At 61.1% G+C, this 57671-nt stretch carries 48 protein-coding genes (2 of these 48 cut by a window edge); 31 read left to right on the top strand and 17 right to left on the bottom strand.

Going from position 1 to position 57671, the window contains the following annotated elements; all coding sequences use genetic code 11:
• From ACSSVH_RS10260 to nuoN, 17 genes are all read left to right on the top strand, one after another.
• Nucleotides 1-63 carry the 3' end of a ribosomal protein uL16 3-hydroxylase gene (locus ACSSVH_RS10260; protein ID WP_029293370.1) on the top strand. Its footprint begins 1107 nt before the window's first position, so only the last 63 of its 1170 coding nucleotides appear in the window; the start codon falls outside the window, past its left edge; it ends in the stop codon at nt 61-63.
• Nucleotides 56-478, top strand: a complete 423-nt coding sequence (locus tag ACSSVH_RS10255) for a GNAT family N-acetyltransferase (protein ID WP_169954348.1) — start codon at nt 56-58, stop codon at nt 476-478. The genes ACSSVH_RS10260 and ACSSVH_RS10255 overlap by 8 nt, the downstream gene beginning before the upstream one ends.
• Before the next feature lie 237 nt (nt 479-715).
• Nucleotides 716-1441 (top strand): secretin N-terminal domain-containing protein, encoded by a 726-nt coding sequence (locus ACSSVH_RS10250; RefSeq protein WP_432755485.1) that lies wholly within the window; start codon nt 716-718, stop codon nt 1439-1441.
• Between the two features lie 508 nt (nt 1442-1949).
• Entirely contained in the window at nt 1950-3275 is a 1326-nt protein-coding gene (aceA, locus tag ACSSVH_RS10245) for an isocitrate lyase (protein ID WP_003219577.1), read from the top strand.
• Nucleotides 3276-3933: 658 nt separating this feature from the next.
• Complete coding sequence (locus ACSSVH_RS10240) at nt 3934-4347, top strand: NADH-quinone oxidoreductase subunit A (protein ID WP_003219575.1); 414 nt, start codon at nt 3934-3936, stop codon at nt 4345-4347.
• Between the two features lie 10 nt (nt 4348-4357).
• Complete coding sequence (locus ACSSVH_RS10235; RefSeq protein ID WP_012724951.1) at nt 4358-5032, top strand: NuoB/complex I 20 kDa subunit family protein; 675 nt, start codon at nt 4358-4360, stop codon at nt 5030-5032.
• Between the two features lie 71 nt (nt 5033-5103).
• The gene (gene nuoC, locus ACSSVH_RS10230) at nt 5104-6888 is read left to right on the top strand and encodes an NADH-quinone oxidoreductase subunit C/D (RefSeq protein WP_090402815.1); all 1785 of its coding nucleotides are present in this window, start codon (nt 5104-5106) and stop codon (nt 6886-6888) included.
• Between the two features lie 2 nt (nt 6889-6890).
• Nucleotides 6891-7388, top strand: a complete 498-nt coding sequence (gene nuoE / locus ACSSVH_RS10225) for an NADH-quinone oxidoreductase subunit NuoE (protein WP_492634445.1) — start codon at nt 6891-6893, stop codon at nt 7386-7388.
• A complete protein-coding gene (gene nuoF / locus ACSSVH_RS10220; protein ID WP_169954350.1) occupies nt 7385-8740 on the top strand; it encodes an NADH-quinone oxidoreductase subunit NuoF in 1356 nt (451 codons plus the stop codon). The genes nuoE and nuoF overlap by 4 nt, the downstream gene beginning before the upstream one ends.
• A gap of 135 nt (nt 8741-8875) precedes the next feature.
• Entirely contained in the window at nt 8876-11590 is a 2715-nt protein-coding gene (gene nuoG, locus ACSSVH_RS10215) for an NADH-quinone oxidoreductase subunit NuoG (protein ID WP_492634444.1), read from the top strand.
• Nucleotides 11587-12594, top strand: a complete 1008-nt coding sequence (nuoH, locus tag ACSSVH_RS10210; RefSeq protein ID WP_017737147.1) for an NADH-quinone oxidoreductase subunit NuoH — start codon at nt 11587-11589, stop codon at nt 12592-12594. Before nuoG ends, nuoH begins: the two co-directional genes overlap by 4 nt.
• Before the next feature lie 11 nt (nt 12595-12605).
• Nucleotides 12606-13154, top strand: coding sequence for an NADH-quinone oxidoreductase subunit NuoI (gene nuoI, locus ACSSVH_RS10205; protein WP_003174725.1), 549 nt, complete (start codon nt 12606-12608; stop codon nt 13152-13154).
• Between the two features lie 9 nt (nt 13155-13163).
• Nucleotides 13164-13667: an NADH-quinone oxidoreductase subunit J gene (nuoJ, locus tag ACSSVH_RS10200; protein WP_017476146.1), complete on the top strand. Its 504-nt coding sequence runs from the start codon at nt 13164-13166 to the stop codon at nt 13665-13667.
• Between the two features lie 2 nt (nt 13668-13669).
• Nucleotides 13670-13978, top strand: a complete 309-nt coding sequence (gene nuoK / locus ACSSVH_RS10195; protein WP_003219560.1) for an NADH-quinone oxidoreductase subunit NuoK — start codon at nt 13670-13672, stop codon at nt 13976-13978.
• Complete coding sequence (nuoL, locus tag ACSSVH_RS10190; RefSeq protein ID WP_029293339.1) at nt 13975-15828, top strand: NADH-quinone oxidoreductase subunit L; 1854 nt, start codon at nt 13975-13977, stop codon at nt 15826-15828. Before nuoK ends, nuoL begins: the two co-directional genes overlap by 4 nt.
• Nucleotides 15829-15867: 39 nt before the next feature.
• Nucleotides 15868-17400: an NADH-quinone oxidoreductase subunit M gene (gene nuoM, locus ACSSVH_RS10185; RefSeq protein WP_029293337.1), complete on the top strand. Its 1533-nt coding sequence runs from the start codon at nt 15868-15870 to the stop codon at nt 17398-17400.
• A 7-nt stretch (nt 17401-17407) separates the two neighbouring features.
• The gene (nuoN, locus tag ACSSVH_RS10180) at nt 17408-18871 is read left to right on the top strand and encodes an NADH-quinone oxidoreductase subunit NuoN (protein WP_029293335.1); all 1464 of its coding nucleotides are present in this window, start codon (nt 17408-17410) and stop codon (nt 18869-18871) included.
• Nucleotides 18872-19104: 233 nt separating this feature from the next.
• Here nuoN and ACSSVH_RS10175 read toward each other — a convergent pair whose 3' ends face one another.
• Genes ACSSVH_RS10175 through ACSSVH_RS10150 form a run of 6 tightly spaced genes read right to left on the bottom strand, consistent with a single transcriptional unit; the run spans nt 19105 to nt 25034 of the window.
• Nucleotides 19105-20847: an ABC transporter substrate-binding protein gene (locus tag ACSSVH_RS10175; protein WP_169954352.1), complete on the bottom strand. Its 1743-nt coding sequence runs from the start codon at nt 20845-20847 to the stop codon at nt 19105-19107.
• Nucleotides 20848-20885: 38 nt separating this feature from the next.
• The gene (locus ACSSVH_RS10170; protein WP_029293327.1) at nt 20886-21158 is read right to left on the bottom strand and encodes a DUF2160 domain-containing protein; all 273 of its coding nucleotides are present in this window, start codon (nt 21156-21158) and stop codon (nt 20886-20888) included.
• Nucleotides 21159-21168: 10 nt separating this feature from the next.
• Entirely contained in the window at nt 21169-21969 is an 801-nt protein-coding gene (locus ACSSVH_RS10165; protein ID WP_017735079.1) for a carbohydrate ABC transporter permease, read from the bottom strand.
• 10 nt (nt 21970-21979) lie between these two features.
• Nucleotides 21980-22846 (bottom strand): carbohydrate ABC transporter permease, encoded by an 867-nt coding sequence (locus ACSSVH_RS10160; RefSeq protein ID WP_029293322.1) that lies wholly within the window; start codon nt 22844-22846, stop codon nt 21980-21982.
• Complete coding sequence (locus ACSSVH_RS10155) at nt 22843-23940, bottom strand: ABC transporter ATP-binding protein (protein WP_492634443.1); 1098 nt, start codon at nt 23938-23940, stop codon at nt 22843-22845. Before ACSSVH_RS10155 ends, ACSSVH_RS10160 begins: the two co-directional genes overlap by 4 nt.
• Nucleotides 23940-25034 (bottom strand): ABC transporter ATP-binding protein, encoded by a 1095-nt coding sequence (locus ACSSVH_RS10150; protein ID WP_169954354.1) that lies wholly within the window; start codon nt 25032-25034, stop codon nt 23940-23942. The genes ACSSVH_RS10155 and ACSSVH_RS10150 overlap by 1 nt, the downstream gene beginning before the upstream one ends.
• 328 nt (nt 25035-25362) lie before the next feature.
• Between ACSSVH_RS10150 and ACSSVH_RS10145 the strand changes: the two genes are divergently transcribed.
• The 3 genes from ACSSVH_RS10145 to ACSSVH_RS10135 all read left to right on the top strand — a co-directional run bounded on the left by ACSSVH_RS10145 (nt 25363) and on the right by ACSSVH_RS10135 (nt 28641).
• Nucleotides 25363-27183 carry a sigma-54-dependent Fis family transcriptional regulator gene (locus ACSSVH_RS10145; RefSeq protein WP_492634442.1) on the top strand — a complete coding sequence of 607 codons (1821 nt, stop codon included), beginning with the start codon at nt 25363-25365 and terminating at the stop codon, nt 27181-27183.
• Nucleotides 27184-27505: 322 nt separating this feature from the next.
• The gene (locus ACSSVH_RS10140; RefSeq protein ID WP_170057961.1) at nt 27506-27865 is read left to right on the top strand and encodes a DUF6124 family protein; all 360 of its coding nucleotides are present in this window, start codon (nt 27506-27508) and stop codon (nt 27863-27865) included.
• 227 nt (nt 27866-28092) lie between these two features.
• On the top strand, nt 28093-28641 hold the full coding sequence (locus ACSSVH_RS10135) for a dihydrofolate reductase family protein (RefSeq protein ID WP_170043109.1): 549 nt from the start codon (nt 28093-28095) through the stop codon (nt 28639-28641).
• Between the two features lie 73 nt (nt 28642-28714).
• Here ACSSVH_RS10135 and cysS read toward each other — a convergent pair whose 3' ends face one another.
• Both cysS and ACSSVH_RS10125 read right to left on the bottom strand, forming a co-directional pair.
• A complete protein-coding gene (cysS, locus tag ACSSVH_RS10130) occupies nt 28715-30097 on the bottom strand; it encodes a cysteine--tRNA ligase (protein ID WP_492634441.1) in 1383 nt (460 codons plus the stop codon).
• A gap of 41 nt (nt 30098-30138) precedes the next feature.
• Nucleotides 30139-31839, bottom strand: coding sequence for a glutamine--tRNA ligase/YqeY domain fusion protein (locus ACSSVH_RS10125; RefSeq protein WP_169954357.1), 1701 nt, complete (start codon nt 31837-31839; stop codon nt 30139-30141).
• Nucleotides 31840-32086: 247 nt separating this feature from the next.
• On the opposite strand from ACSSVH_RS10125, the gene ACSSVH_RS10120 reads away from it, so the two are divergent.
• The gene (locus ACSSVH_RS10120; RefSeq protein ID WP_169954358.1) at nt 32087-32590 is read left to right on the top strand and encodes a peptidylprolyl isomerase; all 504 of its coding nucleotides are present in this window, start codon (nt 32087-32089) and stop codon (nt 32588-32590) included.
• Complete coding sequence (gene lpxH, locus ACSSVH_RS10115) at nt 32587-33336, top strand: UDP-2,3-diacylglucosamine diphosphatase (protein WP_169954359.1); 750 nt, start codon at nt 32587-32589, stop codon at nt 33334-33336. The genes ACSSVH_RS10120 and lpxH overlap by 4 nt, the downstream gene beginning before the upstream one ends.
• 132 nt (nt 33337-33468) lie before the next feature.
• On the opposite strand, the gene ACSSVH_RS10110 is transcribed toward lpxH, so the two are convergent.
• From ACSSVH_RS10110 to ACSSVH_RS10085, 6 genes are all read right to left on the bottom strand, one after another.
• Nucleotides 33469-34998, bottom strand: coding sequence for a DHA2 family efflux MFS transporter permease subunit (locus ACSSVH_RS10110; protein WP_169954360.1), 1530 nt, complete (start codon nt 34996-34998; stop codon nt 33469-33471).
• Complete coding sequence (locus ACSSVH_RS10105) at nt 34998-36200, bottom strand: HlyD family secretion protein (RefSeq protein WP_170043112.1); 1203 nt, start codon at nt 36198-36200, stop codon at nt 34998-35000. The genes ACSSVH_RS10110 and ACSSVH_RS10105 overlap by 1 nt, the downstream gene beginning before the upstream one ends.
• 41 nt (nt 36201-36241) lie before the next feature.
• A complete protein-coding gene (locus tag ACSSVH_RS10100) occupies nt 36242-36715 on the bottom strand; it encodes a MarR family winged helix-turn-helix transcriptional regulator (protein ID WP_169954362.1) in 474 nt (157 codons plus the stop codon).
• 158 nt (nt 36716-36873) lie between these two features.
• Complete coding sequence (locus ACSSVH_RS10095; protein ID WP_492634440.1) at nt 36874-40548, bottom strand: translocation/assembly module TamB domain-containing protein; 3675 nt, start codon at nt 40546-40548, stop codon at nt 36874-36876.
• Complete coding sequence (locus ACSSVH_RS10090) at nt 40545-42272, bottom strand: autotransporter assembly complex protein TamA (protein WP_169954364.1); 1728 nt, start codon at nt 42270-42272, stop codon at nt 40545-40547. Before ACSSVH_RS10090 ends, ACSSVH_RS10095 begins: the two co-directional genes overlap by 4 nt.
• Before the next feature lie 64 nt (nt 42273-42336).
• Nucleotides 42337-42987 carry a GNAT family N-acetyltransferase gene (locus ACSSVH_RS10085; protein ID WP_492634439.1) on the bottom strand — a complete coding sequence of 217 codons (651 nt, stop codon included), beginning with the start codon at nt 42985-42987 and terminating at the stop codon, nt 42337-42339.
• 187 nt (nt 42988-43174) lie between these two features.
• On the opposite strand from ACSSVH_RS10085, the gene xthA reads away from it, so the two are divergent.
• Nucleotides 43175-43987, top strand: a complete 813-nt coding sequence (gene xthA / locus ACSSVH_RS10080; protein ID WP_169954366.1) for an exodeoxyribonuclease III — start codon at nt 43175-43177, stop codon at nt 43985-43987.
• A 136-nt stretch (nt 43988-44123) separates the two neighbouring features.
• On the top strand, nt 44124-45464 hold the full coding sequence (locus tag ACSSVH_RS10075; protein ID WP_492634438.1) for a substrate-binding domain-containing protein: 1341 nt from the start codon (nt 44124-44126) through the stop codon (nt 45462-45464).
• A 104-nt stretch (nt 45465-45568) separates the two neighbouring features.
• On the opposite strand, the gene ACSSVH_RS10070 is transcribed toward ACSSVH_RS10075, so the two are convergent.
• A complete protein-coding gene (locus ACSSVH_RS10070; RefSeq protein WP_029298342.1) occupies nt 45569-46798 on the bottom strand; it encodes an acyl-CoA dehydrogenase in 1230 nt (409 codons plus the stop codon).
• A gap of 151 nt (nt 46799-46949) precedes the next feature.
• On the opposite strand from ACSSVH_RS10070, the gene ACSSVH_RS10065 reads away from it, so the two are divergent.
• The 3 genes from ACSSVH_RS10065 to ACSSVH_RS10055 all read left to right on the top strand — a co-directional run bounded on the left by ACSSVH_RS10065 (nt 46950) and on the right by ACSSVH_RS10055 (nt 49264).
• Nucleotides 46950-47879, top strand: a complete 930-nt coding sequence (locus tag ACSSVH_RS10065) for a LysR family transcriptional regulator (RefSeq protein ID WP_169954368.1) — start codon at nt 46950-46952, stop codon at nt 47877-47879.
• 70 nt (nt 47880-47949) lie between these two features.
• Nucleotides 47950-48351: a MerR family transcriptional regulator gene (locus ACSSVH_RS10060; protein WP_154220670.1), complete on the top strand. Its 402-nt coding sequence runs from the start codon at nt 47950-47952 to the stop codon at nt 48349-48351.
• Between the two features lie 13 nt (nt 48352-48364).
• Complete coding sequence (locus ACSSVH_RS10055) at nt 48365-49264, top strand: hydroxymethylglutaryl-CoA lyase (RefSeq protein ID WP_492634437.1); 900 nt, start codon at nt 48365-48367, stop codon at nt 49262-49264.
• Nucleotides 49265-49935: 671 nt separating this feature from the next.
• Here ACSSVH_RS10055 and ACSSVH_RS10050 read toward each other — a convergent pair.
• Complete coding sequence (locus ACSSVH_RS10050) at nt 49936-51621, bottom strand: AMP-binding protein (RefSeq protein ID WP_492634436.1); 1686 nt, start codon at nt 51619-51621, stop codon at nt 49936-49938.
• 171 nt (nt 51622-51792) lie between these two features.
• On the opposite strand from ACSSVH_RS10050, the gene ACSSVH_RS10045 reads away from it, so the two are divergent.
• From ACSSVH_RS10045 to ACSSVH_RS10030, 4 genes are read left to right on the top strand one after another with little or no spacing between them, the layout of a single operon-like run.
• Nucleotides 51793-52956 (top strand): isovaleryl-CoA dehydrogenase, encoded by a 1164-nt coding sequence (locus tag ACSSVH_RS10045; RefSeq protein ID WP_038441790.1) that lies wholly within the window; start codon nt 51793-51795, stop codon nt 52954-52956.
• An 11-nt stretch (nt 52957-52967) separates the two neighbouring features.
• The gene (locus ACSSVH_RS10040; RefSeq protein WP_170043117.1) at nt 52968-54575 is read left to right on the top strand and encodes a carboxyl transferase domain-containing protein; all 1608 of its coding nucleotides are present in this window, start codon (nt 52968-52970) and stop codon (nt 54573-54575) included.
• 14 nt (nt 54576-54589) lie between these two features.
• Nucleotides 54590-55396: a gamma-carboxygeranoyl-CoA hydratase gene (locus ACSSVH_RS10035; RefSeq protein WP_170043118.1), complete on the top strand. Its 807-nt coding sequence runs from the start codon at nt 54590-54592 to the stop codon at nt 55394-55396.
• Complete coding sequence (locus ACSSVH_RS10030) at nt 55393-57345, top strand: acetyl/propionyl/methylcrotonyl-CoA carboxylase subunit alpha (RefSeq protein ID WP_492634435.1); 1953 nt, start codon at nt 55393-55395, stop codon at nt 57343-57345. The genes ACSSVH_RS10035 and ACSSVH_RS10030 overlap by 4 nt, the downstream gene beginning before the upstream one ends.
• Here ACSSVH_RS10030 and ACSSVH_RS10025 read toward each other — a convergent pair.
• Nucleotides 57342-57671, bottom strand: partial view of a LexA family protein gene (locus ACSSVH_RS10025; RefSeq protein WP_169954375.1) — the 3' portion only. The gene runs 315 nt beyond the window's last position; 330 of the gene's 645 nt are visible here — the last part of the coding sequence; the start codon falls outside the window, past its right edge; its stop codon occupies nt 57342-57344. The genes ACSSVH_RS10030 and ACSSVH_RS10025 overlap by 4 nt on opposite strands.

Here is a 57671-nt window from a genome sequence, read left to right as displayed (position 1 = left end):
GATGGCCGCGACCTGCTGTGCGAACTGGTCAAGCAAGGAAGCCTGGGGTTTGCCGATGAATAAAATTCACGTAAGTGTCGCAGACTGGCAAAAGGATATCGCCGAGATCCGGCGCATTCGTGAAGCGGTATTTATCGCTGAGCAATCGGTTCCACCTGAGCTGGAATGGGACGCAGACGACGCCGGGGCCATGCATTTCCTCGCATTCGAAGGCGACTTTCCGATTGGCACTGCGCGTCTGCTACCCAGCGGTGAGATCGGTCGCGTTTCGGTCCTCAAGGACTGGCGCGGGCTGAAAGTCGGCGACAAGCTGATGGAAGCGGTGATCGGCCAGGCCGAAAAACGCGGCCAGACCCGGCAGTTCCTCAGCGCGCAGGTGTATGCCGCGCCGTTCTATGAGCGGTTGGGGTTCAAGATCGTCAGCGGGGAATTCCTGGAAGTCGGGATTCCCCATGTTGATATGGAGCGCGAGGGTTGATTTAAGACCATGGCGCGACCATCGCAGGCAAGCAAGCTCCCACATTCGACCGCGCATGCCTCGAGCGACGCAGTCGGTGTGGGAGCTGGCTTGCCTGCGATGACGATATCAGCAACACCCAAAAAGGCCCTGCCATCCCCGATGCCAGGGCCTTTTGCCGTCTACGATTCAACTCGCGCCCCTCCGGGCCGATAAACTGGCACCATCAAGCCCAAATGACTTGCAGAGATAACGGACATGTCCCTACGCACCCTAGTCGCCAGCCTGCTCATGGCCGCCAGCTTTTCAGCAATGGCAGCCACTGAAGTCGTACCCCTGAACAACCGCACCAGCGCCGACCTGTTACCCGTGGCGCAGAATTTCATTGGCAAGGACGGCACGGTCAGCGCCTACGGCAATCAACTGATCGTGAATGCCGAACCCGACAAGATCCAGGGCCTGCGCGCCCTGCTCACACAGCTGGACACCCCGTCCAAGCGCCTGTTGATCACCGTCGACACTAATGAGAACAATCAGCAGGCCAACCGCCAGGTCATTACCTACAGCACCGAAAGCCGAGAGGGCGGGGTCCAGCAGATCCAGGCCAGCGAAGGTGTGCCCGCGCTGATCCAGGTGGGCCAGAGCGTCCCCCTGACCACCACCCAGCCCGACGCCTACGGCCGCCCGCAAAACCAGACCCAGTACCGCAACGTCACCCAGGGCTTCTACGTGACCGCCAGCGTCACCGGCGAGACCGTGCACCTGAGCATCAGCACCAATCGTGACCGCATGAGCCAGGAACGTCCTGATGTAGTGAACGTGCAAAGTACCGACACAACCGTCAGCGGGCGCCTGGGCGAGTGGATCACCCTGGCCGGCATCAATCGCCAGACCCAGGCCGACAAACAGGGCACAACCCGCACCTACTCGACCCAGGGCCGGGATGACCTGACAGTGCGGGTCAAAGTCGAGACCTTGAACTGAAGCACCAAAAACTGACTGATTAGTCGTATTAGACCAAAGATGTAGTGCCATAAAAAAAGCACTACAAAACATTTGACGATCCAAAAAAGCATGGGCATGATGGCCTCGCTCCCGCTAATCAGGGGCCCTGGCAAGGGCCTTCGGATCGTCGCTCCAAGTTACCCACCTGAGCCGATTCGTGTCTGTACCGCCCACAAGGCGTGTTTGACGAGGTTGCGACTGGAACGAAGTTGTCCCGAGGGACGGAAGCTAACCAGGTAACCCGGCAACACACTGATGGATCGTACCAAGGCCCACGACGCCCGAAGACTGTTCTCGGTTCGCCTCTACCTGCTCACTTTCTCCCTTGAGCCTATCGTTCATCCCGTCGCCTTCCCCGCCAAGCCAAACTTGACCGCCTAAGCTTCTGGTCAGCGAGCAGCCATAACCACGCACTGAATACGTGGCTGGCAAACGGAATTTTCAACCCAGTAGTTTTTCCACAAAAGACGCGACGAGGTTTTTCCCCATGGCACTGACACGCGAACAGCAAATTGCAGCCCTTGAAAAAGACTGGGCTGAAAACCCACGCTGGAAAGGCGTGACTCGCGCTTACTCCGCTGCTGACGTCGTCCGCCTGCGCGGCTCGGTTCAACCTGAGCACACCTTTGCAAAACTGGGCGCCGAGAAGCTGTGGAAGCTGGTTACCCAGGGCGCCAAGCCGTCCTTCCGCCCCGAGAAAGATTTCGTCAACTGCATGGGCGCCCTGACCGGCGGCCAGGCTGTGCAACAAGTCAAGGCCGGTATCCAGGCGATCTACCTGTCCGGCTGGCAAGTGGCTGCGGACAACAACTCCGCCGAGTCCATGTACCCTGACCAATCGCTGTACCCGGTGGACTCCGTGCCAACCGTGGTCAAGCGCATCAACAACTCGTTCCGCCGCGCCGACCAGATCCAGTGGAAAGCCGGTAAAGGTCCGGGCGACGAAGGCTACATCGACTACTTCGCGCCAATCGTGGCGGACGCCGAAGCCGGTTTCGGTGGCGTACTGAACGCCTACGAGCTGATGAAAAGCATGATCGAGGCAGGCGCCGCCGGCGTGCACTTCGAAGACCAACTGGCTTCCGTGAAAAAATGCGGCCACATGGGCGGCAAGGTTCTGGTTCCGACCCAGGAAGCCGTACAGAAGCTGACCGCTGCCCGCCTGGCAGCTGACGTAGCCGGCACGCCGACCATCATCCTGGCCCGTACCGACGCCAACGCCGCTGACCTGCTGACTTCGGACTGCGACCCGTACGACCAGCCGTTCGTGACTGGCGAGCGCACCCAGGAAGGTTTCTACAAGGTGCGCGCAGGCCTGGATCAAGCCATTGCCCGTGGCCTGGCCTACGCGCCGTACGCCGACCTGATCTGGTGCGAAACCGCCAAGCCAGACCTGGACGAAGCCCGTCGCTTCGCCGAGGCGATCAAGAAGGAATACCCGGACCAACTGCTGTCCTACAACTGCTCGCCGTCCTTCAACTGGAAGAAGAACCTGGACGACGCGACCATCGCCAAGTTCCAGCGCGAACTGTCCGCCATGGGCTACAAGCACCAGTTCATCACCCTGGCCGGCATTCACAACATGTGGCACAGCATGTTCAACCTGGCGCACGACTACGCCCGCAACGACATGACTGCCTACGTGAAGCTGCAGGAGCAGGAATTCGCTGACGCCGCCAAAGGCTACACCTTCGTGGCGCACCAGCAGGAAGTGGGCACTGGCTACTTCGACGACATGACCACCGTGATCCAGGGCGGCACCTCGTCCGTGACCGCGCTGACCGGTTCGACCGAAGAAGAACAGTTCCACTGAGTAAACTGAGTACACGGCCATTGCGGGCCCGATAGAAAGCTAACCGCAGTGCCGCACGATCTGACGCCCCGACTGGTTCGGGGCGTTTTTTTTGCCTGAAAAATCGCTCCGGACCCAGTGAAGATCAAAATGTGGGAGCGGGCTTGCTCGCGATGGCGATATGTCAGTCAAGAAAGTGCTGGCTGACACACCGCTATCGCGAGCAAGCCCGCTCCCACAATGAAAATGCGCTCAGCCTGGCGTTTTTTGCGCAAAACCTTGATCCAGAGCGGTATTCGCCCAGAAAAAATCAGTTAAAAGTTGCGCGCTGGCAACTTGCGCCAAACGGGCAAGTAACAACAACTTTCCCTGCGCCCCGCTCATTATCCGCTTAAAACTCTTGCAAACAATATTCATTATCATTTAGAGCAATAAAACTTCGTTACACCCTAAACAAAACACAATTGATTAAAATCAAGCTAATGCCCGCAGCGTCTGGGCTACAGCCCCATAAAGGTGCACTATGTCCTTATTTCAGCGAATAATTTAGCTACAGGAATTTTACTTGCTAGGTGTTTAGCCATAAAATCACCGCGATTGATTGCGCTGCGACATATCGTCACTGCGTCGTTACTTTTTCGAGCTCAGAGACCTTTGCTCTCTGTTAAGGATTTCCAGCATGACCGAAGCGACAGGACTCATGGCCCACAACTGGGGCTTTGCCATTTTCCTCCTCGGTGTTGTCGGCCTCTGCGCCTTCATGCTCGGTGTCTCCAGCCTTCTCGGGTCAAAAGCCTGGGGCCGCAGCAAAAACGAACCGTTCGAGTCCGGCATGCTACCTACAGGTGGCGCCCGCTTGCGGCTCTCAGCCAAATTCTATCTGGTCGCGATGTTGTTCGTGATCTTCGATATCGAAGCCCTCTTTCTCTTTGCCTGGTCTGTGTCCGTCCGCGAAAGCGGCTGGACCGGATTCGTCGAAGCCCTCGTTTTCATAGCAATTCTGTTGGCAGGCCTTGTCTACCTATTTCGAGTGGGCGCCCTTGACTGGGCTCCGGAAGCTCGTCGCAAGCGGCAAGCGAAGCTGAAACAATGAGGCTTTGGCGATGCAATACAATCTCACCAGGATCGACCCGGATGCTCCTAACGATCAGTACCCCATCGGCGAACGGGAAACCGTCTCCGATCCGTTAGAAGACCAAGTCCACAAAAACATCTACATGGGCAAGCTGGAAGACGTGCTGAGTGGCGCGGTCAACTGGGGGCGCAAGAATTCCCTGTGGCCGTACAACTTCGGCCTTTCGTGCTGCTACGTGGAAATGACCACCGCCTTCACGGCGCCCCACGACATCGCGCGCTTTGGCGCCGAAGTTATCCGGGCATCACCGCGCCAGGCGGATTTCATGGTTATCGCCGGCACCTGCTTTATCAAGATGGCGCCGATCATCCAGCGTCTCTACGAGCAAATGCTCGAGCCGAAGTGGGTTATCTCCATGGGTTCGTGCGCCAACTCCGGTGGCATGTACGACATCTATTCCGTAGTTCAGGGGGTGGACAAGTTCCTGCCTGTGGACGTTTACGTGCCTGGCTGCCCGCCCCGCCCTGAAGCTTTCCTGCAAGGCCTGATGCTGTTGCAGGAATCGATTGGCAAGGAGCGTCGCCCACTGTCCTGGGTCGTCGGCGATCAAGGCGTGTACCGCGCCGAGATGCCTTCGCAAAAGGAACAGCGCCGCGAACAGCGAATCGCAGTCACCAACCTGCGCAGCCCCGACGAAGTCTGATCCAGCCCGCTTCTTTTATAGAACGAAAACCTGGCCTCATTCTTTACGTTGACCGAAAGCGATAAAAAACCATGACTACAGGCAGTGCTCTGTATATCCCGCCTTATAAGGCAGACGACCAGGATGTGGTCGTCGAACTCAATAACCGTTTTGGCCCTGACGCCTTCACCGCCCAGGCCACACGCACCGGTATGCCGGTGCTGTGGGTGGCGCGCGCCAAGCTCGTCGAAGTCCTGACCTTCCTGCGCAACTTGCCCAAGCCGTACGTCATGCTCTATGACCTGCATGGCGTGGACGAGCGTCTGCGCACCAAGCGCCAGGGGCTGCCGAGCGGCGCCGACTTCACCGTGTTCTATCACCTGATGTCGCTGGAACGTAACAGCGACGTGATGATCAAGGTCGCCCTCTCGGAAAGCGACCTGAGCATCCCGACCGTGACCGGTATCTGGCCGAACGCCAGCTGGTACGAGCGTGAAGTCTGGGACATGTTCGGGATCGACTTCCCGGGCCACCCGCACCTGACGCGCATCATGATGCCGCCGACCTGGGAAGGTCACCCGCTGCGCAAGGACTTCCCTGCCCGCGCCACCGAATTCGATCCGTTCAGCCTCAACCTGGCCAAGCAGCAGCTTGAAGAAGAAGCCGCGCGCTTCCGTCCGGAAGACTGGGGCATGAAGCGTTCCGGCACCAACGAGGACTACATGTTCCTCAACCTGGGCCCGAACCACCCTTCGGCCCACGGTGCCTTCCGTATCATCCTGCAACTGGACGGCGAAGAAATCGTCGACTGCGTGCCGGACATCGGCTACCACCACCGTGGTGCCGAGAAGATGGCCGAGCGCCAGTCCTGGCACAGCTTCATCCCGTACACCGACCGTATCGACTACCTCGGCGGCGTGATGAACAACCTGCCGTACGTGCTCTCGGTCGAGAAGCTGGCGGGCATCAAGGTGCCAGACCGCGTCGACACCATCCGCATCATGATGGCCGAGTTCTTCCGGATCACCAGCCACCTGCTGTTCCTGGGTACCTATATCCAGGACGTCGGCGCCATGACCCCGGTGTTCTTCACCTTCACCGACCGTCAGCGTGCGTACAAGGTCATCGAAGCCATCACGGGCTTTCGCCTGCACCCGGCCTGGTACCGCATCGGCGGCGTGGCCCACGACCTGCCGAACGGCTGGGAGCGCCTGGTCAAGGAATTCATCGACTGGATGCCCAAGCGTCTGGACGAGTACCAAAAGGCTGCGCTGGACAACAGCATCCTCAAGGGCCGGACCATCGGCGTCGCTGCCTACAACACCAAAGAGGCCCTGGAATGGGGCGTCACCGGTGCTGGCCTGCGATCCACCGGTTGCGACTTCGACCTGCGCAAGGCGCGCCCGTACTCCGGCTATGAGAACTTCGAGTTCGAAGTTCCGCTGGCAGCCAATGGCGATGCCTACGACCGTTGCATCGTGCGCGTCGAAGAAATGCGCCAGAGCCTGAAAATCATCGAGCAATGCATGCGCAACATGCCGGCAGGCCCGTACAAAGCGGATCACCCGCTGACCACGCCGCCGCCAAAAGAGCGCACCCTGCAGCACATCGAGACCCTGATCACGCACTTCCTGCAAGTCTCGTGGGGCCCGGTGATGCCGGCCAACGAGTCCTTCCAGATGATCGAAGCGACCAAGGGTATCAACAGTTATTACCTGACGAGCGATGGCGGCACCATGAGCTACCGCACCCGGATTCGTACCCCAAGCTTCGCCCACTTGCAGCAGATCCCTTCGGTGATCAAAGGCGAGATGGTCGCGGACTTGATTGCGTACCTGGGTAGTATCGATTTCGTTATGGCCGACGTGGACCGCTAAGCATGAACAGCACGCTTATCCAGACAGACCGTTTCACCTTGAGTGAAACCGAGCGCTCGGCCATCGAGCACGAGCTGCATCACTACGAAGACCCGCGCGCGGCGTCGATCGAAGCCTTGAAGATCGTTCAGAAGGAACGTGGTTGGGTGCCCGACGGCGCCCTCTACGCCATCGGCGAGATCCTCGGCATCCCGCCCAGCGATGTGGAAGGCGTGGCGACGTTCTACAGCCAGATCTTCCGCCAGCCGGTCGGCCGCCACATCATTCGCGTGTGCGACAGCATGGTCTGCTATATCGGCGGCCACGAGTCAGTGGTCGACGCGATCCAGAGCAAGCTGGGCATCGGCCTAGGCCAGACCACTGCAGACGGGCGCTTCACGCTGCTGCCGGTATGCTGCCTGGGCAACTGCGACAAAGCGCCGGCGTTGATGATCGACGACGACACATTCGGCGACGTGCAGGCCTCTGGCGTCACCCAATTGCTCGAGGGCTACCCATGACCCTGACTTCCTTTGGCCCGGCCAACCTGATCAAGCGTTCGGCCGAAACCCACCCGCTGACCTGGCGCCTGCGTGACGACGGCGAGCCTGTATGGCTTGACGAGTACCAGGCCAAGAACGGTTACGCCGCTGCGCGCAAAGCCTTTGCCGACATGGCTCAGGACGATATCGTCCAGACCGTGAAGGACGCTGGCCTCAAAGGTCGCGGCGGCGCAGGCTTCCCCACGGGTGTGAAGTGGGGACTGATGCCAAAAGATGAATCCATCAACATCCGTTACCTGTTGTGTAACGCCGATGAAATGGAGCCCAACACCTGGAAAGACCGCATGCTGATGGAGCAACTGCCCCATCTGCTGATCGAAGGCATGCTGATCAGCGCCCGTGCGCTGAAAACCTACCGGGGCTACATCTTCCTGCGGGGCGAATACACCACCGCCGCCAAACACCTGAACCGTGCCGTGGCCGAAGCCAAGGCCGCAGGCCTGTTGGGCAAGAACATCCTCGGTTCGGGTTTTGACTTCGAGTTGTTCGTGCACACCGGCGCCGGGCGTTACATCTGCGGTGAAGAAACCGCACTGATCAACTCCCTCGAAGGCCGCCGCGCCAACCCGCGCTCCAAGCCGCCCTTCCCCGCCGCCGTTGGCGTGTGGGGCAAGCCTACGTGCGTGAACAACGTCGAGACCCTGTGCAACGTGCCGGCGATCATCGCCGACGGCGTGGACTGGTACAAATCCCTGGCCCGCGAAGGCAGCGAAGACATGGGCACCAAGCTCATGGGCTTCTCCGGTAAGGTCAAGAACCCTGGCCTGTGGGAACTGCCATTCGGCGTGACCGCCCGCGAGCTATTCGAGGACTACGCCGGCGGCATGCGCGACGGCTACACCCTCAAGGCCTGGCAGCCAGGCGGCGCCGGCACCGGTTTCCTGTTGCCCGAGCACCTCGACGCACAGATGTATGCCGGTGGCATCGGCAAGGTGGGCACCCGGATGGGTACCGGCCTGGCGATGGCGGTGGACAACACCGTGAACATGGTCTCGCTGCTGCGCAACATGGAGCAGTTCTTCGCTCGCGAATCCTGTGGTTTCTGCACCCCGTGCCGCGATGGCTTGCCGTGGAGCGTCAAGCTCCTGATGGCGATCGAGAAAGGCGAAGGCCAGCCGGGGGATATCGAAACCCTGCTGGGCCTGGTCGGTTTCCTCGGCCCTGGCAAGACCTTCTGTGCTCACGCACCGGGCGCCGTGGAGCCACTGGGCAGCGCAATCAAGTACTTCCGCTCGGAGTTCGAAGCCGGCATCGCGCCCAAAAGCGCCGCCGTCCCGCCTCTGGCAAAGCCGATCGTAGTCGGCGCGTAACGCTTCAATAGGCGAAGGGTCCGTGCCCTTCGCCTTGTCATGTGCTGACGCCGTGAAGGCTGTGTTGATGCACATGAATAACAAGATTCCATTAGCCACGCCCGCTGACAACGGGCCAACGAAGAACTTTGAACCATGGCCACTATCCACGTAGACGGCAAAGCGCTCGAAGTCGATGGGGCGGACAACCTGTTACAGGCGTGTCTGTCACTAGGCCTCGACATCCCTTATTTCTGCTGGCACCCCGCGCTTGGTAGCGTCGGTGCCTGTCGCCAGTGTGCGGTCAAGCAGTACACCGACGAAAACGACACCCGTGGTCGTATCGTCATGTCCTGCATGACGCCGGCCACCGACAACACCTGGATTTCCATCGACGATGATGAGTCCAAGGCGTTTCGCGCCAGCGTTGTCGAATGGCTGATGACCAACCACCCCCACGACTGCCCGGTCTGTGAGGAAGGCGGTCACTGCCACCTGCAAGACATGACGGTGATGACCGGCCACAACGAGCGCCGTTATCGCTTCACCAAGCGTACCCACCAGAACCAGGACCTCGGCCCGTTCATTTCCCACGAAATGAACCGCTGCATCGCCTGCTATCGCTGCGTACGCTTCTATAAAGACTACGCCGGCGGCACCGACCTGGGCGTATTCGGCGCCCATGACAACGTGTACTTCGGGCGCGTTGAAGATGGCGTCCTGGAAAGCGAGTTCTCCGGCAACCTCACCGAGGTCTGCCCGACCGGTGTGTTCACCGACAAGACTCACTCCGAGCGCTACAACCGCAAGTGGGACATGCAGTTCTCGCCGAGCATCTGCCATGGCTGCTCCAGCGGTTGCAACATCTCCCCGGGCGAGCGCTACGGCGAACTGCGTCGCATCGAAAACCGCTTCAACGGTTCGGTCAACCAGTACTTCCTGTGCGACCGTGGCCGCTTCGGCTATGGCTACGTCAACCGCGAAGACCGTCCTCGCCAGCCATTGCTGGCCGATGGCGCCAAGCTAAGCCTGGACGAGGCGCTGGACAAAGCCGCCGACCTGCTGCGCGGGCGCAACATCGTCGGTATCGGTTCGCCACGCGCCAGCCTCGAAAGCAACTACGCGCTGCGTGAACTGGTGGGTGCCGAGCACTTCTACAGCGGTATCGAAGCCGGCGAGCTGGAGCGTATCCGCCTGGTCCTGCAGGTGCTCAATGACAGCCCGCTGCCAGTGCCGAACATGCGCGACATCGAAGACCACGACGCAATCTTCGTGCTCGGTGAAGACCTGACCCAGACCGCCGCGCGTATCGCGCTGTCCCTGCGCCAGTCGGTCAAAGGCAAGGCCGAAGAAATGGCCGACGCCATGCGCGTACAGCCTTGGCTCGACGCTGCGGTGAAAAACATCGGCCAGCACGCGCTGAACCCGCTGTTTATCGCAAGCCTTGCCGAAACCAAGCTCGACGATATCGCTGAAGAATGCGTGCACGCAGCACCTGACGACCTGGCCCGTATCGGTTTCGCCGTGGCCCACGCCCTCGACGCCAGCGCCCCTGCCGTCGAAGGCCTGGACGCAGAAGCCGTGGCCCTGGCCCAGCGTATTGCCGACGCGCTGCTCGCGGCCAAGCGTCCTTTGATCATTGCCGGTACCTCGTTGGGTTCCAAGGCGCTGATCGAAGCCGCCGCCAACATCGCCAAGGCCCTCAAGCTGCGCGAGAAGAACGGCTCCATCAGCCTGGTCGTGCCGGAAGCCAACAGCCTTGGCCTGGCCATGCTCGGTGGCGAGTCCCTGGACAGCGCCCTGCAAGCGGTGATCGACGGCAGTGCCGACGCCATCGTGGTGCTGGAAAACGACCTGTACACCCGCACCGATGCGGTCAAGGTCGATGCCGCGCTGAGTGCTGCCAAAGTGCTGATCGTCGCCGATCACCAGAAGACCGCGACAAGCGACCGTGCCCATCTGGTCTTGCCAGCCGCAAGCTTCGCCGAAGGCGACGGGACCCTGGTCAGCCAGGAAGGCCGCGCCCAGCGCTTCTTCCAAGTGTTCGATCCGAAGTACATGGACGCCAGCATCCTGGTTCACGAAGGCTGGCGCTGGCTGCACGCCCTGCGCGCAACCCTGCTGAACCAGCCGATCGACTGGACCCAGCTCGACCACGTCACCGCAGCCGTCGCCGCGAGCGCACCGCAACTGGCGCGTATCGTCGACGCCGCACCGTCCGCCGCGTTCCGTATCAAGGGCATGAAGCTGGCCCGTGAACCGCTGCGTTATTCCGGGCGTACCGCCATGCGTGCTGATATCAGCGTGCACGAACCGCGTACCCCACAAGACAACGACACCGCGTTCGCCTTCTCCATGGAAGGTTACTCGGGTTCGGTCGAGCCCCGTCAGCAGGTGCCGTTTGCCTGGTCGCCGGGCTGGAACTCGCCGCAGGCCTGGAACAAGTTCCAGGACGAAGTCGGTGGTCATATCCGCGCTGGCGACCCGGGCACCCGCCTGATCGAAAGCACTGGTGATTCGCTGAACTGGTTCGCTGCAGTACCGCGCCCGTTCAACCCGGCCCAGGGCACCTGGCAGGTTGTGCCGTTCTTCCACCTGTTCGGCAGCGAAGAGACCTCTTCCAAGGCCGCGCCGGTGCAACAGCGCATTCCCGCCGCCTACGTATCCGTGGCCAAGTCCGAAGCCGATCGCCTGGGCGTCAACGACGGTGCCCTGCTGAGCTTGAACGTAGCCGGCCAGACCCTGCGTCTGCCGCTGCGCATCAACGACGAGCTGGGTGCTGGCCTGGTTGCACTGCCAAAAGGCCTCGCCGGGATTCCTCCTGCGATCTTTGGCCAAACCGTTGACGGTCTGCAGGAGGCAGCGCAATGACCTGGTTCACCCCTGAAGTGATCGACGTGATCATCTCGGTCGTCAAGGCCATCGTGATCCTGTTGGCCGTGGTCGTCGCGGGCGCCCTGCTCAGCTTCGTCGAACGTCGCCTGCTGGGCTGGTGGCAGGACCGTTACGGTCCGAACCGCGTTGGCCCATTTGGTATGTTCCAGATCGCCGCCGACATGCTGAAAATGTTCTTCAAGGAAGACTGGACCCCGCCGTTTGCCGACAAGGTGATCTTCACCCTGGCGCCGGTCGTGGCCATGAGCGCCTTGCTGATCGCCTTCGCGATCATCCCGATCACCCCGACCTGGGGCGTGGCGGACCTGAACATCGGCTTGCTGTTCTTCTTCGCCATGGCCGGTTTGTCGGTCTATGCGGTGCTGTTCGCCGGCTGGGCCAGTAACAACAAGTTCGCCCTGCTGGGCAGCTTGCGGGCCTCGGCCCAGACTGTGTCCTACGAAGTGTTCATGGGCCTGGCGCTGATGGGCATCGTGGTGCAGGTGGGCTCGTTCAACATGCGCGACATCGTCGAGTACCAGGCTCAGAACCTGTGGTTCATCATTCCGCAGTTCTTCGGCTTCTGTACCTTCTTCATCGCTGGCGTGGCCGTGACTCACCGTCACCCCTTCGACCAGCCGGAAGCGGAACAGGAACTGGCCGACGGCTACCACATCGAATACGCCGGCATGAAATGGGGCATGTTCTTCGTCGGTGAGTACATCGGCATCATCTTGATCTCGGCCCTGCTGGTCACGCTGTTCTTCGGCGGCTGGCACGGTCCGTTCGGCATCCTGCCGCAGTTGGCGTTCTTCTGGTTCTTCCTGAAGACCGCGTTCTTCATCATGTTGTTTATCCTGCTGCGCGCTTCCATTCCGCGCCCACGATACGACCAGGTGATGGATTTCAGCTGGCGCTTCTGCCTGCCGCTGACCCTGATCAATTTGCTGGTGACTGCTGCCGTTGTGTTGTTGAACACGCCAGCGGGCGCGGTTCAGTGAGGATTTGACCCATGTTCAAATATATTGGCGACATCGTTAAGGGTACCGGTACCCAGTTGCGAAGCCTGGTGATGGTGTTCGGTCACGGCTTTCGCAAACGCGACACCCTGCAATACCCGGAAGAAGCGGTGTACCTGCCGCCGCGCTATCGCGGCCGGATCGTACTGACCCGCGACCCCGATGGCGAAGAGCGTTGCGTAGCCTGCAACCTGTGCGCCGTGGCGTGCCCGGTTGGCTGTATCTCCCTGCAGAAAGCTGAAACCGAAGACGGTCGCTGGTACCCGGACTTCTTCCGCATCAACTTCTCGCGCTGCATTTTCTGCGGCCTCTGCGAGGAAGCTTGCCCGACCACCGCGATCCAGCTGACACCGGATTTCGAGATGGCCGAGTTCAAACGTCAGGACCTGGTGTACGAGAAAGAAGATCTTTTGATCTCTGGTCCCGGTAAAAACCCTGATTACAACTTCTATCGTGTTGCAGGTATGGCCGTTGCCGGTAAGCCGAAAGGCGCCGCACAAAACGAAGCCGAGCCGATCAACGTGAAGAGCTTGCTGCCTTAAGGAAGAAAGATGGAATTCGCTTTCTATTTCGCATCGGGTATTGCAGTGGTGTCCACGCTTCGCGTGATCACCAACACCAACCCCGTGCACGCCCTGCTCTACCTGATCATTTCGCTGATCGCCGTGGCCATGACCTTTTTCAGCCTCGGCGCACCGTTCGCCGGTGTGCTGGAAGTGATCGCCTACGCTGGCGCCATCATGGTGCTGTTCGTGTTTGTGGTGATGATGCTCAACCTGGGGCCGGCTTCGGTCGCCCAGGAACGCGTCTGGCTCAAGCCCGGCATCTGGCTTGGCCCGGTGATCCTGGCAGCGCTGCTGCTGGCTGAACTGCTGTATGTGCTGTTCGCTCACCAGAGCGGTCAGGCCATCGGCCACACCACCGTAGACGCGAAAGCCGTGGGCATCAGCCTGTTCGGCCCGTACCTGCTGGTGGTCGAACTGGCTTCGATGCTGCTGCTCGCGGCAGCCATCACCGCCTTCCACTTGGGCCGCAACGAAGCCAAGGAGCAATGACGATGCCTGCTATCCCTTTGGAGCATGGTCTGGCGGTCGCCGGCATCCTGTTCTGCCTTGGCCTGGTCGGCCTGATGGTTCGCCGCAACATTCTGTTCGTGTTGATGAGCCTGGAAATCATGATGAACGCTGCCGCACTGGCCTTCATCGTTGCGGGCAGCCGTTGGGGCCAGCCGGATGGGCAAGTGATGTTCATCCTGGTGATCAGCCTGGCAGCCGCCGAGGCCAGTATTGGCCTGGCGATCCTGTTGCAGCTGTATCGTCGCTTCCACACGCTTGATATCGACGCTGCCAGTGAGATGCGCGGATGAACATGATCTTTCTGACTTTCGTATTTCCCCTGATCGGTTTCCTGCTGCTGTCGTTCTCCCGTGGACGCTGGTCGGAAAACCTCTCGGCCCTGGTCGGCGTGGGTTCCATTGGCCTGTCGGCGATTGTCGCCGCCTACGTCATCTGGCAGTTCAACGTGGCGCCGCCCGAAGCCGGTCACTACACCCTGGTGCTTTGGCAATGGATGGCGGTCGAGGGCTTCAAGCCTGACTTTGCCCTCTACGTCGACGGCCTGTCGATCACCATGCTCGGCGTGGTGGTGGGCGTGGGTTTCCTGATCCACCTGTTCGCGTCTTGGTACATGCGCGGTGAGGCCGGTTATTCGCGCTTCTTCGCCTACACCAACCTGTTTATCGCCAGCATGCTGTTCCTGGTGCTGGGCGATAACCTGTTGTTCCTGTACTTCGGCTGGGAAGGCGTGGGCCTGTGCTCGTACCTGTTGATCGGTTTCTACTACAGCAACCGCAACAACGGGAACGCGGCCCTCAAGGCCTTTGTCGTGACCCGGATCGGCGACGTGTTCATGGCCATCGGCCTGTTCATCCTGTTCCAACAGGTGGGCACGCTGAACATCCAGGAACTGCTGGTGCTGGCACCGCAGAAATTCCAGGTCGGCGACTTCTGGATCACCCTGGCGACCCTGATGCTGCTGGGCGGCGCTGTCGGTAAATCGGCGCAACTGCCACTGCAAACCTGGCTGGCAGACGCCATGGCCGGTCCTACCCCGGTGTCGGCACTGATCCACGCCGCCACCATGGTGACCGCCGGTGTCTACCTGATCGCCCGTACCCACGGCCTGTTCACCCTGGCGCCGGAAATCCTGCACCTGGTGGGCCTGGTGGGCGGCGTGACCCTGGTGCTGGCCGGCTTCGCCGCGCTGGTGCAGACCGACATCAAGCGGATCCTCGCCTACTCGACCATGAGCCAGATCGGCTACATGTTCCTGGCCCTGGGCGTCGGCGCCTGGGACGGCGCAATCTTCCACCTGATGACCCACGCCTTCTTCAAGGCCCTGCTGTTCCTTGCGTCCGGTGCGGTGATCGTTGCCTGCCACCACGAGCAGAACATCTTCAAGATGGGCGGCCTGTGGAAGAAACTGCCGTTGGCCTACGCCAGCTTCATCGTCGGTGGTGCCGCGCTGGCAGCCCTGCCACTGGTGACCGCAGGTTTCTACTCCAAAGACGAAATCCTCTGGGAAGCCTTTGCCAGCGGTAACCAGGGCCTGCTGTACGCCGGTCTGGTTGGCGCGTTCATGACCTCGCTGTACACCTTCCGCCTGATCTTCATCACATTCCATGGTGAAGCCAAGACCGAAGCCCACGCAGGCCACGGCATTTCCCACTGGCTGCCGCTGTCGGTGCTGATCATCCTGTCGACCTTCGTCGGCGCCATGATCACTCCGCCACTGGCTGGCGTACTGCCACAAAGCGTCGGGCATGCCGGCGGCGACGCCAAGCACAGCCTGGAAATCGCCTCGGGCGCCATCGCCATCGCCGGTATCCTGCTGGCGGCCATGTTGTTCCTCGGCAAGCGTCGCTTCGTGACCGCCGTGGCCAACAGTGGCATTGGCCGCTTCCTTTCGGCCTGGTGGTTCGCCGCGTGGGGCTTCGACTGGATCTACGACAAACTGTTCGTCAAGCCTTACCTTGCGATCAGCCATGTACTGCGCAAAGACCCGCTCGACCAGACCATCGGTTTGATCCCGCGTGCCGCCAAGGCCGGCCACACCGCCCTGAGCCGCACCGAGACCGGCCAATTGCGTTGGTATGCAGCTTCCATGGCGGCCGGTGCCGTGTTGGTGATCGGCGCCATCGTAGTGGTAGCGGTCTGATATGAACTTTGCGAACTTGCGAAAGGAAACGAGCCCGTCATGATTCTGCCCTGGCTAATCCTGATCCCCTTTATCGGCGGCCTGCTCTGCTGGATGGGCGAGCGCTTCGGCGCTACCCTGCCCCGCTGGATTGCGTTGCTGACCATGTCCCTGGAACTCGCACTCGGCCTCTGGCTGTGGGCCCATGGCGACTATTCATTTGCTCCGGCACCGGGTGTCGATCCAACCTTCGCGCTTGAATTCAAGCACGTCTGGATCGAACGCTTCGGCATCAACGTGCACCTGGCCCTCGATGGCCTGTCGCTGTTGATGATCCTGCTGACCGGCCTGCTGGGTATCCTCTCGGTACTCTGCTCCTGGAAAGAAATCGAGCGTCACGTGGGCTTCTTCCACCTGAACCTGATGTGGATCCTGGGCGGCGTTGTCGGCGTGTTCCTTGCGCTGGACCTGTTCATGTTCTTCTTCTTCTGGGAAATGATGCTGGTGCCGATGTACTTCCTCATCGCGCTCTGGGGTCACAGTTCTTCGGACGGCAAGAAAACCCGGATCTACGCGGCGACCAAGTTCTTCATCTTCACCCAGGCTTCCGGCCTGATCATGTTGGTGGCGATCCTGGGCCTGGTCCTGGTCAACTTCAACAACACCGGCGTGATTACCTTCAACTACGCCGACCTGTTGAAAACCAAGATGTCGATGACCACCGAGTACATCCTCATGCTCGGTTTCTTCATCGCCTTCGCGGTGAAACTGCCGGTGGTGCCGTTCCACTCCTGGTTGCCTGACGCTCACGCCCAGGCGCCCACCGCAGGTTCCGTGGACCTGGCCGGTATCCTGTTGAAGACGGCGGCCTATGGCCTGCTGCGTTTCGCCCTGCCGCTGTTCCCGAATGCTTCGGCCGAGTTCGCGCCGATTGCCATGACCCTGGGCCTGATCGGGATCTTCTACGGTGCGTTCCTCGCCTTCGCACAAACCGACATCAAGCGCCTGATTGCCTTCTCGTCCGTTTCCCACATGGGTTTCGTACTGATCGGCATCTACTCCGGCAGCCAACTGGCGTTGCAAGGCGCGGTGATCCAGATGCTGGCTCACGGTGTTTCGGCAGCCGCACTGTTTATCCTCAGTGGCCAACTGTACGAGCGCCTGCACACCCGTGACATGCGTGAAATGGGCGGCATCTGGTCGCGTATCGCCTACTTGCCGGCGATCAGCCTGTTCTTTGCAGCCGCCTCCCTGGGCTTGCCGGGCACCGGTAACTTCGTCGGTGAGTTCCTGATCCTGATGGGCAGCTTCGTCAGTGCGCCATGGATCACCGCGATCGCCACCTCCGGCCTGGTGTTCGGTTCGGTGTACTCGCTGATCATGATCCACCGTGCGTACTTCGGCCCGACCAAGTCGGACGCCGTCCTCAAAGGGATGGATGCTCGCGAACTGATCATGGTGCTCGGCCTTGCGGTATTGCTGGTGTATATCGGCGTGTATCCGCAACCGTTCCTCGACACCTCTGCCGCCACGATGCATGGCGTGCAGCAGTGGTTGAGCACCGCCTTCACTCAACTCGCTTCGGCCCGGTAAGAGCGCTATGGAATTCACGATCCAACACTTTATCGCGCTTGCGCCGCTGCTGATTACCAGCCTCACCATTGTGGTGGTGATGCTGGCAATCGCCTGGCGCCGCAATCACTCACAGACGTTCCTGCTGTCCACCGCAGGCCTGAACCTGGCCTTGCTGTCGATTATCCCGGCACTCAAGGTAGCCCCGCTGGCGGTGACCCCGCTGGTCATGATCGATGACTTCGCGCTGCTGTACACCGCGTTGATCTTGGTTGCGACACTGGCCTGCGTCACCCTTGCCCACGCCTACCTCGGCGAGGGCGGCACCGGCTACCCGGGCAACCGCGAAGAGCTGTACCTGCTGATCCTGCTGGCTGCAGCCGGCGGTATCGTGCTGGTCAGCGCGCAGCACCTGGCCGGCTTGTTCATCGGCCTGGAACTGCTGTCGATCCCGACCTACGGCCTGGTGGCCTACGCCTTCTTCAACAAGCGCTCCCTGGAAGCCGGCATCAAGTACATGGTGCTGTCGGCCGCAGGTTCCGCGTTCCTGTTGTTCGGTATGGCCTTGCTCTACGCCGAAGCCGGCAGCCTGAGCTTCAGCGGTATCGGTCACGCCCTGGCCACCACCAGCATGCCTGCGCCAATCGCCCAACTGGGCCTGGCCATGATGCTGATCGGCCTGGCGTTCAAGCTGTCGCTGGTACCCTTCCACCTGTGGACCCCGGACGTGTACGAAGGCGCCCCGGCGCCGGTAGCCGCGTTCCTGGCTACCGCGTCGAAGGTTGCAGTGTTTGCGGTGATGGTGCGTCTGTTCCAGATCTCCCCTGCCGCCAACACCGGCGTACTCAGCGACGTACTGACCGTGATCGCCATTGCGTCGATCCTGTTCGGTAACCTGCTGGCCCTGACCCAGAACAACCTCAAGCGTCTGCTGGGTTACTCGTCCATCGCGCACTTCGGCTACCTGCTGATCGCCCTGGTGGCGAGCAAGGGCCTGGCGGTGGAAGCCATCGGCGTGTACCTGGTCACCTACGTGATCACCAGCCTCGGCGCGTTCGGCGTGATCACCCTGATGTCCTCGCCTTACAAAGGCCGTGACGCCGACGCCCTGTACGAATACCGCGGCCTGTTCTGGCGCCGTCCGTACCTGACCGCCGTACTGACCGTGATGATGCTGTCCCTGGCTGGTATCCCGCTGACCGCAGGCTTTATCGGCAAGTTCTACATCGTCGCGACCGGTGTCGAAGCCCACGAATGGTGGCTGGTGGCATCCCTGGTACTGGGCAGCGCCATCGGCGTGTTCTACTACCTGCGCGTGATGGTCACCCTGTACCTGATCGAGCCAAACCTGCGCCGTGTGGACGCCGAACTGCACTGGGAACAGAAAGCCGGTGGCGTGATGCTGCTGGCCATTGCCCTGCTGGCGTTTTTCCTGGGTGTCTACCCACAACCGTTGCTCACCCTGGTGCAGCATGCGGTGATGGCGGGTTGATCGCTTAGGCTCAAGCAGTAAACAGAACGGCACCCTTGGGTGCCGTTTTGCGTTTCTGGGGGCAGATATGCGGTGCCACTGGCGTCGCCATCGCGGGCAAGCCCGCTCCCACATTGATCCGGCTCCATCATGAGAATACGGTCAAGTGTGGGAGCGGGCTTGCCCGCGATGGCGGCAGCAGCGACACCAAAAAAAACGGCACCTCACGGTGCCGTTGTGCTATCTGCCCTACCTCACTTACGTGCCGCCTCCCAGGACTTGAGCAAGTCGGCATAGTTGACGGTTTCACCCTTGGGCTTTTCGTTCGCCAGTTTCGGCTTGGGCGCGCCCGGCTGATCGAACCAGTACTGGGCATCACGCTCGGGGTTCATCTTCGGCCCACAGATCGGCTGCACCTTGGAGCGTTCCAGGCGCGTCATGATGGCGTCCTGGTCCTTGGCCAGGCCATCCAGCGCCTGTTGCGGGGTTTTCTCGCCGCTGGCGGCTTCCGAGATGTGGCTCCACCACAGTTGGGCCAAGCGTGGATAGTCCGGCACGTTGGTGCCGGTCGGCGTCCATTGCACCCGCGCCGGGCTGCGATAGAACTCCACCAGGCCGCCGAGTTTCGGGGCCAGGTCGGTCATGGCCTGGGAGTTGATGTCCGATTCGCGGATTGGCGTCAGGCCGACGATGGTTTTCTTCAAGGACACGGTTTTCGACGTAACGAACTGCGCATACAGCCAGGCCGCCAGTTTTTGCTTCTCAGGCGTGGATTTGAGGAAGGTCCAGGAGCCCACGTCCTGATACCCCAGCTTCATGCCCTCCTCCCAATACGGACCGCGGGGCGACGGTGCCATGCGCCACTTCGGCGTGCCATCGGCGTTCATCACTGGCAGGCCGGGTTTGGTCATGTCGGCGGTAAAGGCGGTGTACCAGAAGATCTGCTGGGCGATGTTGCCTTGGGACGGCACCGGCCCGGATTCGGAGAAGGTCATGCCCGCCGCTTCCGGTGGCGCATAGGCGCGCATCCAGTCGACATACTTCTGCGTGGCAAACACCGCGGCCGGGCCGTTGGTGTCGCCGCCACGGGTCACGCTGGAACCCACCGGGTGGCAGTCCTCGACCCGAATCCCCCACTCGTCCACCGGCAAGCCATTGGGCAAGCCCTTGTCGCCGCCTCCAGCCATGGAGAACCAGGCATCGGTAAAGCGCCAGCCCAGGGACGGATCCTTCTTGCCGTAGTCCATATGGCCGTACACGCGCTTGCCGTCGATTTCCTTGACGTCTTCGCTGAAGAACTTGGCGATATCTTCATAGGCCGACCAGTTCACCGGCACGCCCAGCTCATAGCCGTATTTCTCCTTGAACTTGGCCTTGAGGTCGGCCCGCTCGAACCAGTCGGCGCGGAACCAGTACAGGTTGGCGAACTGCTGGTCGGGCAACTGGTAGATCTTGCCGTCCGGCGCAGTGGTAAACGAAATGCCGATAAAGTCCTTGAGGTCCAGGGTCGGCGAGGTGAAGTCCTTGCCTTCATTGGCCATCAGGTCGGTGATGGATTCGGTCTTGCCATAGCGAAAGTGCGTACCAATCAGGTCGGAATCGTTGACCCAGCCGTCATAGATGTTCTTGTCCGACTGCATCTGGGTCTGCAGTTTTTCCACCACGTCACCTTCCTGCAGCAGGTCGTGGGTCAGCTTGATCCCGGTGATTTCACTGAAGGCCTTGGCCAGTACCTTGGATTCGTACTCGTGGGTGGTGAGGGTTTCCGACACCACATTGATCTTCATCCCACGAAACGGCTCGGCGGCCTTGATAAACCACTTCAACTCTTCAAGTTGCTGGGCTTCGCTGAGGGTGGACGGTTTGAACTCGCTGCCGATCCATTTTTTCGCGGCATCTTCATAGGCATCGGCCCAGGCTGCAGCACTCAGGCCGCTGAGTGCCAAAACCGCGGCCAATGAAATGCTATGTCGCAGCTTATTGTTTTTATCGAACATAGAGACCTCCTGGTTGGGATCAAAAGGGATGCCTGTGGCTATCCCCAACGCATCACAGACAACAGCCACACCACAGACAGCGCGGACGCCACCCAGATGCTCCAGCCGGTTACGCCAATCACCAGCAGATGCAGGTAGGCGCTCCCGAGAAGACCGATAAACAGGCGATCACCACGGGTGGTGCTGATCGGTAACAAACCGCGCCGAGGGATGCTCGGCGAGCGCAATTCCCACGTGGTCATGCCCGCCAGCAACAGGGCAATCGCCGCAAAAAACAGCGCAGTCGGGGTGGTCCAGGCCATCCATTCCATCATCGTTTCCTCAGACCCGGCCGAGGGCAAAGCCCTTGGCCACATGGTTGCGCACAAACCAGATCACCAGCATGCCCGGCAGGATGGTCAGCACCCCGGCGGCCGCCAGCACGCCCCAGTCAATCCCCGAAGCGGACACGGTGCGGGTCATCACGGCGGCAATCGGCTTGGCATTCACGGACGTCAGGGTGCGCGCCAGCAGCAGCTCGACCCAGGAAAACATAAAGCAGAAAAACGCCGTGACACCGATCCCCGAGCCAATCAGCGGGATAAAGATCTTCACGAAAAACTTCGGAAAGCTATAGCCATCGATGTAAGCCGTTTCGTCGATCTCCTTGGGCACCCCGGACATAAAGCCTTCCAGGATCCACACCGCCAGCGGCACGTTGAACAAGCAGTGGGCCAGGGCCACGGCGATATGGGTATCGAACAGGCCGATGGACGAATACAGCTGGAAAAACGGCAGCAGGAACACCGCCGGCGGCGCCATGCGGTTGGTCAGCAACCAGAAGAACAGGTGCTTGTCGCCCAGGAAGCGGTAACGCGAAAACGCGTAGGCCGCCGGCAGTGCCACCGTCAGGGAAATCACGGTGTTCAGGCTCACGTAGTACAGCGAGTTCAGATACCCGGTGTACCAACTGGGGTCGGTGAAGATCACCTTGTAGTTGGCCAGGGTGAAGTCCTGCGGAAACAGCGTCAGGCCGCCGAGGATTTCGGTGTTGCTCTTGAAGGACATGTTCAGCAGCCAGTAGATCGGCACCAGCAGGAACAGGATGTAGATCAGTAGCGGAATGACCTTGCGCTTGCTCATGTTGGCGACCTCAGCGGTTGGCGTCGGAGTGGGTCATGGCGGTGTAGAACAGCCAGGACACCAACAGGATGATCAGGAAATACACCAGGGAAAACGCGGCTGCAGGCCCCAGGTCGAATTGCCCTACCGCCATCTGGGTCAAGGTCTGACTGAGGAAGGTCGTTGCGTTACCCGGCCCGCCTCCCGTCAGGACAAACGGCTCGGTATAGATCATGAAACTGTCCATGAAGCGCAGCATCACCGCGATCAACAGCACGCTCTTCATCTTCGGCAACTGGATATGTCGGAAAACCGCCCAGGCCGATGCCCGATCAATCCGCGCAGCCTGGTAGTACACATCCGGTATGGCCCGCAGCCCCGAGTAGCACAGCAGCGCCACCAAAGAGGTCCAGTGCCATACATCCATCACCAGCACCGTGACCCAGGCGTCCATGGTGTTGGCGGCATAGTTGTAGTTGATGCCCATGGCATTCAGGCTCGACCCCAGCAGGCCGATATCGGCACGGCCAAAAATCTGCCAGATGGTGCCGACCACGTTCCACGGGATCAGCAGCGGGATGGCCATCACAATCAGTACCAAGGACGACCAGCGGCCCTTGGTGGGCATGGTCAGGGCGATGGCAATGCCCAGCGGGATCTCGATCAGCAGCACACACGCGGAATAGATGAACTGGCGCAACAGCGAGTCATGCAGGCGCGGGTCCAGCAATACCTGCTTGTACCAATCGGCCCCGACGAAATAGCGGCTGGACTGGTCGAAAATGTCCTGCACCGAGTAGTTGACCACAGTCATCATCGGGATCACCGCACTGAACGCCACCAGCAGGAACACCGGTAACACCAGCCACCAGGCCTTGTTGTTCTGCACCTTGTTCATGGGCGCGCCTCCAGCAGGTAATCATCGGCATACACCATCAACCACTGCGCCGGGAAGCTGATCGACGCCCGCCCTTCGGGCACCGGTTTGTCTTCGGCCAGGCGCACCTTCAAGGGCGCGCCGTCGAGGTTGAGGGTCAGGATCTTGTAGGTGCCCAGGTCTTCGACATGCATGACCTCGGCCTGCAACGCGTCGGGATTGGGCTCATCCCACACATGAATGAACTCGGGACGTATGCCGACCTGGAGTTTCTTGTAGTCCTTTTCCGATATCTGCCGTTGCTGCACTTCGGACAACGCCAGATGTGTCCCGGCAAACCGCACCCCACCGGCATCGGCCTGCACCTCAATCAGATTCATTCCAGGGCTGCCGATGAAATAGCCGACAAAGGTATGGCTGGGACGCTCGAACAACTCCCGTGGGGTGCCGAACTGCACAATCTGCCCGCCGTACATCACCGCGATCTTGTCGGCAAAGGTCGAGGCCTCCAACTGATCGTGGGTGACGTAGACCATGGTGATATTGAACTGCTCATGGATCTGCTTGAGCTTGCGCCGCAGTTTCCACTTCAGGTGCGGGTCGATCACCGTCAGCGGTTCGTCGAACAGGATCGCCGACACGTCATCGCGCACCAGGCCACGGCCCATTGAGACCTTTTGCTTTTCATCGGCACTGAGGTTGCGGGCTTTTTTACCCAGCAGGTTCTGCAGGTCGAGCACCTCGGAAATTTCCTGCACCTTGCTGTGCACTTTCGCCTCGGCCATGCCCTGGTTGCGCAGGGGGAATGCCAGGTTATCGAACACCGTCATGGTGTCGTAGACCACCGGGAACTGGAACACCTGGGCGATATTGCGCTTTTCCGGGGTGAGGTCATTCACCACCTTGCTGTCGAACAGCACCTGGCCTTCCGAAGGGCTGAGCAGGCCGGAGATGATATTGAGCAGGGTTGATTTGCCACACCCCGAAGGACCGAGCAATGCGTAGGCACCGCCCTGCTCCCAGATGTGGTTCATTTCGCGAATGGCGTAGTCTTCAGGCCCTGTGGGTGTAGGGCTGTAGCTATGCGCCAGGTTCTGCAAATGGATCTCGGCCATCAGGCAACCCTCGCGACACGGCGCCCGGGAGCCTGGACCAAACGACCCTGGCCATCGAACACAAACAGTTTATGGGTCGGTATGTAGATGCGGATCGGCGCATCCACGTCGTACTCGTGTACTCCCGGTAGGTGCAACACCAGCAAAAAATGCTCGCTGCGCACATGCAGGAAGGTTTCCGAGCCGCTGATCTCCGCAACTTCCACGGTGACCGCCAGTTCCAGGTCATCGTCGTTGCTGGGCACCAGGCTGATATGGCTGGGACGCACGCCAAAACGGAACTCGCCCTCGCCGACCGGCCGCAGGTCTACGTTCAACGGGAAGTGCACATCGTTGGCGAAACTCACTTCGTTGCCGCTGATGCGCCCCGGCATCAGGTTGATCGGCGGCTCGGAAAACAGCTCGGCGGCCAGCACGGTCTGCGGTTGGTGATAGACCTCGGCGGCCTTGCCGCTCTGGATCACCCGGCCTTCGTGGAGGATGGTGGTGGTGCCACCCAGCGCCAGTGCCTCGTTGGGTTCGGTGGTGGCATAGATGGCAATGGTGTTGCGGGCCTTGAACAACTCACGCATTTCCTGACGCAGCTCTTCGCGCAGTTTGTAGTCCAGGTTCACCAGGGGCTCGTCGAACAAAATCAGTTCGGCATCCTTGACCAGCGCCCGAGCCATGGCCGTGCGTTGTTGCTGGCCACCGGACAGCTCCAGGGGATGACGTTGCAGGAACTTGTCGATGCGCAGCATCTTCGCGGTTTCCAGCACTTTGCTGTGGATCAGCTCGCTGCTCACCCCGGCCTGGCGCAGCGGCGAGGCGATGTTCTCGAACACGGTCATGGTCGGGTAGTTGATGAACTGCTGGTACACCATCGACACATTGCGCAAGCGCACCGGCTTATGGGTGACGTCGACGCCGTTCATCAGGATGCGCCCGGCATCAGGCTTGTCCAGGCCGGCCATCAGGCGCATCAGGCTGGTCTTGCCGGACAGCGTACGGCCCAGCAACACATTGAAAGAGCCAGCTTCAAAGCGCAGGTTGGCGTCGTCGATCCAGGTCTGGCCTTCGACGACACGGGTCACATGTTCCAGGGTCAATGACATGACACGCCCTTTTTCTTATTGGAATTGTTCTTCCAGGGACAGAGCCAGTTTCGTGCCAATAATAAAAAGTGTTGATTTACCAGCGACTTGAGCAAAACCAGTGCTCAGTGCTGAACAGAAATGAACATTCACAACTGAACAATTGAACAACCAGCGGGTTGACAATGAACAGTTCTGAACAACACTGAGTAAGCCCAGTAAAACCGTTCAACCTGTGGGAGCTGGCTTGCCTGCGATAGCGATCTCACGGACGCCATCGCAGGCAAGCCAGCTCCCACAAGGTGAGCGGTGCACGGTTCATAACAACAATAAAAAGAAGGTCACCACCATGGCCGCACCTGCCCCGCTTTTGCCCCACGACACCATCATCCAGGACTCCTGGCGCCGCTGCCGCGCCTTTGGCCTGGATCACCAGAGCACCCCCAGTTTCGACCAACTGCCCGCCGAGGGCATCAGCCAGTTGCTGGAGAGCCAGCACGCGCTAGTCCAGACTACTCACCAGGAAGTGCTGCCCTATTACGAGAACATCCTCAGCAATTCCAACTGCCTGATCATGCTCGCCGACAATCAGGGCCAGGTCCTGACCTCCTGGGGCACCCAGCGTTTTATCGAACCCAAGCTCGCCCGTGGCTTCAGCGCCGGGGCCAGTTGGATGGAGCGCGCCACCGGCACCAACGCCATCGGCACCGCGCTGGCCTGCGCCCAGGCAGTGCATATCGAGCATGACGAGCATTTCCTCAAGGCCAACCGGTTCATGACCGGTTCGGCCGCGCCGATCTTTGATGCCAACCGCGAAATCATTGCGGTACTGGATGTGTCCAGCGACAGCTACCTGCCGCCCTCCCACACCCTGGGCATGGTCAAGATGATGAGCCAGACCGTGGAAAACCGCCTGATCCTCAACCTGTTTGGCGGCGAACACTTCCAACTGACGTTCAATACCGGCCTGAACAACCTCGACAGCCAGTGGGCCGGCCTGCTGATTTTCGATGAAAGTGGCCAAGTGCTGTCGGCCAACCGCCGCGCCGACAATCTGCTGGGCATCAGCCTGTCACGGGTGATGATCGACAGCCTGTTCAAAGTCTCGCTGCTGGAGCTGCTCAACCAGCCCGAGGGCCTACCCTTTGCCCTGCAAGCCGCCGGGCGCAACCGTTTCCAATGCCTGCTCAAACGCCCCAGGCAGGCGCCGGTGCAGGCCAGGATCTTTACCGAGCCGGCCCCCACCGTCATCGGCCTCAAGACCCTGCACTTTGGCGACAGCCGCGTGGAAAAAGCCGTGCGCCAGGCCGAGCGCCTACTGGAAAAAGACATCCCGCTGCTGATCCACGGCGAAACCGGCGTAGGCAAGGAAGTCTTCGTCAAAGCCCTGCACCAGGCCAGTTCCCGCAGCCAGCAGGCGTTTATCGCGGTCAACTGTGCGGCAATTCCGGCGGAGCTGGTGGAATCGGAACTGTTTGGCTACGAAAAAGGCGCGTTCACCGGCGCCAATCAAAAAGGCAGCATCGGCCTGATCCGCAAGGCGGACAAAGGCACACTGTTTCTCGATGAGATAGGCGACATGCCCCTGCCCACCCAGGCCCGGCTGCTGCGGGTGTTGCAGGAGCGTTGCGTACAGCCGGTGGGCAGCAGCGAATTGTTCCCGGTGGACCTGCGCATTATCTCGGCCACCAACCGCTCGCTGCGCGAACAGGTGCAGCTCGGACGGTTTCGCGAGGATTTGTACTACCGCATCGGCGGCCTGACCCTGGAGCTGCCGCCCCTGCGCGAGCGCAGTGACAAGCAGGCGCTGTTCAAGCAACTGTGGCAACAGCACCGCGAACCCACGCAGTGGGCCGGGCTCAGCGCCGAAGTGCTGGAATTGTTCGAGCAACATCCCTGGCCGGGCAACCTGCGCCAGGTCAGCAGCGTGATGCAGGTGGCACTGGCCATGGCCGAAGACCAACCGATCCGCCTGGAGCATCTACCGGATGATTTTTTTGTCGACCTGGGGCACGCCTCACCCAGCAAGCCGGTGGTGATGGGCGATCTGGACGATAGGCAAAACCTTCAGCAAAGACTGGCAGCGGTCGGCGGCAATATCTCCCATCTGGCGCGGGAGCTGGGGGTTAGCCGCAATACGCTATACAAGCGGTTGCGCGCCGCTACGTAACGGTAACCGCCCCAACATGCATCTACCCTCAGATTTATCCGACAGCGTTTTAGGGTTGCTGCTCGGAAGATGCCCCAATAATCTTCGGTAGTCGCTGCAAATTCAGCGACCGGGTTTCGCAGCCCGGTTAAACTCTAGACGCACAGCGTCCACCATAAGATAACGGGCGCTTTTTTATGCCTGATGTTATGGCGGCTGTGCGCGGGATACCTTTGGGTATGCCGGGTTCCTAGAGTCCCGGTCTGCGAACCTGCGTACAGCTGCCACCCGGGTATCGTTTCGCAGCGATGGGTAGCGGCTCCATAACTCTGGGAGCTTTACCATGATCAAACACAGTCCAAACCCGCCGTTAGACTCAACCTCGCTTCAGGGGGCTGCTCAACGAGCGATTGACTACTACCTGAACCCTCCTGCCGAAACCAAGCGGCCTGCTGAAGATCACCGCCTTTTCACCGTGCGCGAAGGGTTAGATGCAGAGGTGTTGTTGATTAACGCTTCGGAAGACCTTGCATCGCTTCAAGTATTAGCAACCCATTTGGCTTTTGAAGTAGACGGCACTGCACGGCGTGTGGCACTAGGAATTTGTCGGATGCTCGAAGGCGTTGAGCTATTGGTAAACAACGCCGTCGTTCAATATGGAACAGAGCAAGAAAGAGGAAGGCCGACTCACCATCCAGATTAGTCTGCGATCGCCGGTCCGCCATCGCTGGCAAGCCAGCTCCTACAGTTGAGCGGTGCTGATTTGCAAACCAGCACGCACAAAAACGCTCCGAACCAGGCGGGGCGTTTTTATTCAGTGTGAGCCATCAGTCGGCCAACCGCCCTGTCGTTGCGCCATCCGCCGCCGTTTGTAGGCGTCAAAGTGATACCTTCCTGATTCCACTTGGTAAAAAAGGAGTGTTACCACCCATGAAGATCAAATGTTCCGTCTTTATCGCGGCAAGTATCGACGGTTTTATTGCCCGCCCGGACGGTGATATTGAGTGGTTGCACCGACCGAAATATGAAAGCTCGGGCTTGAACGGCATCACCTATGACAGCTTCATCGCAACGGTTGACGCGTTGGTCATGGGACGCAAAACCCTGGAGAAAGTACTGTCCTTTCCCGAGTGGCCCTATGAGGGCACGCCGGTCATTGCGCTTTCTCACAAGACCTTGGAGATTCCTGTGCACCTCCAGGGCAAGGTAGAAGTGCTGGCCGTCGATGTGAGCACACTCGTCGAACAGCTTGCCGAGCGCGGTATGAAGCATCTGTATATCGATGGTGGCCAGACCATCCAGGCATTTCTTGAAGCAGGCCTGCTCAATGAGTTGATCATCACTCGCATCCCGATCCTGCTGGGCCAGGGGGTTCCCTTGTTCAGTCAAGACGGTCGTGAATATGACCTTCGCCACATCGATACCTGCGCCTCGGACAATGGCTTTGTCCAGAGCCGGTATGCAGTTGAGCACCGTTGACTGATAAACCAGCACACACAAAAACGCCCCGAACCAGTCGGGGCGTTTTTATTCAGCGTGCAGCCATCAGCCGTCAGTCAGCCAAGCGCCATGTCGTCCCGCCCTTGCCGTCTTCCAATACCACGCCCATGGCGGTGAGTTGGTCGCGGATGCGGTCGGATTCTGCCCAGTCCTTGTTGGCACGGGCATTCAGGCGGGCCTGGATCAGCGCGTCGACTTCGGCTGCATCCACACGCCCTTCGGCGCCGGCTTGCAGGAAGTCGTCGGCTTCCATTTGCAACACGCCCAGCACGCTCGCCAGTTCCTTGAGACGTGCCGCCAGGCCGGCCGCAGCGGTGAGATCGCTGTCGCGCAGGCGGTTGATCTCGCGGACCATCTCGAACAGCACGGCGCAGGCTTCGGGGGTGCCGAAGTCATCGTTCATCACCGTGGTGAAGCGCTCGACAAACGCCTCGCCACCGGCCGGCGCTACAACCGGCAGGCCTTTCAACGCGTGGTAGAACCGCTCCAGGGCGCCCTTGGCGTCCTTGAGGTTGTCTTCCGAGTAGTTGATGGCGCTGCGGTAATGGCTGGATACCAGCAGGTAACGCACAACCTCTGGGTGGTACTTTTCCAGCACGTCGCGGATGGTGAAGAAGTTGTTCAAGGACTTGGACATCTTCTCGCCATTGATGCGAATCATGCCGCAATGCATCCACGCGTTGGCGTAGGTCTTGCCGGTGGCCGCTTCGCTTTGGGCGATTTCGTTTTCGTGGTGCGGGAACTCAAGGTCGCTGCCGCCGCCATGAATGTCGAAAGTCTCGCCCAGGCAGCAGGTGGACATCACCGAGCATTCGATGTGCCAGCCCGGACGCCCGGCGCCCCATGGCGACTCCCAGCTCGGCTCGCCAGGCTTGGTGCCTTTCCACAGCACGAAGTCCAGCGGGTCTTGCTTGGCTTCGTCGACTTCGATGCGGGCGCCGATGCGCAGGTCTTCGATTTTCTTGCGCGACAGCTTGCCGTAGCCCATGAACTTGGCGACGCGGTAGTACACGTCGCCATTGCCCGGGGCGTAGGCATAGCCCTTGTCGATCAAGGTCTGGATCATCGCGTGCATGCCCGGGATGTGGTCCGTGGCGCGCGGTTCCATGTCCGGCTTGAGGATGTTGAGGCGCGCCTCGTCCTCGTGCATCGCGGCGATCATGCGCTCGGTCAGCGCGTCGAACGACTCGCCGTTTTCATTGGCGCGATTGATGATCTTGTCGTCGATATCGGTGATGTTGCGCACATAGGTCAAGTCGTAGCCGCTGAAACGCAACCAGCGGGTCACCAGGTCGAAGGCAACCATGCTGCGGCCGTGGCCGATGTGGCAGTAGTCGTACACGGTCATGCCGCACACGTACATGCGCACCTTGTTGCCATCCAGCGGCTTGAAGACTTCTTTGGTTTTGCTCAGCGTGTTGTAGATCGTTAGCACGATGCTTCCTTTTCTCTCTATGCAAGCCGCTCACGGCTGCATCACTGGCCCCACGAATCACGCAAGGTCACGGTACGGTTGAATACCGGATGACCAGGTTTGGAGTCCTTGATATCCGCGCAGAAGTAGCCTTCGCGCTCGAACTGGAAACGGTCTTCCGGCTGTGCGTCGCCAAGCGATGGCTCGGCACGACAACCCGTAAGTACTTGCAGGGAGTCAGGGTTGATGTTGTCGAGGAAACTCGCGCTGTCTTCGGCCTTTTCAGGGTTCGGCGAGCGGAACAGGCGATCGTACAGGCGCACTTCGCACTCGACGCTGGCAGCCGCCGGCACCCAGTGCACCACGCCCTTGACCTTGCGGCCTTCAGGGTTCTTGCCCAGGGTTTCAGGATCGTAGGAGCAACGCAGTTCGACGATGTTGCCCTCGGCATCCTTGATCGCTTCATCGGCACGAATCACGTAGCTGCCGCGCAGACGCACTTCACCGTTCGGCTCCAGGCGCTTGTAGCCCTTGGGCGGCTCTTCCATGAAGTCATCGCGGTCGATGTAGATTTCACGGGCAAACGGCAGCTTGCGCACGCCCAGTTCTTCTTTTTGCGGGTGACGCGGCAGTTCGAGGTTCTCGACCTGGTCTTGCGGGTAGTTGGTGATCACCACTTTCAACGGACGCAGCACGCACATGGCGCGCGGGGCGTTTGCGTCGAGGTCCTGGCGGATGCTGAACTCAAGCATGCCGTAGTCAACCACGCCGTCGGAGCGGTTAGTGCCGACCATCTCGCAGAAGTTGCGGATCGATGCCGGGGTGTAGCCGCGACGACGGAAACCCGACAGCGTCGACATGCGTGGGTCGTCCCAGCCGAACACGTGTTTTTCATCGACCAGTTGCTTGAGCTTGCGCTTGCTGGTGATGGTGTAGTTCAGGTTCAGGCGGCTGAATTCGTACTGACGCGGGTGCGCCGGTACCGGCAGGCTGTCGAGGAACCATTCGTACAGCGGGCGATGGCTTTCGAACTCCAGGGTGCAGATGGAGTGGGTGATGCCTTCGATGGCGTCCGACTGACCGTGGGTGAAGTCGTAGTTGGGGTAGATGCACCACTTGTCACCAGTCTGGTGGTGATGGGCATGACGGATGCGGTACATGATCGGGTCGCGCAGGTTCATGTTCGGCGAGGCCATGTCGATCTTGGCCCGCAGTACACGGGCGCCGTCCGGGAACTCGCCGTCGCGCATGCGGGTGAACCAGTCCAGGTTCTCCTCTACCGAACGATCGCGAAACGGGCTGTTCTTGCCAGGCTCGGTCAGGCTGCCACGGTATTCCTTGGCCTGCTCCGGGGTCAGGTCGTCGACGTAGGCCTTGCCGGCCTTGATCAGCTCCACGGCCCAGTCGAACAACTGGTCGAAATACTTGGAGGCGTAGCGCACTTCACCGGACCATTCAAAGCCCAGCCACTTGATGTCGCTTTCGATGGCGTCGATGTATTCCTGGTCTTCCTTGGCCGGGTTGGTGTCGTCGAAACGCAGGTGCGTGACGCCACCGAACTCCTGGGCCAGGCCGAAGTTCACACAGATCGACTTGGCGTGGCCGATGTGCAGGTAACCGTTGGGCTCAGGCGGGAAACGGGTGACGATCTGCGTGTGCTTGCCCGAATCCAGGTCCGCCTGGATGATCGGGCGCAGGAAATTGACCGGGACGGCAGGTCCGGCCTTGGAATTCGAGGTAGGGTCGACAGTGGGCTTGCTCATAGGATCCTTGAACAGACAGGTACGTGGCCGGGTCGGGCCAGACAAACAAAGGGCTTATCATAGCCGATGCTGTCAAGCACCTGACAGGGCATGGCCAAAAACTGCTGCATTTATTGCATGGGCGGTGAAAAACCACCTCGAAATTCCTGCAGGGCACGCTAAACTGCGCGCCTTGGCCGCAATTTAGCCAACCCGGTAAGGTGCCCAGGCGGCCGAACCCACGAATTCCCTGAAAAGAGTAATGAACATGACTCAAGTCAAACTGACCACCAACCACGGTGACATCGTCATCGAGCTGAACGCCGAGAAAGCGCCGACCACCGTCGCCAACTTCATCGAATACGTTAAAGCCGGCCACTACGAAAACACTGTTTTCCACCGTGTCATCGGCAACTTCATGATCCAGGGCGGCGGTTTCGAGCCAGGCATGAAAGAAAAGAAAGACAAGCGTCCAAGCATCCAGAACGAAGCGGACAACGGTCTTTCCAACGACAAGTACACCGTCGCCATGGCCCGTACCATGGAGCCGCATTCGGCCTCCGCGCAGTTCTTCATCAACGTGGCCGACAACAGCTTCCTGAACCACAGCGCCAAGACCGTACAGGGTTGGGGTTACGCGGTATTCGGTAAAGTCACCGAAGGCACCGACGTCGTGGACAAGATCAAGGGTGTTTCCACCACCATGAAGTCCGGCCACCAGGACGTACCAGCAGAAGACGTGATCATCGAGAAAGCCGAGATCATTGCGTGATATTGCTGATTTCAGATTTGCATCTGGAAGAGGAGCGCCCGGACATTACCCGGGCGTTTCTGGATTTACTCCACGGCCGCGCCCGTGGCGCGCAAGCGTTGTACATCCTGGGGGACTTTTTCGAAGCCTGGATTGGCGACGATGGCATGACCCCGTTCCAGCGTTCGATATGCGCGGCTCTACGTGAGCTGAGCGACAGCGGCACCCAAATATTCCTGATGCACGGCAACCGCGATTTCCTGATCGGCAAGGCATTCTGCAAAGCAGCAGGCGCGACCTTGCTCAAGGACCCCAGCGTCGTGCAGATGTATGGCGAGCCCGTGCTGTTGATGCACGGCGACAGCCTGTGTACCCGCGACCTCGGCTATATGAAGCTGCGGCGCATCCTGCGTAACCCCCTTGTGCTGTTTATCCTGCGCCACCTGCCCTTGCGCACCCGCCATAAGCTGGCGCGCAAGCTACGCAGTGAAAGCCGCGCGCAGACGCGCATGAAGGCCAACGATATTGTCGATGTAACGCCCGAGGAAGTGCCACGGGTAATGCAGGCCCATGGCGTGCGCACCCTGGTCCACGGCCACACCCACCGCCCGGCCATTCACAAATTGCAGATTGGCGAGCAGGCGGCCAAACGCATTGTGCTGGGGGATTGGGACAAGCAGGGTTGGGCGTTGCAGGTGGATGAGCAAGGTTTCCAGCTGGCGGCGTTTGACTTCGTCAATCCGCAATTGGCGTTGCCTGGCGCATAACCCAGACACAACACCGATCAATATGTAGGAGCTGGCTTGCCTGCGATGCAGGCACCTCGGTACATCAGTCACACCGAGGTGATGCCATCGCAGGCAAGCCAGCTCCTACAGTTACTGCATTGCAATTCAAGATCAGTGCCCTGACGCCGCCGGCCCCGCCTTTGCGGTAAACGGCGGCTTGGCCAGCCACACCAGCAGGATCAAGCCCATGAACATCCACCCCAGCAAGGTGAAGTAGTCCACGGTAGACATCATATATGCCTGGCTGGTGAGGACCTGGTCCAGTTGCGCATAGGCCTTGTGACCCGCACCGCCCAGGGTGTTCAGGGCATCGCGGGTGGCCGAGTCGTACACACTCATGCTCTCGCTCATGTAGGCATGATGCTGGTCAGCCCGGCGAATCCAGATCCAGGTGGTCAACGATGCCGCAAAGCTGCCACCCAGGGTCCGCAGGAAGGTCGCCAGGCCTGCGCCGTCGGCGATCTGGTGCGGCGGCAGGTCGGACATCAGGATGCTCAAGGTCGGCATGAAGAACAGCGCCACGCCGATGCCCATGAACAGTTGCACCAGGGCGATGTGCTGGAAGTCCACTTCATTGGTGAAGCCGGCGCGCATAAAGCAGCTCAGGCCAATCGCCAGGAACGCCAGGCCGGCCAGCAGCCGCAAGTCGAACTTGTGTGCGTACTTGCCGACAAAGGGCGACATCAGCACCGGCAGGATACCGATCGGCGCCACGGCCAGCCCGGCCCAGGTGGCGGTGTAGCCCATCTGCGTCTGTAGCCATTGCGGCAGGATCAGGTTGATACCAAAGAACCCGGCGTAGCCCAGCACCAGCACGATGGTGCCGATGCGGAAGTTGCGGTGGGCAAACAGGCGCAGGTTGACCACCGGGTGTTTGTCGGTCATTTCCCAGATCACGAACACCGCCAGGGCGATCACCGAGATGGCCGCGCCGATGATGATGAAATTGGACTCGAACCAGTCCAGGTCATTGCCCTTGTCGAGGATGATCTGCAAGGCACCGACCCCGACGATCAGGCTCAACAGGCCAACATAATCCATCGGCTGATGGCTGGTGACCACCGGCCGCTTCTTGAGCTGCGCACGCACCACCATCACCGCAAAAATCCCGATGGGCACGTTGATAAAGAAGATCCACGGCCAGCTGTAGCTGTCGGTGATCCAACCGCCAAGAATCGGGCCTGCAATTGGAGCGACCACCGTGACCATCGCCAGCAATGCCAGGGCCATGCCCCGCCTGGCAGGCGGATAGACCGCGATCAACAGGGTCTGGGTCATCGGGTACAACGGCCCCGCGACCAAGCCCTGCAGGACCCGGAAGCCAATCAGCTCGGGCATCGAGGTGGAGATACCACACAGGAACGAGGCCAGCACAAACAAAATGGTGGCCCACAAAAACAGCTTCACCTCGCCAAAGCGCCGGCTCAACCAGCCGGTCAACGGCAGCGCAATAGCATTGCTCACGGCAAATGAGGTGATGACCCAGGTGCCCTGCTCCGAACTCACCCCCAGGTTGCCGGAGATGGTCGGCAGCGCCACGTTGGCGATGGTGGTGTCGAGCACCTGCATAAAGGTCGCCAGGGACAGGCCAATGGTGGCCATCAGCAAGCTGGGCGGCGTGAAGGAGGCGTTATTGCTCATCAGCGTTGCGCAGCCTTCGGCGCGGCCACACTGTTGTCATGGATCAACTGGGTGATCATCGCGTCGGCCTCGGCCAACTGGCGGTCATACACAGTGGTGCTGAACGAGGCTTTTTGCGGCGGTTGTTGTGCCAGCACCGGGCCGCTCTGGTCATGCAGGTTGACTTGCACCTGAGTCGACAGCCCCACCCGCAATGGGTGCTCGGCCAACTCCTGGGCATTGATGTGAATGCGCACCGGCACCCGCTGCACGATCTTGATCCAGTTGCCGGTTGCGTTCTGCGCCGGCAGCAAGGCAAAGGCGCTGCCGGTACCGGCGCCAAGGCTGTCGACGGTGCCGCTGTACTTCACGTCGCTGCCGTAGAGATCGGCCTCGATATCCACCGGCTGGCCAATGCGCATCTGGCGCAGTTGGGTTTCCTTGAAGTTGGCGTCGATCCACAGTTGGTCCAGGGGAATCACCGCCATCAATGCGGTACCCGGCTCGACCCGCTGCCCCAGTTGCACGGTGCGCTTGGCGACGTAGCCGGTAACCGGTGCGATCAGGGTGCTGCGCGCATTGGCCAGGTAGGCCTGGCGCAGTTGCGCGGCAGCGGCCTGTACATCCGGATGGGAGGAAATCACCGTGTCATCCACCAACGCGGTGGAGGTATTGAGTTGCTGTTGCAGGTTGGCCAATGAGTTGCTCGCCGCGCTCAGGGCGTCGCGGGCATGGGACAGTTCTTCCAGGGAAATCGCGCCACCCTGTGCGAGGATTCGGCGGCGGTTGAAGTTGTCCTGGGCGGTCTGCACTTGGGCTTTTTGCGCCTGTACCTGGGCTTTCATGCCATCCACATTGCTGTACAGGCCGCGCACCTGGCGTACCGTGCGCGCCAGGTTGGCCTGGGCACTTTGCAGGCCGACGGCTGCGTCGTTGGGGTCGAAGTTGATCAGCACCTGGCCTTCGTGGACCAGGTCGCCATCGTCGGCGCCAATGCTGACCACAGTGCCGGTGACCAACGGGGTGATTTCCACCACGTTGCCGTTGACGTAGGCATCGTCGGTGCTTTCGCTCCAGCGGCCATACAGTTCGTACCAGCCCCAGACGCCCACGACGCAGAGCACGACGACCAGCGCCAGGCCCAGCAACATGATTTTGCGTTTGCGCGGGTTGCTGTCGTCGGGTTGGGTTTGAGCGGTGTTGTTTGCTTGGGCAGTAGCCATGACAAGTACCTTGCGTTATTCAGCGCGCGTGACTGGCGTGTTCATTGAGTCCCGACCCGCTGCAGCGTGATGGGGTCACCGGCGGCGATCAGGATTTTCTTCAGGATGTATTCCAGGGTCTGCAACTCCCCCGGCTCCAGCACCCCAGCCAGCTGGTTGAGGGCCTGGGCGCCGATCTGCGGCAACATGTCCGCCAGGCGCTGGCCTTCTGCGGTCAGCACCAGTTGCACCTGGCGCCGGTCCTGTTCGGAACGCTTGCGCGCCAGCAGGTCTTTTTGCTCCAGGCGATCGAGCATGCGGGTCATCGAGCCGCTATCCAGGGAAAGGTTGCGGCATAGCTCCGCCGGGGTATCGACGCCGAACTGGGCCATGATGATCAACACCTTGAACTGCGCGGCAGTGATGCCGTGGGGTTCCATATGGGTGTCGATGATGCGGTCTTTGAGAATCGCGGCGCGCCCCAGCAACAGGCCGAGATGGCAGTTGTGGAAGTTTTCCGGGGTGAAGTGTTTCATCGAAAGTCACCTTATTACTGCCTAGGCAGTGAATATGTGACCAAATATTACTGCCTAGGCAGCGAATGTCAAACAAATAGTTAGGTTGCTTGGTATACCCCACGACACAACTGTAGGAGCTGGCTTGCCAGCTCCTACAGGTTGGTGTGGGCTAAACGTCAGAAATCCCGTTTGTAGAAGATATCCAGGGAGCTGGCTACGCCGCTGGCCACTTCCAGGTACACCCGCTTGCTCAGCAGGTAACGCAAGGCGATGGTACTGGCCGGTTCGAATACCCCGACCCCGTAACGCAGGCTGAGTTTCTCGGTGATCTTGCCGCTGGCCACCACGGCGGTGTTGTTGCCACTGCCCTGGGTGTCCAGTTCAAAGTCCTGGATCCCCAGGTTCTTGGCAATGTCCGAGGTCACCCCGGCACTGCCCATCAACCCCAGGCCCAGCGCCGCTTGCGCCAGCATGTTGTTATCTTCGCCAGTAGTGCTCAACGGGCGGCCCAGCACCAGGTAGGACAACGCCTGCTCCTGGCTCATGGCCGGTTCCGAAAAGATTTGCGTGGTCGGTTGCTCGGCACTGCCGCTCAGGCGGATACCGGCGATTACGTCGTCTGTCTTGCGGATGGCTTCGATATCCAGGTACGGCTGGTCGAGCGGCCCGGCGAACAGCAGGCGCGCACGCCGTACATCCAGCCTCTGGCCGTAGGCGCGGTAACGGCCGTCGTTGAGCCAGAGTTCGCCACGGGTGTCCAGGTTGTCGCCGATGTGCACCCGGCCCTGGACCTTGGCGGTCAGGCCGAAGCCGGCAAAGTTGAGCTGGTCCTCGCCCACCACCACGTTGATATCCATGGCCATGGCCATCGGCGGCTTGCCCTCTTCGGTCTGGCTGCCAACGATCACTGTGTCATCCGAAACCTTGACCGTGGACGGCGGCAGTTCGCGCACGGTGATATCGCCGCGCGGGATGTGCACATTGCCGGCAATTGCCAACTTGTTGTCCTTGAGGGTGATCTTCAGGTCGGGCGCCACTTCCAGCTTGGCGTAGGGTTCGACGGTCACCGGCAACTGGGAACCTTGCAGGCTGAGGTCAACGACCAGCGCCCGCCCCCAGTCGATCTGCCCCTTGAGGCTGCCCTGCCCGGCCTTGCCACTGCGCCAGCCGCCGTTGAGCTGCACGCTTTCGCCGGCGATCAACGCCTGCACGTTCAGGCCTTCAAGGCTGATGGGCAGTTCGGGCCCGGAAATCTCGCCGGCGATCAGGTTGATGCTGCCGTTGACCTGCGGCGCCAACAACCCGCCGGAGATACGCCCGCTGCCATTGAGCTTGCCATTGAGTTTTTCCACCATCGGCACAAACGGCCGCGCGACCGCCAGGTCCAGGCCGGTGAGGCTGAAGTTGCCGGAGATCGGCTTGTTTTTCGCCACCGGGTTGATCTGCGCCTGTAACAGCAACTCACCCAGCTTGCCACCGCGAAAATTCAGCTGGGTATCGATGCGCGTGGGGTTGAGCGTGGTTTCCAGCTTGAGGGTGTCGTAGGGGAAATCCAGCCATTGGTCCTTGTCCTTGACCCGCAGCGTGCCGCCACTGGCATCCACCGCGATCAGGCCTTTGGGGCCGCTGGCCGGCAGGTCGAGTTGGATATCGGCGTTGAGCTTGCCCTGCCAGGCAAAATCCTTGGGCAGCCATTGCGCCAGGCTGTCGATGGGGAACTGCTTGAGGTGGTAACGCAGCTTGGGATCAGGCATCAGCCGCTGGTCTTCGCCACACAGGCTGGCGGGCCCGGAGACCCAGCAGTGGGCGGCGAACGTCAGCTTGCCGTCGGCCATGCGCTCGATTTTTGCCGGGGCCTGCAGTTTCCAGTCCTGGCCACCGGCCTGCACATCGCCACTGGCCAGGCGCCCGCGCCAGTTACCCTTGTCAAGATTGCCGTCCAGGGCCAGGGCCAGCTTGACCAGGGGGCCCATCAGCTCCAGTTGGACTTTCTGGCTTTTGATATCGCCCTGAGCACTGGCGGCCAGGGTACCGAGCTGGGTGTCACCGGCCTGGATGCCGCTGCCCTTGAGGTCGATCTTCGCCCGCTGTGCGCTATCGAGCGTCGCGTCCAGGCTGAGGGCTTGCAGGCGGTTTTCTTCAAATACCAGTTGCTGGCCCTTGAGGTCGAGCTTGCCCTGGGGTGCGTTCAACGTACCGGCCACATCGAGCCGACCGTTGACCTGTCCACGCAACTGCGGCCACAGCTGGGCCAGGCGTGCGAGCTTGATGTCGATCTGCCCGGCCAGGCGTTGTTGCAGGCTGCCACTGCCATTGATGCGGTTGTCACCCAGGCGGATATCCAGGTTGGCCAGGGTCCATTGCTCGCCCGCGCCTTCGGCCTTGGCCGCCAGCACCGCAGGCTGGCCGCGCAGGCGGCCCTTGAGGTCGAGGTCGGCGTTGAGCTTGAGTTGTTCGTTCTTCAACTCACCTTTGCTGCGCAGCGGCCCAGCCAGGGTGCCCGGCAGCTCTGCGACCCAGTACGCCGGGTTCAGGGCCGACAGGTCCAGCGCCGTGTCCCAGGCGATGCCCTCGGCAAATTGCAGGTTCAGGTGGCCTTCGGCCTTGCCCTGGCCAGCGGTCAATTTCAGCTCGGGCAGGAACACTTGCTTGAGGTCGCCGCTGAACGGCGTGACCAGGCTGAACTTGCCGGCCGGGCCGTCGAGGTCGGCCTTGAGATTGCCCAGGTAGTTGCCGTCCTTGTAGGAGACTTCGCCGTTGAAGGTGCGCAACACCACTTGCGGCTCGTCAATCAGCGGATACAGGCGATGCCAGGGGAAGTCCAGCCAGTCGATTTTTGCGTCTGCGCTCAAACCCTGCTGCCAATCCAGCTGGGCACTGAGCTTGAGGCTTTGCTTGTCCCCGGCGTTCAGGTCCAGGCCGGCGATCTGCGCGCCCTTGGCATCGACCCGGCCTTGCAGCAACAGGTCAACCGGGCCTTTTTCTGCGGGTAATACAGCCTTGCCCAGCAGCTGATAGCCCGTGCCCAGGTCGCCCTTGGCAGTCAGGTCAAGTTGGTTGAGTTGCAAGGTGTCCGGCAGGTCGGCGGCGGGTTTGAAACCATCGGCGGTGATGCGCAACTGCGCGGGCAGGTTCTCAACCAGGGGTTGCAGTTCGCCGCTGAGTTTGGCGGGCAGGTAGCCCGTGCTGTCGGCGTCGAGCTTGAGGGTCTTGAGCAAATCACCGGTGACGTTCAGCGCCACCGCCCACGGCGCGCCGCCCGGGGCGTAGGGCAGGCTCAGGTTACCGCTCGCCGTCAGCGGCCAGTCACCGCTGGGTTGCAGCACGCCGTTGAGGTCCAGCACCAGGCCGTCGCGTTGCAGGTGCACCGCGTCGATCTGCATCCCCGCGGCCGTCCAGTGCGCGGCCAGTTGCAGGCCCTGGAGTTCTTCGCTGCCGTTGAACAACAGACTGCCGACGCGCACGTCGCCCAGTTCGATGGCCACGGGCAGGTTCAAGTCCGGCAGGGTAATCGGGCCGCTGCTGTCTTCGGTGCTGGGTGGCAATTGCAGGCTGACCTGCTCCACATCCAGTTGCCGGATGCACAAGGTCATTCGCAACAGGCACGCCGGTGACCAATCGAACTTCGGCGCGTTGAGCTCCACGCGGCTGCTGTCTTGTTGCCACAGCACCTGGTCGGCGCTCCATTGCCCGCCCAGGCGGCCCTGGAAGTTATCCACGGTCAACCCCGGGACTTGGCCGAGGGCCCAGCGACTGCCGACTTGCGTACCCAGTACGCTCCAGACAGCCAGCGGCACCAGGGCTGCAACCGCCACCACACTCAGACCCGCTATTTTCAAACCACGCTTCACAGCTCAGGCCCCATGGAAAAGTGCAAACGAATGCCGCCCGGATCTTCCAGGGCATGGGCCAGGTCAAGGCGAATCGGGCCGACCGGCGACACCCAGCGCACGCCGACCCCGACCCCGGTTTTCAGGCTCGGCAATTCCAGGCTGTTAAAGGAGTTGCCCTGGTCGACAAAGGTCGCGATCCGCCATTTTTCGGCGATGGAATATTGATACTCGGCGCTCAAGGCCACCATGTAGCGGCCACCGATGCGGTCGCCCTTGTTGTTTTCCGGGGACAGGGTCTGGTACTCGTAGCCACGCACGCTCTGGTCGCCACCTGCAAAAAAGCGCAAGGACGGCGGCACCGACTTGTAGCCATTGGTGGCGCTGCCGCCAAACTGCGCACGGCCGAGGAAGCGGTGCTTGTCCCACACCGTGGTCAAACCCTTGATCATCGCCGTGCCGTACAGCAAGTTGGTGTCCGAACCCAGCCCTTCCTTGGCCACCTTGGTATCGAACTGCAGGCGATAGCCGTTATGGGGGTCGATGCGGTTGTCGCTGCGCAGGTAGGAATAGCTGATTCCGGGCATCAGCAGATTGCTCAAGCCGGAGTCGTCCCCCAGGCGATATTCTTCGCGCTGCCATTTGAGCGAGATCACCCGTGTCCAACCGCTGGGCAACTTGCTGTGCCATTCCGGGCCGAGGGTGAGCAACTTGCTGAGGGTGTCGGTGTTGGCCATTTCTTCGTTCTGGTAGCCACCGGCAAAACGCAGCTTGTCAGTCAGCGGCGGATCGAGGGGAATGTCGTACCACAGGCCGACGTTCTGCCGGGGCGCCGACAATTCGGCCTCCCAGCCATAGCTGTGCCCTTGGGGGTTGACCCAGTGCCGCGTCCAATTGGCCTTGCCACGCGGGCCGACGTCGGTGGAAAAACCCAGGCCCAGGCCCATGGTTCGCGGTTTGCGGGTTTCCAGCTGGACCGCCACCGGGATCACATCATTGGCCGCCGCGGCCGGGGCGGCATCCACCCGCACACCCTCGAAATAGCCACTCGATTGCAGGGCCTGGTTCAGCTCGGCAATCAATTCGGAATCGTAGGGGGTGCCACTTTGGAACGGCACCATGCGCTGCAACAGTTCTTCATCAAACGGGGTATCGCCAGCAAAGTTGACCTTGCCGAGGGTGTAGCGCGGGCCGCTGTCGTAGACCAGTTCGATATCGGCCACGCCCGCCTGGGGGTCGACGGACAGGGTCTGACGCGTGAAGCGGCCACTGAAATAGCCGAAGCGCGAGGCCTGGTTCTGGATCAGGCGCTTGGCGTCTTCGTAATGGCCATGGTTGAGCACGGCGCCGGACTTGAGGTCTTGGCTGTCAGGTACGCGAAAGGATTTGAGCTCGGCCGCCGGGCCGTCCACCCGAATCGTGACATTACGCAAATGCACGGGCTCGCCGGGGTCGATACTGAGGATCAGGCGCGGGTTCTTGCCGGGCTTCACCTCGCTGGCAATCTGCGGCTGATAATAGCCCAGTGCCTGGGCGGCCTTGCGCGCCTGCTCCTCGGCACCGCGGCTAAAGCGCAGCAAGGCCTCCTCGTCACGCTCGCCAACCCCGCCGATATAGCCTTCGATATTGGCCTTCAGCGCATCGTTTGAAGGTTTGACCCGCACGTCCAACTCGCTTTGCGCCAGGGCGCCGCAGCTTGTGAACAGCAGAATCAAGCCGCTGGTAAATCTATTTGAAAACTTCATAGGCGCGGATGCTACACGAGCTGGGGAGCACCTTAGAACCGGGAATTGTCTGAATAATTCTGTGTTAAGGCGTTGCAGGTTGTAACACCTGGGGATTCGGGTGAAAAAACACATGCTCCAGGATGGGTCCTACAGCCACCTCTCCGACTTCGTCATAGCCCTGGCGCTTGTAGAACTCCAGGTAAAGCGGATTGCCAGTGTCCAGCACCACCCCTTGTGAATGCGGGTCCTGCGCGCACCAGTTATGCACGGCTTCCAGCAGTTGCTCACCGTAGTGCCTGCCCTGGAATTGCGGGTGGATCCCCAGCAGCGGCAACACATGCACCGACTCTGACGGCAGGCAAGCCAACACCGCCTGATGATATTCGAGGTAACGCCGGGTGCAGCGCACACCGGTGCTCAGACACATGCGCAATTGCCAGGCCCAGCTTTCCGTGATGCCCAGGCGCCGTTGTGGCGGGGCAATCAGGGCGATGCCGATCAGCCGGTCATTGACCAGCAGGCCGATCGCCGGCAGTTCCTGGAGAAAATGCTGCTTGACCAGCTCGCGCACGGTGGCCCTGACCCGCTGCTCATAACCGGAGCGTTCGGCTTCGAACAGATAGGCGAAGGTCGGCTCATGGCGATAGGCGTGGTACAGCAGCGAACGCGCTTCGCGCGAATAGCCGCGGTCGAGCATATGAACCTGGGCAATGGCGGTCGAGGTATCAGGCATCCGGTGTATCTCCCCTGGGCGCAACTCAAAAGGCCGCGCTCTTATTGTTACGAGCCCGGGGCAACTGAGTCGTTCCCTGCCATCGGCTCCTTGAGAGACATTAGCAGTGCATCTGTCCTACCGCCACGCTGGCCCCCGTCCGACTTGTCGGCTAGCATCGCCCTTTTGCCAGACTGGACTGCCGACCATGAAAATCGTCTCCTTCAATATCAACGGGCTGCGCGCCCGGCCTCATCAGCTGGCGGCCCTGATCGACAAACATCAACCGGACGTGATCGGCCTGCAGGAAACCAAGGTCCACGACGACCAGTTCCCGCTGGCCGAAGTCCAGGCCCTGGGTTACCACGTGTACTACCACGGGCAGAAAGGCCACTACGGTGTCGCCCTGCTCTCGCGCCAGGAACCACTGGCCCTGCACAAGGGCTTTGCCAGCGACGAAGAAGATGCCCAGCGCCGCTTTATCTGGGGCACCTTTGCCGATGAACACGGCAACCCGATCACCATCATGAACGGCTATTTCCCACAGGGTGAAAGCCGCGACCACCCAACCAAGTTCCCGGCCAAGCAGCGCTTCTACGAAGACCTGCAAAACCTGCTGCAAACCCAGTTCAGCAATGACCAGGCGCTGGTGGTGATGGGCGACGTGAACATCTCCCCCGAGGACTGCGACATCGGCATCGGTGCCGACAACGCCAAGCGCTGGCTGAAGACCGGCAAATGCAGCTTCCTGCCGGAAGAGCGCGAATGGATGGCGCGCCTGAAGAACTGGGGCCTGACGGACAGCTTCCGGCACCTGAACCCGGATGTGGCCGATCGCTTCAGTTGGTTCGATTACCGCAGCCGCGGTTTTGAAGATGAACCCAAGCGGGGCCTGCGCATCGACCTGATCATGGCCTCCAATGGCCTGCTGCCACGGGTCAAGGACGCGGGTGTGGACTACGAGCTGCGCGGCCTGGAAAAACCATCGGACCATGCGCCGATCTGGCTGGAACTGAGCTGATCTTTGCGCCGACACCATAAAATGTGGGAGCTGGCTTGCCAGCTCCCACATTTGGATAGGCTGGGTCTCAGTCATATTTTGGCAACCTTACTGACTTAATCTGCCCGCACTTCCTTTGGCTTGAGAAGGTGGCGGCATGATGCTGCGCGTTCTGTACCTGCTGGCCCTCTGCGGCGCTTTTCCTCTTGCGGCGCTTGCAACGCCCCTACCCTTTCCCGAACATGGTCCGGCCTTGCGCATCCAGGGTTCCAATACCATTGGCGCGGCGCTGGGCCCGGCGTTGGTCAAGGGCCTGATGGAGCAACAGGGCCTGAAGGCCGTGCACCGTGAACCGGCCAGCCGCCCCAACGAACAGCGCCTCGTCGGCACCAGCCCCCAGGGCAAGCGAGTGCTGGTGGAAATCGCCGCCCACGGCACCAGCACCGGCTTCGCCGCGCTGAAAAATGCCGAAGCCGACCTGGCCGCCGCGTCGCGCCCGGTCAAGGACCGCGAGCTGGTCGAGCTTGAACCCCTGGGCGACCTGAAAAGCCCCGGCGCCGAACAGGTGATTGCCATCGATGGCCTGGCGATCATCCTGCATCCAAGCAACCCACTGCAGATGCTGACCACCGACCAACTGGCGAGGATTTTCAGCGGCGAAATCAGCACCTGGGAAGCCTTGGGCGGCAGCGGCGGGAAGATCCGGCTGTATGCCCGCGATGATCAATCCGGCACCTTCGACACCTTCAAGGAACTGGTGCTCAGCCGTCGCGGCAAAACCCTCGACAGCACCGCCAAGCGCTTTGAGTCCAGCGAACAATTGTCCGATGCGGTCAGCCACGACCCGCAAGGCATCGGCTTTATCGGTCTGCCCTACGTGCGCCAGGCCAAGGCCGCAGCCATCATTGACGGTGACTCCCAAGCCATGTTGCCGCAGAGCAGCCTGATCGCCACCGAGGACTATCCGCTGTCGCGCCGCTTGTTTTTCTACCTGCCGCCCAATAACAGCAACCCCTGGGCCGAGGCCCTGGTGGACTTTGCCCAAAGCGCCCAGGGCCAGGCCATCGTGGCCGCCAATGGCTTTATCGCCCAACAGGTCCAGGCCATCACCGTGCAGCCTCGGGCACCGATGCCCGAGGCCTACCAGGCCATCGCCCGCGAGGCGCAGCGCCTGAGCGTGAACTTTCGCTTCGAAGAAGGCAGTGCCAGCCTGGACAACAAGGCACGCCAGGATCTGGCGCGGGTGGTGGCTTATATAGGCAGCCACGACAAACGGGACAAACGGGTCACGCTGGTGGGGTTTGGTGATGCCAAGGATGACCCGCAGCGCGCCGACCTGCTGTCCAAGCTGCGGGCGATGGCAGTGCGCCGGGAGTTGGTCAAGAGTGGCGTGGTGTTGCGCGATATTCGCGGCTTTGGCGCCGAGATGCCGGTAGCGGCCAACACCGTGGATGAGGGGCGGATCAAGAATCGCCGGGTGGAGGTCTGGGTTTACTGAAGCCTGCAGACGGGTGTTGATTGGCCCACCGCAATCGCGGGCAAGCCCGCTCCCACAGAGGTCAGTGTGGGAGCGGGCTTGCCCGCGATGCAGGCGACGCGGTCCTACTGGCCGCTGCGCATCAGCTCTTTAGGCACATACTTGCCAATCTCGAACTTGCCAATGGCCGCGCGGTGCACTTCATCCGGGCCGTCGGCCAGGCGCAGGGTGCGCTGCATGGCGTACATATAGGCCAGCGGGAAGTCATTGGAGACCCCAGCACCGCCGTGGATCTGGATCGCCCGGTCGATCACCTTCAGGGCCACATTCGGCGCCACCACCTTGATCTGGGCGATTTCACTTTTCGCCACTTTGTTGCCGACCGTATCCATCATGTAGGCCGCCTTCAACGTCAGCAGGCGCGCCATGTCGATTTCCATCCGCGAGTCGGCGATTTTGTCGATATTGCCACCCAGGCGTGCCAACGGCTTGCCAAAGGCGGTGCGGCTGACCGAGCGTTTGCACATCAATTCCAGGGCGCGTTCAGCCATGCCGATGGAGCGCATGCAGTGGTGGATACGGCCCGGGCCAAGGCGCCCCTGGGCAATTTCAAAGCCGCGACCTTCACCCAACAGGACGTTTTCGTACGGCACACGCACGTTGTCGAACAGCACTTCGGCATGCCCGTGGGGCGCGTCGTCGTAGCCGAACACCGGCAGCGGCCGGACGATTTTCACCCCCGGTGCATCCACCGGCACCAGGATCATCGAGTGCTGCTGGTGGCGCGGCGCATCCGGGTTGCTCAGGCCCATGAAGATCAGGATCTTGCAACGCGGGTCGCACGCGCCGGAGGTCCACCACTTCTTCCCGTTGATCACCCACTCGTCACCCTGGCGCTCGGCGCGGGCGGCCATGTTGGTGGCGTCGGAAGACGCCACATCCGGTTCGGTCATGGCGAATGCCGAGCGGATCTCGCCGCGCAGCAGCGGCTCCAGCCAACGTTGCTTCTGCTCTTCGTTGGCATAGCGCACCAGCACTTCCATGTTGCCGGTGTCGGGCGCCGAGCAGTTGAAGGGCTCCGGCCCCAGCAGGGAGCGGCCCATGATTTCGGCGAGCGGCGCGTATTCCAGGTTGGTCAGGCCGGCGCCCAGTTCGGACTCCGGCAGGAACAGGTTCCACAGGCCTTCGGCCTTGGCCTTGGCCTTGAGCTCTTCCATGATGGCGGTGGGCTGCCAGCGATCACCTTCGCTGACCTGGCGCTCGAACACCGGCTCGGCGGGGTACACGTAAGCATCCATAAACGCGGTAACGCGTTCACGCAGTTCCTGAACCTTGGGCGAATAGGCAAAATCCATGAGCAGCTCCCTTCTTGGAGAGGTTGTTTAGGTCATGCAATCGATGCTAGAACAGCGTTGATAATTTACCTAGCCTATTCTCGGCGTGTATTAACATTCATCACCGATATATGATCGGCGCATGAAAACCTAACAAGAAGAGCGCAACGAAATGAATCTGAGCAAGGTCGACCTCAATCTTTTCATCGTGTTTGACGCGATCTACACCGAAGCCAACCTGACCCGCGCCGGGCAGATCGTCGGCATCACCCAGCCGGCGGTTTCCAACGCCCTGGCACGCCTGCGCGAGACCTTCAACGACCCGTTGTTCGTGCGCACCGCCCAGGGCATGGTGCCGACTCCCATGGCCCAGAACATCATTGGCCCGGTGCGCAACGCCTTGTCGTTGCTGCGGGTGTCGGTGCAGGAAAGCCGGATCTTCAACCCGTTGCAGGCGGCCAAGACCTACCGCATCAGCATGACCGACCTCACTGAAGCGGTGATCCTGCCGCCGCTGTTCCAGCGCCTGCGCCGCCTGGCGCCCACGGTGATCATCGAGAGCTTTTTGTCCAAACGTCGGGAAACCACCAAGGAACTGGCCGCCGGCCGCCTGGATTTTGCGGTGGACGCGCCGCTCAACACCGACCCGCAAGTGCGCCACGTCAAGCTGATGGAAGACCGCTACGTGTGTGCCATGCGCAAGGGCCACCCGATGGCGGGCAAGGAAAAATTCAGCCTCGATGACTACCTGGCGCTGACCCATATCCATATTTCCAGCCGGCGCAATGGCCTGGGCCACGTCGACCTGGCCCTGGGCAAGATGGGCATCCAGCGCAAGATCGCCCTGCGCTCCCAGCATTACCTGATGGCCTCCCAGGTCCTGCAGCAGACCGATATGGTGATGACCGTGCCCGAGCGCTTTGCACGGCGTAACGATCTGCACTCATTCAACCTGCCGGTCAATGATGTGCCGCCGGTGGAAACCCACCTGTACTGGCATGAAAGCACCGACCAGGACCCGGCCAACCGCTGGATGCGCGAGCAGATGATCGAGTTGTGCCAGCAGGTCACGGCGCGCGAGAAGAAGTTGGATAACGCGTAGGTGGTGATTTGCTTGACGTTTACGTCAAGCAGCCATTAGCGTAGCGCCAAGACCCTCCTTGAGCGCGACCATGAGCACGACCTACAGCATTTCCGACCTGGCCCGCGAGTTGGACATCACCACCCGGGCCATTCGTTTCTATGAAGAACAAGGCCTCTTGAGCCCTGAACGCCGAGGCCAGGAGCGTATCTATTCGCCCCGGGACAAAGTCAGCCTCAAGCTGATCCTGCGTGGCAAGCGCATCGGTTTTTCCCTGGCCGAATGCCGCGAACTGATCGAGCTCTACGACCCCAGCAGCGGCAATCAAAAGCAATTGCACAGCATGCTGGCGAAGATCAGCGAACGCCGTGAGCAGTTGGAACAACAGTTGCTGGACATCGAACAGATGAAGCTGGAACTGGACACCGCCGAAGAACGTTGCACCCAGGCCCTGGAACAGACGATCCAGAGCCAGGTCGGCCAACCCCAATAAAAAGGTAGATCCCATGTCTCTCCCCTCTCATGTGCGCCTGGTCGAAGTCGGCCCGCGCGACGGCCTGCAAAACGAAGCACAGCCGATCAGCGTGACCGACAAGGTGCAACTGGTCGATGCCCTCAGTGCGGCAGGCCTGGGTTACATCGAAGTCGGCAGTTTTGTCTCGCCCAAGTGGGTCCCGCAAATGGCCGGCTCCGCCGAAGTGTTTGCACAGATCCAGCGCAAGCCCGGCGTGATCTACGGCGCGCTGGCGCCGAACCTGCGTGGGTTCGAGGACGCGCTGGCGGCCGGGGTCAAGGAAGTCGCGGTTTTTGCGGCGGCGTCCGAGGCGTTTTCCCAGCGCAATATCAACTGCTCCATCAGCGAGAGCCTGGAGCGCTTTGCGCCGATCATGGCCGCGGCGCAGCAGCATGGTGTGAGTGTGCGCGGCTATGTGTCCTGTGTGCTGGGTTGCCCTTACGAAGGCCGGGTTGCGCCGGAGCAAGTGGCCGCCGTGGCCCGTGAGCTGTATGCCATGGGCTGTTACGAGGTGTCGTTGGGCGACACCATCGGCACCGGCACCGCAGGGGCTACGCGGCGCATGTTCGAGGTGGTGGGCAAGGACGTGCCACGGGCAAAGCTCGCCGGGCATTTCCATGACACCTACGGCCAGGCCATCGCCAATGTCTATGCCAGCCTGCTGGAAGGTATACAGGTGTTCGACAGCTCTATCGCCGGCCTTGGCGGCTGCCCCTATGCCAAGGGCGCCAGCGGTAACGTGGCCACCGAGGACGTGCTGTACCTGCTCGATGGCCTGGGCATCGAGACCGGTATCGACATGGACCAGTTGATTGTGGCGGGCCAGCAGATCTGTACGGTCCTGGGCCGCCCTACCGGCTCACGCGTGGCCAGGGCCCGCAATGCCCATTGAGTAGCGCTTGTGTTACCTCGCGGCTACACATCGGGTAACACGGGAACATATCTTGTCGCATTTTCTGAAGTAAATTTCCCCCATAAAAATCAAGCCATTGATTTTAAAGGACTTTTAAAAGTTGGCACGGCTTCTGCTATCTCTATTGCATAACAAGAATAAAAAGCACCAAACCTAATAAAAATAAGACGTAACGACTCTGACATAACAAAAACAACACGGCAGAGACGCAGCTAACAGATTTTTTTGGAGAAGATGTGCTTCGCAGGGTACGGCGCAAGCCGCCACTCGCAACCGGGCAGAGAACAATAAAACTACCTCAAGGTAGCTACCCACTGGTTGGATCGCGTGCGAAGAAGCAGATCAGCGCTCAAAAAAATACGTTTGCTCTTGACCCCGGATGGGGGTCGCCAAAAACAGCGGTAAAGGGCCACGGTTGCCAAAAACAACAACAGACCGCCCCTCAATAATAAAAAAAGAGCACGTAACAACAAATTAAAGGGGAGCTTCGGCTCCCCTTTGTGCTGTCTGGATGAAAACAATACCTACTGACACTCCACCGTTAATGTGGGAGCTGGCTTGCCTGCGATAGCGGTGTGTCAGCTACTTAATTGTTGACTGATAAACCGCAATCGCAGGCAAGCCAGCTCCCACCCTTTAGATCGGGGCGATCAGGGTTTCAGCGTTCGCAGTTGCTCGATCGTGATCTCACGCATGCGAAACTTCTGGATCTTCCCCGTCACCGTCATCGGAAACTCTTCGACAAAGCGGAAATGCTTCGGCGTCTTGAAGTGTGCAATGCGCCCCTTGCACCAGGTCTGCAGTTCCAGCTCGTTGGCCACCTGCCCCGGGTGGAACTTGATCCAGGCCACGATCTCTTCACCGTAACGCTCGTCGGGAATGCCGATGATCTGCACATCCGCCACCGCCGGGTGGGTGAAGAAGAACTCCTCCAGCTCCCGTGGGTACACGTTTTCGCCACCGCGAATGATCATGTCTTTGTTACGCCCGGCGATGCACACGTAACCCTGCTCATCCATGGTCGCCAGGTCGCCGGTGTGCATCCAGCCGGCGTCGTCGATGGCTTCGCGGGTGCCCTCGGGGTTGTTCCAGTAGCCGAGCATCACGCTGTAGCCTCGGGTGCACAACTCGCCGATCTGCCCACGCGGCACGGTGTTGCCGGCTTCGTCGATGATCTTGCTTTCCAGCTGGGGCTGGGTGCGCCCGACCGTGGTCACGCGCCGCTCCAGGTCATCATCCGCACCGGTCTGCAACGACACCGGGCTGGTCTCGGTCATGCCGTAGGCAATCTGCACTTCGCTCATGTGCAGGTCGCTGATCACCCGGCGCATCACCTCGATCGGGCAGGTGGAGCCGGCCATGATCCCGGTGCGCAGGGTCGACAGGTCGAACGTGCTGCGTTGCGGATGATCGAGCACCGCGATAAACATCGTCGGTACGCCGTACAGGCCGGTAGCGCGTTCTTCGGCCACGGCGGCCAGGGTCAGTAGCGGGTCGAAGCCGTCATTGGGATAGATCATGGTGGTGCCATGGGTGATGCAGCCCAGGTTGCCCATGACCATGCCAAAGCAATGATAGAGCGGCACCGGGATCACCAGGCGATCCTGCGCGGTCAGGCCCAGGCTTTCGCCAACCATGTAGCCGTTGTTGAGGATGTTGTGGTGGCTGAGGGTGGCGCCCTTGGGGAAGCCCGTGGTACCGGAGGTGTACTGGATGTTGACGGCTTGATCGAAGTGCAGGCTGGCCTCGCGGTGGTGCAATTGTTCCGGGGGTGTACCCGTCCCCAGAGCCGACAATTGCGACCAGGGCAGGAACCCCGAGGGCGGTCGCGCCTCCAGGCTGATCACCCCGCGCAGTTGCGGCAACAGATCACAGCGCAACTGGCCGATGCCCTGCTCCGCCAGTTCCGGCACCAGCGCCTGCAGCATCCCGTGGTAGTCGGAGGACTTGAACGCGCCGGCACAGATCAACCACTGGCAACCCGACTGCTTGAGCACGTATTCCAGTTCGCTGCTGCGGTAGGCCGGGTTGATGTTGACCAGGATCACCCCGAGCTTGGCGCTGGCCACCTGGCTGATGCACCACTCGGCGCAGTTCGGCGCCCAGATGCCCAAGCGATCCCCGGCCTGCAACCCCAGGGCCAGCAGCCCGCGTGCATGCAGGTCCACGGCTTGGGCCAGTTGCCGCCAGGTGTAGCGCAGTTGCTGATGGCGCACCACCAGGGCCTCGCCCTCCGGGTGCTGCGCCACGGTGCGGTCAAATGCCTGGCCGATGGTCATGGCCAACAGGGCCTTGTCCTGTGGGCCACGGCTGTAGCTCTGATTCGGTTGATCCATGACGACCCCTATTGTCTTTTTTGTAGGTGGACGGTGCGCCGGTCAGGCGCGAGCTTGACGTTAACGTAAGCTACGATTGACAGTCATGCAACGCAAGTTTACGTTAACGTAAAGGTGATCGCCCAATGGCGTCGCCAGCCCCACAACAATAATGTTTATAGGTGCCCTCCCATGAGTTACCCGACCCTGAACTTCGCCCTCGGTGAAACCATCGACATGCTGCGCGACCAGGTGCAGGCCTTCGTGGCCAAGGAGCTGGCGCCACGGGCAGCGCAGATTGATATCGACAACCTGTTCCCCGTGGATATGTGGCGCAAGTTCGGTGACATGGGCCTGTTGGGCATCACCGTGCCGGAAGAATACGGCGGGGCCGGCCTGGGTTACCTGGCCCACGTGGTGGCCATGGAAGAAATCAGCCGTGGCTCGGCCTCGGTGGCGCTGTCCTACGGCGCGCACTCCAACCTGTGCGTCAACCAGATCAACCGCAACGGCAACCACGAGCAAAAACTCAAGTACTTGCCCAAGCTGATCAGCGGCGAGCACATTGGCGCCCTGGCCATGAGCGAGCCGAATGCCGGTTCCGATGTGGTGTCGATGAAGCTGCGCGCCGACAAGCGTGGCAGCGTATATGTGCTCAACGGCAGCAAGACCTGGATCACCAACGGCCCCGATGCCCACACCTATGTGATCTACGCCAAGACCGACCTGGAAAAAGGCGCCCACGGCATTACCGCGTTTATCGTCGAGCGCGACGCCAAAGGGTTCAGCCGCAGCAACAAGTTCGACAAGCTGGGCATGCGCGGCTCCAACACCTGCGAGCTGTTTTTCGATGACGTCGAAGTGCCCGAAGAAAACATCCTCGGCGCGCTCAATGGCGGGGTCAAAGTGCTGATGAGCGGCCTGGACTACGAACGCGTGGTGCTCTCCGGTGGCCCTACCGGGATCATGCAGGCCTGCATGGACCTGATCGTGCCGTACATCCACGACCGCAAGCAGTTCGGCCAGAGCATCGGTGAGTTCCAGTTGATCCAGGGCAAGGTCGCCGACATGTACACCCAGCTCAACGCCAGCCGCGCCTACCTCTATGCCGTGGCACAGGCCTGCGAGCGTGGCGAAACCACGCGCAAGGACGCCGCCGGGGTGATCCTGTACAGCGCCGAACGCGCAACGCAGATGGCTCTTGATGCAATCCAGATTCTCGGCGGCAATGGCTACATCAATGAATTCCCCGCAGGCCGCCTGCTGCGCGATGCCAAGCTGTATGAAATCGGCGCGGGCACCAGTGAGATCCGGCGCATGCTGATTGGTCGCGAACTGTTCAACGAAACCCGCTGAGGGAGTGCACCATGGCCACCCTGCACACCCAACTCAACCCGCGTTCGGCAGAATTCGCCGCCAACAGCGCGGCGATGCTCAAACAGGTCGATGCCTTGCACACCCTGCTCGCCCAGGTCCAGCAAGGCGGCGGCAGCAAGGCCCAGGAGCGTCATACCTCCCGTGGCAAGCTGCTGCCGCGCGAGCGCATCAACCGCCTGCTCGACCCGGGCTCGGCGTTCCTTGAGCTCAGCCAACTGGCGGCGTATCAGGTCTACGGTGAAGACGTACCGGCTGCTGGCGTGATCGCCGGGATCGGCCGCGTTGAAGGCGTGGAATGCATGATCGTCGCCAACGATGCCACGGTAAAAGGCGGCTCCTACTACCCGCTGACCGTAAAAAAACACCTGCGCGCACAGACCATCGCCGAACAGAACCGCCTGCCGTGCATCTACCTGGTGGATTCCGGCGGCGCCAACCTGCCGCGCCAGGATGAGGTGTTTCCCGACCGCGAGCACTTTGGGCGGATCTTCTTCAACCAGGCCAACATGAGCGCGCAAGGCATCCCGCAGATCGCCGTGGTCATGGGTTCCTGCACCGCTGGCGGCGCCTATGTACCGGCGATGGCCGATGAAGCGATCATGGTGCGCCAGCAGGCGACTATCTTCCTCGCCGGCCCGCCACTGGTGAAGGCCGCCACCGGCGAAGTGGTCAGCGCCGAAGACCTTGGCGGGGCCGACGTGCACTGCAAGATTTCCGGGGTGGCCGACCACTACGCCGACAGCGACGAACACGCCCTGGCCCTGGCCCGGCGCAGCGTTGCCAACCTCAACTGGCGCAAGCAGGGGCAGTTGCAACAGCGCACGCCGGTCGCGCCGCTGTACGCCAGCGACGAGTTGTACGGGGTGATCCCGGCCGACGCCAAGCAACCTTTTGATGTGCGCGAAGTGATTGCGCGACTGGTGGACGGCTCGGTCTTCGATGAGTTCAAGGCGCTGTTCGGCACCACGCTGGTCTGCGGCTTTGCCCATTTGCATGGCTACCCCATCGCGATCCTCGCCAACAACGGGATCCTCTTCGCTGAAGCTGCGCAAAAAGGCGCGCACTTTATCGAACTGGCCTGCCAGCGCGGGATTCCCCTGTTGTTCTTGCAGAACATCACCGGCTTTATGGTCGGGCAGAAGTACGAAGCCGGTGGCATCGCCAAGCACGGCGCCAAGCTGGTCACGGCGGTGGCCTGCGCCAAGGTGCCGAAATTCACGGTGATCATCGGCGGCAGCTTTGGTGCCGGTAACTACGGGATGTGCGGACGCGCCTATGACCCGCGCTTTTTGTGGATGTGGCCCAACGCCCGCATTGGCGTGATGGGCGCCGAACAGGCCGCCGGCGTGCTGGTGCAGGTCAAGCGCGAGCAGGCCGAACGCGGTGGCCAGGCGTTCAGCGCCGAGGACGAAGCGCAGATCAAGCAGCCGATCCTCGACCAGTACGAAACTCAAGGCCACCCCTACTACTCCAGCGCCCGCCTGTGGGATGACGGCGTCATCGACCCCTTGCAGACCCGTGACGTGCTGGCCCTGGCCTTGTCCGCCGCGCTGAATGCCCCCATCGAGCCGAGCCGCTTCGGCGTGTTCCGCATGTAATTGGAGCTGCACCCATGAGCGATTTCAACACCGTTGAACTGGTCAACGACCCCCGTGGCTTTGCCACGCTGTGGTTGAGCCGGGAACACAAGAACAACGCGTTCAACGCCGAAATGATCCGCGAGCTGATCATTGCCCTGGACCAGGTGCAGGCCGATGCCTCCCTGCGCTTTTTACTGGTACGCGGGCGCGGCAAGCATTTCAGCGCCGGCGCGGACCTGGCCTGGATGCAGCAGTCGGCCGAGCTGGACTACCACACCAACCTCGACGACGCCCGCGAGCTGGCGGAGTTGATGTACAACCTGGCCAAGCTGAAGATCCCGACACTGGCGGTGGTCCAGGGCGCGGCCTATGGCGGCGCCCTGGGCCTGATCAGTTGCTGCGACATGGCCATTGGCGCCGATGATGCGCAGTTCTGCCTGTCAGAAGTACGCATCGGCCTCGCACCGGCTGTCATCAGCCCGTTTGTGGTGCAGGCGATTGGCGAGCGTGCGGCACGCCGCTATGCCTTGACCGCAGAACGCTTCGACGGCCAACAGGCGCAAGCCATCGGGCTGTTGGCGCAAAGCTACCCGCTTGAGGCGCTGAATCAGCAAGTCGAACTATGGACCGCCAACCTGTTGCTCAACAGCCCGGCCGCCATGCGCGCCAGCAAGGATCTACTGCGCGAAGTGGGTAACGGCGCACTCACCCCGGCGTTGCGCCGTTACTGCGAAAATGCCATCTCACGCATCCGCGTCAGCGCCGAAGGCCAGGAAGGCCTGCGCGCGTTTTTGCACAAGCGTGCGCCCAGTTGGCAGTCCCAGGAGCCGCGCTCATGAGTGCACCGTTGATTACCTGCGTACTGGTGGCCAACCGTGGCGAAATCGCCTGCCGGGTCATGCGCACGGCCAAGGCGTTGGGCATGACCACCGTTGCCGTACACAGCGCTACGGACCGCGATGCGCGCCACAGCCGCGAAGCCGATATCCGGGTGGACCTGGGCGGCAGCAAGGCCGCCGACAGTTACCTGCAGATCGACAAACTGATCGCCGCGGCCAAGGCCAGCGGCGCCCAGGCGATTCATCCCGGCTATGGCTTTCTTTCCGAAAACCCGGGTTTTGCGCGGGCGATTGAAGAGGCTGGGCTGATTTTCCTCGGCCCACCTGCCTCGGCCATTGATGCCATGGGCAGCAAGTCGGCGGCCAAGGCATTGATGGAAACCGCCGGCGTGCCGCTGGTGCCGGGTTACCACGGGGCCGGCCAGGACCTGGAAACCTTCCGCCAGGCTGCCGCGCGCATTGGCTACCCGGTGCTGCTCAAGGCCACGGCCGGCGGCGGCGGCAAGGGCATGAAAGTGGTCGAGGACGAAAGCCAACTGGCCGAAGCTCTGGCCTCGGCCCAGCGCGAGGCGCTGTCGTCGTTTGGCAACGCGCAGATGCTGGTGGAGAAATACCTGATCAAGCCGCGCCACGTGGAGATCCAGGTATTCGCCGACCAGCACGGCCATTGCCTGTACCTCAATGAACGCGACTGCTCGATCCAGCGTCGCCATCAAAAGGTCGTCGAAGAAGCACCGGCCCCCGGCCTCAGCCCTGCCCTGCGCCAGGCCATGGGCGAGGCAGCGGTGCGTGCCGCCCAAGCGATTGGCTATGTGGGCGCCGGCACCGTGGAGTTTCTGCTGGATGCGCGCGGTGAATTCTTCTTCATGGAGATGAACACCCGCTTGCAGGTGGAACACCCGGTGACCGAGGCCATCACCGGCCTGGACCTGGTGGCCTGGCAGATTCGCGTGGCGCAAGGCGAGCCGTTGCCAATCACCCAGGAGCAGGTGCCGTTGCGCGGCCATGCCATTGAAGTGCGGCTGTATGCCGAAGACCCGGCCAATGACTTTTTGCCGGCCACCGGGCATCTGGCGCTGTACCGTGAATCAGCGCCAGGCCCGGGACGCCGGGTGGACAGTGGCGTCGAGCAGGGCGACGACGTTTCGCCCTTCTACGACCCGATGCTCGGCAAGCTGATTGCCTGGGGCGAGGACCGCGAACAGGCGCGCCTGCGCCTGTTGAGCATGCTCGACGAGTTTGCGGTCGGCGGTTTGAAGACCAACCTGGGCTTTTTGCGGCGCATCATCGGCCACCCGGCATTCGCTGCGGCGCAGTTGGATACCGGCTTCATCCCGCGCTATCAGGAGCAATTGCTGCCAGGCGCCAGCGCCTTGAGCGATGAGTTCTGGCACGCGGCTGGGCACGCGTTTATGCAAAGCCAACTGCCTCGGCTGCGGGACGACGACCCCGCCTCGCCGTGGGCTGCGACGCAGGGCTTTCGTGCGGGCCTGCCCGCCGAGACTTCACTGCACCTGAGCTGCGACGGCCAGGACCGCTTGGTAACGCTGCAAACGCACGCTGTGCCGCAACTGCGCGACGAACACTTGGTGATCGCGGATGCCGGAATCCGCCGCTCGCACATGGCCGTGCGCCATGGGCAGACGCTGTTCCTGCGCTGGCAGGGTGAGATGCGCGGCGTGACGCTGTTTGATCCGATCGCCGCCGTCGATGCCGGACAGGCCCATCAGGGCGGCCTCACTGCGCCGATGAACGGCAGCATCGTGCGGGTGCTGGTGGAAGTCGGGCAGACGGTCGAGGCTGGCACACAACTGGTGGTGCTCGAGGCCATGAAGATGGAGCACAGCATCCGCGCGCCCCATGGGGGGGTGGTCAAGGCGCTGTATTGCCAGGAAGGCGAAATGGTCGGCGAAGGCAGCGCCTTGGTGGAGCTGGAGGCCCTGGCCTAGAACTTCACCGTGGCCTGTACCACGACGCCGATGATCTGACAGTCATCGGTGAGCAGGGCCTTGGGGTAGGTCGGGTTGAGCGGCATCAGGTAACGCTGGCCGCTTTCCTCGATCAACTTGCGAAAGGTCGCCTGGCTGCTGCCGGCCCATTGGGCTACCACCAATTTGCCGGGCTCGGCGGCGAGAGCCGGGTCCACCAGGATCATCATCCCTTCGGCGATGCTCGGCCCGCTCGGTGCCGTCATCGCATCACCGCTCACCTGCAGCCAGAACGCCTCGCCATCGGCGTCGTAGTCGCTCGCCTCAAAACGCGCAGGGCCGTAGGC

Source organism: Pseudomonas sp. HC1(2025), assembly GCF_058742075.1.
The sequence above is the reverse complement of the archived record's forward strand: the minus strand, read 5'-3'. Positions and strand labels throughout refer to the sequence as shown.

What these genes read in the sequence shown, in the direction of transcription:
- xthA (WP_169954366.1), top strand. Translation starts at nt 43,175, where the DNA reads ATGAAAATCGTCTCCTTCAATATCAACGGGCTGCGCGCCCGGCCTCAT.
- nuoE (WP_492634445.1), top strand. Translation starts at nt 6,891, where the DNA reads ATGAACAGCACGCTTATCCAGACAGACCGTTTCACCTTGAGTGAAACC.
- ACSSVH_RS10145 (WP_492634442.1), top strand. Translation starts at nt 25,363, where the DNA reads ATGGCCGCACCTGCCCCGCTTTTGCCCCACGACACCATCATCCAGGAC.
- ACSSVH_RS10035 (WP_170043118.1), top strand. Translation starts at nt 54,590, where the DNA reads ATGAGCGATTTCAACACCGTTGAACTGGTCAACGACCCCCGTGGCTTT.
- nuoJ (WP_017476146.1), top strand. Translation starts at nt 13,164, where the DNA reads ATGGAATTCGCTTTCTATTTCGCATCGGGTATTGCAGTGGTGTCCACG.
- ACSSVH_RS10120 (WP_169954358.1), top strand. Translation starts at nt 32,087, where the DNA reads ATGACTCAAGTCAAACTGACCACCAACCACGGTGACATCGTCATCGAG.
- ACSSVH_RS10030 (WP_492634435.1), top strand. Translation starts at nt 55,393, where the DNA reads ATGAGTGCACCGTTGATTACCTGCGTACTGGTGGCCAACCGTGGCGAA.
- ACSSVH_RS10040 (WP_170043117.1), top strand. Translation starts at nt 52,968, where the DNA reads ATGGCCACCCTGCACACCCAACTCAACCCGCGTTCGGCAGAATTCGCC.
- ACSSVH_RS10175 (WP_169954352.1), bottom strand. Translation starts at nt 20,847, where the DNA reads ATGTTCGATAAAAACAATAAGCTGCGACATAGCATTTCATTGGCCGCG.
- nuoI (WP_003174725.1), top strand. Translation starts at nt 12,606, where the DNA reads ATGTTCAAATATATTGGCGACATCGTTAAGGGTACCGGTACCCAGTTG.
- ACSSVH_RS10090 (WP_169954364.1), bottom strand. Translation starts at nt 42,272, where the DNA reads ATGAAGTTTTCAAATAGATTTACCAGCGGCTTGATTCTGCTGTTCACA.
- ACSSVH_RS10250 (WP_432755485.1), top strand. Translation starts at nt 716, where the DNA reads ATGTCCCTACGCACCCTAGTCGCCAGCCTGCTCATGGCCGCCAGCTTT.
- ACSSVH_RS10110 (WP_169954360.1), bottom strand. Translation starts at nt 34,998, where the DNA reads ATGAGCAATAACGCCTCCTTCACGCCGCCCAGCTTGCTGATGGCCACC.
- nuoL (WP_029293339.1), top strand. Translation starts at nt 13,975, where the DNA reads ATGAACATGATCTTTCTGACTTTCGTATTTCCCCTGATCGGTTTCCTG.
- ACSSVH_RS10060 (WP_154220670.1), top strand. Translation starts at nt 47,950, where the DNA reads ATGAGCACGACCTACAGCATTTCCGACCTGGCCCGCGAGTTGGACATC.
- aceA (WP_003219577.1), top strand. Translation starts at nt 1,950, where the DNA reads ATGGCACTGACACGCGAACAGCAAATTGCAGCCCTTGAAAAAGACTGG.
- ACSSVH_RS10065 (WP_169954368.1), top strand. Translation starts at nt 46,950, where the DNA reads ATGAATCTGAGCAAGGTCGACCTCAATCTTTTCATCGTGTTTGACGCG.
- ACSSVH_RS10075 (WP_492634438.1), top strand. Translation starts at nt 44,124, where the DNA reads ATGATGCTGCGCGTTCTGTACCTGCTGGCCCTCTGCGGCGCTTTTCCT.
- nuoN (WP_029293335.1), top strand. Translation starts at nt 17,408, where the DNA reads ATGGAATTCACGATCCAACACTTTATCGCGCTTGCGCCGCTGCTGATT.
- ACSSVH_RS10135 (WP_170043109.1), top strand. Translation starts at nt 28,093, where the DNA reads ATGAAGATCAAATGTTCCGTCTTTATCGCGGCAAGTATCGACGGTTTT.
- ACSSVH_RS10105 (WP_170043112.1), bottom strand. Translation starts at nt 36,200, where the DNA reads ATGGCTACTGCCCAAGCAAACAACACCGCTCAAACCCAACCCGACGAC.
- ACSSVH_RS10240 (WP_003219575.1), top strand. Translation starts at nt 3,934, where the DNA reads ATGACCGAAGCGACAGGACTCATGGCCCACAACTGGGGCTTTGCCATT.
- ACSSVH_RS10070 (WP_029298342.1), bottom strand. Translation starts at nt 46,798, where the DNA reads ATGGATTTTGCCTATTCGCCCAAGGTTCAGGAACTGCGTGAACGCGTT.
- nuoH (WP_017737147.1), top strand. Translation starts at nt 11,587, where the DNA reads ATGACCTGGTTCACCCCTGAAGTGATCGACGTGATCATCTCGGTCGTC.
- nuoF (WP_169954350.1), top strand. Translation starts at nt 7,385, where the DNA reads ATGACCCTGACTTCCTTTGGCCCGGCCAACCTGATCAAGCGTTCGGCC.
- ACSSVH_RS10235 (WP_012724951.1), top strand. Translation starts at nt 4,358, where the DNA reads ATGCAATACAATCTCACCAGGATCGACCCGGATGCTCCTAACGATCAG.
- ACSSVH_RS10085 (WP_492634439.1), bottom strand. Translation starts at nt 42,987, where the DNA reads ATGCCTGATACCTCGACCGCCATTGCCCAGGTTCATATGCTCGACCGC.
- nuoC (WP_090402815.1), top strand. Translation starts at nt 5,104, where the DNA reads ATGACTACAGGCAGTGCTCTGTATATCCCGCCTTATAAGGCAGACGAC.
- ACSSVH_RS10055 (WP_492634437.1), top strand. Translation starts at nt 48,365, where the DNA reads ATGTCTCTCCCCTCTCATGTGCGCCTGGTCGAAGTCGGCCCGCGCGAC.
- ACSSVH_RS10150 (WP_169954354.1), bottom strand. Translation starts at nt 25,034, where the DNA reads ATGTCATTGACCCTGGAACATGTGACCCGTGTCGTCGAAGGCCAGACC.
- nuoK (WP_003219560.1), top strand. Translation starts at nt 13,670, where the DNA reads ATGCCTGCTATCCCTTTGGAGCATGGTCTGGCGGTCGCCGGCATCCTG.
- ACSSVH_RS10125 (WP_169954357.1), bottom strand. Translation starts at nt 31,839, where the DNA reads ATGAGCAAGCCCACTGTCGACCCTACCTCGAATTCCAAGGCCGGACCT.
- ACSSVH_RS10170 (WP_029293327.1), bottom strand. Translation starts at nt 21,158, where the DNA reads ATGGAATGGATGGCCTGGACCACCCCGACTGCGCTGTTTTTTGCGGCG.
- ACSSVH_RS10165 (WP_017735079.1), bottom strand. Translation starts at nt 21,969, where the DNA reads ATGAGCAAGCGCAAGGTCATTCCGCTACTGATCTACATCCTGTTCCTG.
- ACSSVH_RS10155 (WP_492634443.1), bottom strand. Translation starts at nt 23,940, where the DNA reads ATGGCCGAGATCCATTTGCAGAACCTGGCGCATAGCTACAGCCCTACA.
- ACSSVH_RS10140 (WP_170057961.1), top strand. Translation starts at nt 27,506, where the DNA reads ATGATCAAACACAGTCCAAACCCGCCGTTAGACTCAACCTCGCTTCAG.
- ACSSVH_RS10255 (WP_169954348.1), top strand. Translation starts at nt 56, where the DNA reads ATGAATAAAATTCACGTAAGTGTCGCAGACTGGCAAAAGGATATCGCC.
- nuoG (WP_492634444.1), top strand. Translation starts at nt 8,876, where the DNA reads ATGGCCACTATCCACGTAGACGGCAAAGCGCTCGAAGTCGATGGGGCG.
- ACSSVH_RS10160 (WP_029293322.1), bottom strand. Translation starts at nt 22,846, where the DNA reads ATGAACAAGGTGCAGAACAACAAGGCCTGGTGGCTGGTGTTACCGGTG.
- ACSSVH_RS10100 (WP_169954362.1), bottom strand. Translation starts at nt 36,715, where the DNA reads ATGAAACACTTCACCCCGGAAAACTTCCACAACTGCCATCTCGGCCTG.
- ACSSVH_RS10045 (WP_038441790.1), top strand. Translation starts at nt 51,793, where the DNA reads ATGAGTTACCCGACCCTGAACTTCGCCCTCGGTGAAACCATCGACATG.
- ACSSVH_RS10050 (WP_492634436.1), bottom strand. Translation starts at nt 51,621, where the DNA reads ATGGATCAACCGAATCAGAGCTACAGCCGTGGCCCACAGGACAAGGCC.
- nuoM (WP_029293337.1), top strand. Translation starts at nt 15,868, where the DNA reads ATGATTCTGCCCTGGCTAATCCTGATCCCCTTTATCGGCGGCCTGCTC.